The sequence below is a fragment of the Shewanella sp. BJSY2023SW005 genome (assembly GCF_047314585.1).
GTDB lineage: Bacteria > Pseudomonadota > Gammaproteobacteria > Enterobacterales > Shewanellaceae > Shewanella > Shewanella algae.
In genome coordinates this window covers 1-57671 of record NZ_JBKORJ010000054.1, presented here as the reverse complement: position 1 = coordinate 57671, position 57671 = coordinate 1, and the positions used below count along the sequence as shown (strand labels likewise).

General features: G+C 51.9%; 49 protein-coding genes (1 of these 49 running past the window's edge). 23 read left to right on the top strand and 26 right to left on the bottom strand.

Annotated features, from left to right (window positions below; genetic code table 11):
- Positions 1-1720, top strand: partial view of a DNA mismatch repair protein MutS gene (gene mutS / locus ACMHXI_RS17520; RefSeq protein WP_370629043.1) — the 3' portion only. It extends 839 nt beyond the left edge of the window; only the last 1720 of its 2559 coding nucleotides appear in the window; its start codon lies beyond the left edge, outside the window; its stop codon occupies positions 1718-1720.
- An 86-nt stretch (positions 1721-1806) separates the two neighbouring features.
- Here the strand turns inward: mutS and rpoS are convergent, their stop codons facing one another.
- From rpoS to rlmD, 13 genes are all read right to left on the bottom strand, one after another.
- A complete protein-coding gene (rpoS, locus tag ACMHXI_RS17515) occupies positions 1807-2763 on the bottom strand; it encodes an RNA polymerase sigma factor RpoS (protein ID WP_025889143.1) in 957 nt (318 codons plus the stop codon).
- A gap of 78 nt (positions 2764-2841) precedes the next feature.
- A complete protein-coding gene (locus ACMHXI_RS17510; protein WP_051541763.1) occupies positions 2842-3753 on the bottom strand; it encodes a peptidoglycan DD-metalloendopeptidase family protein in 912 nt (303 codons plus the stop codon).
- Between the two features lie 54 nt (positions 3754-3807).
- The gene (locus ACMHXI_RS17505) at positions 3808-4443 is read right to left on the bottom strand and encodes a protein-L-isoaspartate(D-aspartate) O-methyltransferase (RefSeq protein WP_044734852.1); all 636 of its coding nucleotides are present in this window, start codon (positions 4441-4443) and stop codon (positions 3808-3810) included.
- Positions 4440-5186 (bottom strand): 5'/3'-nucleotidase SurE, encoded by a 747-nt coding sequence (gene surE / locus ACMHXI_RS17500; RefSeq protein WP_044734853.1) that lies wholly within the window; start codon positions 5184-5186, stop codon positions 4440-4442. Before surE ends, ACMHXI_RS17505 begins: the two co-directional genes overlap by 4 nt.
- Entirely contained in the window at positions 5183-6247 is a 1065-nt protein-coding gene (gene truD, locus ACMHXI_RS17495; RefSeq protein ID WP_025889137.1) for a tRNA pseudouridine(13) synthase TruD, read from the bottom strand. Before truD ends, surE begins: the two co-directional genes overlap by 4 nt.
- Positions 6248-6281: 34 nt before the next feature.
- Positions 6282-6761 (bottom strand): 2-C-methyl-D-erythritol 2,4-cyclodiphosphate synthase, encoded by a 480-nt coding sequence (gene ispF / locus ACMHXI_RS17490; RefSeq protein ID WP_071239239.1) that lies wholly within the window; start codon positions 6759-6761, stop codon positions 6282-6284.
- A 15-nt stretch (positions 6762-6776) separates the two neighbouring features.
- Positions 6777-7529 carry a 2-C-methyl-D-erythritol 4-phosphate cytidylyltransferase gene (ispD, locus tag ACMHXI_RS17485; protein ID WP_413735627.1) on the bottom strand — a complete coding sequence of 251 codons (753 nt, stop codon included), beginning with the start codon at positions 7527-7529 and terminating at the stop codon, positions 6777-6779.
- Positions 7530-7557: 28 nt separating this feature from the next.
- A complete protein-coding gene (gene ftsB, locus ACMHXI_RS17480) occupies positions 7558-7860 on the bottom strand; it encodes a cell division protein FtsB (RefSeq protein WP_109248112.1) in 303 nt (100 codons plus the stop codon).
- Between the two features lie 99 nt (positions 7861-7959).
- Positions 7960-9255, bottom strand: coding sequence for a phosphopyruvate hydratase (eno, locus tag ACMHXI_RS17475; protein WP_025011657.1), 1296 nt, complete (start codon positions 9253-9255; stop codon positions 7960-7962).
- Between the two features lie 148 nt (positions 9256-9403).
- The gene (locus tag ACMHXI_RS17470; RefSeq protein WP_071239241.1) at positions 9404-11041 is read right to left on the bottom strand and encodes a CTP synthase; all 1638 of its coding nucleotides are present in this window, start codon (positions 11039-11041) and stop codon (positions 9404-9406) included.
- Between the two features lie 157 nt (positions 11042-11198).
- Positions 11199-12008 carry a nucleoside triphosphate pyrophosphohydrolase gene (gene mazG / locus ACMHXI_RS17465; RefSeq protein WP_306295061.1) on the bottom strand — a complete coding sequence of 270 codons (810 nt, stop codon included), beginning with the start codon at positions 12006-12008 and terminating at the stop codon, positions 11199-11201.
- 122 nt (positions 12009-12130) lie between these two features.
- Positions 12131-14341 carry a GTP diphosphokinase gene (gene relA / locus ACMHXI_RS17460; RefSeq protein ID WP_071239243.1) on the bottom strand — a complete coding sequence of 737 codons (2211 nt, stop codon included), beginning with the start codon at positions 14339-14341 and terminating at the stop codon, positions 12131-12133.
- A gap of 126 nt (positions 14342-14467) precedes the next feature.
- Positions 14468-15805, bottom strand: coding sequence for a 23S rRNA (uracil(1939)-C(5))-methyltransferase RlmD (gene rlmD / locus ACMHXI_RS17455; protein ID WP_117199772.1), 1338 nt, complete (start codon positions 15803-15805; stop codon positions 14468-14470).
- A 99-nt stretch (positions 15806-15904) separates the two neighbouring features.
- Between rlmD and barA the strand changes: the two genes are divergently transcribed.
- The 5 genes from barA (at position 15905) to ACMHXI_RS17430 (ending at position 20494) form a co-directional block, all read left to right on the top strand.
- Entirely contained in the window at positions 15905-18688 is a 2784-nt protein-coding gene (gene barA / locus ACMHXI_RS17450; RefSeq protein WP_117199773.1) for a two-component sensor histidine kinase BarA, read from the top strand.
- Positions 18678-19277, top strand: coding sequence for a YjaG family protein (locus ACMHXI_RS17445; RefSeq protein WP_109248109.1), 600 nt, complete (start codon positions 18678-18680; stop codon positions 19275-19277). The genes barA and ACMHXI_RS17445 overlap by 11 nt, the downstream gene beginning before the upstream one ends.
- A 1-nt stretch (position 19278) precedes the next feature.
- Positions 19279-19653 (top strand): DUF3319 domain-containing protein, encoded by a 375-nt coding sequence (locus ACMHXI_RS17440; protein ID WP_117199774.1) that lies wholly within the window; start codon positions 19279-19281, stop codon positions 19651-19653.
- 279 nt (positions 19654-19932) lie between these two features.
- Positions 19933-20145, top strand: a complete 213-nt coding sequence (locus ACMHXI_RS17435) for a hypothetical protein (protein WP_208142903.1) — start codon at positions 19933-19935, stop codon at positions 20143-20145.
- Positions 20114-20494: a site-specific DNA-methyltransferase gene (locus ACMHXI_RS17430; protein WP_208142904.1), complete on the top strand. Its 381-nt coding sequence runs from the start codon at positions 20114-20116 to the stop codon at positions 20492-20494. The genes ACMHXI_RS17435 and ACMHXI_RS17430 overlap by 32 nt, the downstream gene beginning before the upstream one ends.
- Before the next feature lie 179 nt (positions 20495-20673).
- On the opposite strand, the gene ACMHXI_RS17425 is transcribed toward ACMHXI_RS17430, so the two are convergent.
- Together ACMHXI_RS17425 and ACMHXI_RS17420 are read right to left on the bottom strand one after the other, a co-directional pair.
- Complete coding sequence (locus ACMHXI_RS17425; RefSeq protein ID WP_117199775.1) at positions 20674-21300, bottom strand: hypothetical protein; 627 nt, start codon at positions 21298-21300, stop codon at positions 20674-20676.
- A gap of 93 nt (positions 21301-21393) precedes the next feature.
- Positions 21394-22299 (bottom strand): restriction endonuclease, encoded by a 906-nt coding sequence (locus tag ACMHXI_RS17420; protein WP_144225171.1) that lies wholly within the window; start codon positions 22297-22299, stop codon positions 21394-21396.
- 640 nt (positions 22300-22939) lie between these two features.
- On the opposite strand from ACMHXI_RS17420, the gene ACMHXI_RS17415 reads away from it, so the two are divergent.
- Both ACMHXI_RS17415 and ACMHXI_RS17410 read left to right on the top strand, forming a co-directional pair.
- Positions 22940-24283, top strand: a complete 1344-nt coding sequence (locus ACMHXI_RS17415; RefSeq protein ID WP_117199777.1) for a hypothetical protein — start codon at positions 22940-22942, stop codon at positions 24281-24283.
- Between the two features lie 2 nt (positions 24284-24285).
- Positions 24286-25095 carry a hypothetical protein gene (locus ACMHXI_RS17410; protein ID WP_117199778.1) on the top strand — a complete coding sequence of 270 codons (810 nt, stop codon included), beginning with the start codon at positions 24286-24288 and terminating at the stop codon, positions 25093-25095.
- On the opposite strand, the gene ACMHXI_RS17405 is transcribed toward ACMHXI_RS17410, so the two are convergent.
- The 3 genes from ACMHXI_RS17405 to ACMHXI_RS17395 form a co-directional block, all read right to left on the bottom strand.
- Positions 25092-25505, bottom strand: coding sequence for a hypothetical protein (locus ACMHXI_RS17405; RefSeq protein ID WP_117199779.1), 414 nt, complete (start codon positions 25503-25505; stop codon positions 25092-25094). The two genes, ACMHXI_RS17410 and ACMHXI_RS17405, sit on opposite strands and share 4 nt — an antisense overlap.
- A gap of 48 nt (positions 25506-25553) precedes the next feature.
- Entirely contained in the window at positions 25554-27215 is a 1662-nt protein-coding gene (gene recN, locus ACMHXI_RS17400; protein ID WP_093983584.1) for a DNA repair protein RecN, read from the bottom strand.
- Between the two features lie 105 nt (positions 27216-27320).
- Positions 27321-28274 (bottom strand): AEC family transporter, encoded by a 954-nt coding sequence (locus ACMHXI_RS17395; protein ID WP_117199780.1) that lies wholly within the window; start codon positions 28272-28274, stop codon positions 27321-27323.
- Between the two features lie 222 nt (positions 28275-28496).
- Here ACMHXI_RS17395 and ACMHXI_RS17390 point away from each other — a divergent pair, with 222 nt between their 5' ends.
- Positions 28497-29399 carry a LysR family transcriptional regulator gene (locus ACMHXI_RS17390; protein WP_025011643.1) on the top strand — a complete coding sequence of 301 codons (903 nt, stop codon included), beginning with the start codon at positions 28497-28499 and terminating at the stop codon, positions 29397-29399.
- 48 nt (positions 29400-29447) lie between these two features.
- Here the strand turns inward: ACMHXI_RS17390 and ACMHXI_RS17385 are convergent, their stop codons facing one another.
- The 4 genes from ACMHXI_RS17385 to ACMHXI_RS17370 all read right to left on the bottom strand — a co-directional run bounded on the left by ACMHXI_RS17385 (position 29448) and on the right by ACMHXI_RS17370 (position 34308).
- On the bottom strand, positions 29448-30419 hold the full coding sequence (locus ACMHXI_RS17385; protein WP_025889126.1) for a PstS family phosphate ABC transporter substrate-binding protein: 972 nt from the start codon (positions 30417-30419) through the stop codon (positions 29448-29450).
- A 371-nt stretch (positions 30420-30790) separates the two neighbouring features.
- Entirely contained in the window at positions 30791-32092 is a 1302-nt protein-coding gene (gene phoR / locus ACMHXI_RS17380; RefSeq protein WP_093983585.1) for a phosphate regulon sensor histidine kinase PhoR, read from the bottom strand.
- A 74-nt stretch (positions 32093-32166) separates the two neighbouring features.
- Positions 32167-32856: a phosphate regulon transcriptional regulator PhoB gene (phoB, locus tag ACMHXI_RS17375; protein WP_025011640.1), complete on the bottom strand. Its 690-nt coding sequence runs from the start codon at positions 32854-32856 to the stop codon at positions 32167-32169.
- Between the two features lie 519 nt (positions 32857-33375).
- Positions 33376-34308, bottom strand: a complete 933-nt coding sequence (locus tag ACMHXI_RS17370) for a porin (protein ID WP_025889124.1) — start codon at positions 34306-34308, stop codon at positions 33376-33378.
- Between the two features lie 292 nt (positions 34309-34600).
- On the opposite strand from ACMHXI_RS17370, the gene rdgC reads away from it, so the two are divergent.
- Positions 34601-35512: a recombination-associated protein RdgC gene (gene rdgC / locus ACMHXI_RS17365; protein ID WP_025889123.1), complete on the top strand. Its 912-nt coding sequence runs from the start codon at positions 34601-34603 to the stop codon at positions 35510-35512.
- A 50-nt stretch (positions 35513-35562) separates the two neighbouring features.
- Here the strand turns inward: rdgC and ACMHXI_RS17360 are convergent, their stop codons facing one another.
- Positions 35563-36450 (bottom strand): LysR family transcriptional regulator, encoded by an 888-nt coding sequence (locus tag ACMHXI_RS17360; RefSeq protein WP_109248750.1) that lies wholly within the window; start codon positions 36448-36450, stop codon positions 35563-35565.
- Positions 36451-36544: 94 nt separating this feature from the next.
- Here ACMHXI_RS17360 and ACMHXI_RS17355 point away from each other — a divergent pair, with 94 nt between their 5' ends.
- Complete coding sequence (locus tag ACMHXI_RS17355) at positions 36545-37732, top strand: MFS transporter (protein WP_051547198.1); 1188 nt, start codon at positions 36545-36547, stop codon at positions 37730-37732.
- 59 nt (positions 37733-37791) lie between these two features.
- Here ACMHXI_RS17355 and ACMHXI_RS17350 read toward each other — a convergent pair whose 3' ends face one another.
- On the bottom strand, positions 37792-39606 hold the full coding sequence (locus ACMHXI_RS17350) for a M61 family metallopeptidase (RefSeq protein WP_370628870.1): 1815 nt from the start codon (positions 39604-39606) through the stop codon (positions 37792-37794).
- Between the two features lie 128 nt (positions 39607-39734).
- Between ACMHXI_RS17350 and ACMHXI_RS17345 the strand changes: the two genes are divergently transcribed.
- The 9 genes from ACMHXI_RS17345 to ACMHXI_RS17305 all read left to right on the top strand — a co-directional run bounded on the left by ACMHXI_RS17345 (position 39735) and on the right by ACMHXI_RS17305 (position 49052).
- Complete coding sequence (locus ACMHXI_RS17345) at positions 39735-41882, top strand: tetratricopeptide repeat protein (RefSeq protein ID WP_101059813.1); 2148 nt, start codon at positions 39735-39737, stop codon at positions 41880-41882.
- Positions 41883-42042: 160 nt separating this feature from the next.
- Positions 42043-43599 (top strand): sensor domain-containing diguanylate cyclase, encoded by a 1557-nt coding sequence (locus ACMHXI_RS17340; RefSeq protein WP_101059814.1) that lies wholly within the window; start codon positions 42043-42045, stop codon positions 43597-43599.
- Positions 43600-43634: 35 nt separating this feature from the next.
- Entirely contained in the window at positions 43635-44990 is a 1356-nt protein-coding gene (gene ppnN / locus ACMHXI_RS17335; RefSeq protein WP_025011997.1) for a nucleotide 5'-monophosphate nucleosidase PpnN, read from the top strand.
- Positions 44987-45748, top strand: a complete 762-nt coding sequence (xni, locus tag ACMHXI_RS17330) for a flap endonuclease Xni (protein WP_101059815.1) — start codon at positions 44987-44989, stop codon at positions 45746-45748. The genes ppnN and xni overlap by 4 nt, the downstream gene beginning before the upstream one ends.
- A gap of 41 nt (positions 45749-45789) precedes the next feature.
- The gene (locus ACMHXI_RS17325; RefSeq protein ID WP_101059837.1) at positions 45790-46206 is read left to right on the top strand and encodes a DUF3192 domain-containing protein; all 417 of its coding nucleotides are present in this window, start codon (positions 45790-45792) and stop codon (positions 46204-46206) included.
- A 113-nt stretch (positions 46207-46319) separates the two neighbouring features.
- Positions 46320-46859, top strand: a complete 540-nt coding sequence (locus ACMHXI_RS17320; RefSeq protein WP_101059816.1) for a hypothetical protein — start codon at positions 46320-46322, stop codon at positions 46857-46859.
- 48 nt (positions 46860-46907) lie between these two features.
- Positions 46908-47189 (top strand): hypothetical protein, encoded by a 282-nt coding sequence (locus ACMHXI_RS17315; protein ID WP_198556970.1) that lies wholly within the window; start codon positions 46908-46910, stop codon positions 47187-47189.
- A 181-nt stretch (positions 47190-47370) separates the two neighbouring features.
- Entirely contained in the window at positions 47371-47790 is a 420-nt protein-coding gene (locus ACMHXI_RS17310) for a DUF3192 domain-containing protein (protein WP_071239257.1), read from the top strand.
- A gap of 689 nt (positions 47791-48479) precedes the next feature.
- A complete protein-coding gene (locus tag ACMHXI_RS17305) occupies positions 48480-49052 on the top strand; it encodes an imm11 family protein (RefSeq protein WP_208155345.1) in 573 nt (190 codons plus the stop codon).
- 496 nt (positions 49053-49548) lie between these two features.
- Here the strand turns inward: ACMHXI_RS17305 and ACMHXI_RS17300 are convergent, their stop codons facing one another.
- Positions 49549-52401, bottom strand: a complete 2853-nt coding sequence (locus ACMHXI_RS17300) for a prolyl oligopeptidase family serine peptidase (RefSeq protein WP_413735613.1) — start codon at positions 52399-52401, stop codon at positions 49549-49551.
- Between the two features lie 255 nt (positions 52402-52656).
- On the opposite strand from ACMHXI_RS17300, the gene ACMHXI_RS17295 reads away from it, so the two are divergent.
- The 3 genes from ACMHXI_RS17295 to ACMHXI_RS17285 all read left to right on the top strand — a co-directional run bounded on the left by ACMHXI_RS17295 (position 52657) and on the right by ACMHXI_RS17285 (position 57136).
- Positions 52657-53664 (top strand): isocitrate dehydrogenase, encoded by a 1008-nt coding sequence (locus tag ACMHXI_RS17295; RefSeq protein ID WP_025011991.1) that lies wholly within the window; start codon positions 52657-52659, stop codon positions 53662-53664.
- Between the two features lie 1335 nt (positions 53665-54999).
- Positions 55000-56100 carry a hypothetical protein gene (locus ACMHXI_RS17290; RefSeq protein ID WP_096142757.1) on the top strand — a complete coding sequence of 367 codons (1101 nt, stop codon included), beginning with the start codon at positions 55000-55002 and terminating at the stop codon, positions 56098-56100.
- 58 nt (positions 56101-56158) lie between these two features.
- Positions 56159-57136, top strand: coding sequence for a transposase (locus ACMHXI_RS17285; protein WP_101059818.1), 978 nt, complete (start codon positions 56159-56161; stop codon positions 57134-57136).
- 190 nt (positions 57137-57326) lie between these two features.
- Here ACMHXI_RS17285 and ACMHXI_RS17280 read toward each other — a convergent pair.
- A partial coding sequence (locus ACMHXI_RS17280; protein WP_413735611.1) for an IS110 family transposase occupies positions 57327-57671 on the bottom strand: 345 nt, incomplete at its 5' end.

Below are 57671 nucleotides of genomic sequence, written 5' to 3'. Positions count from 1 at the left end.
GAACCTTGCCGGTGGTCGGGACAATACTTTGGCTTCGGTGCTGGACGCAACCGCTACCCCCATGGGCAGTAGGATGTTACAGCGCTGGATCCATCAGCCACTCAGAGATCATCAACAGATAGGCCTGCGACAAACTGCTGTGGCGGAGTTGATTGCCAGCGGCCTGTTCGAACCGTTGCATGATGACCTCAAGGCGCTCGGTGATGTGGAGCGGATCATGGCGCGTCTGGCTCTGAGAAGCGCCCGCCCGAGAGACTTTGCCCGTCTGCGACAAGCACTGGCGCTGTTGCCGCAACTGCAGCAACTATTGGCAAATACGCAAAGCCCCGAGCTTGGACGTTTGAAACGCCAGCTCAGTGATTTCCCTGAAGAACTCGCGCTGCTGGAGCGGGCCATTGTCGACAACCCACCGGTACTCATTCGTGATGGCGGCGTGATCCGCGATGGTTATCATGCCGAACTGGATGAATGGCGCCGCCTCAGTGAAGGCGCCAGTGACTATCTGCAACAGTTGGAAATCAGGGAAAAAGAGCAAACGGGAATAGCCACCCTGAAAGTCGGTTTCAACCGGGTACACGGCTACTATATCGAAGTTTCCCGCGGCCAGTCGGCACTGGTGCCTCTGAGCTACCAGAGACGCCAGACATTGAAAAACACCGAGCGCTATATCATCCCCGAGCTGAAAGAGTATGAAGAGAAAGTACTCTCCAGTCAGGGCAAGGCGCTGGCACTGGAAAAACAGCTTTGGGACGAGCTGTTCGATCTCCTGCTACCCAAGCTCAGCGAGTTGCAGGCCTTTGCCATGGCGGCGGCCGAGTTGGATGTACTGAGCAACTTTGCCGAGCGGGCCGACAGTCTCAACTACAACCAGCCGGAATTGAGCGATAAGCCGGGCATACATATTGAAGCCGGGCGTCACCCAGTAGTTGAGCGAGTCAGCCAGGCTCCCTTTATCGCCAACCCGGTAACTCTTAGCCCTGAACGTAAAATGTTGGTAGTCACAGGCCCCAATATGGGCGGTAAGTCCACTTACATGCGTCAGGTGGCGCTGATCACCCTGATGGCGCATATCGGCAGCTTTGTGCCGGCAGATAAGGCAATTCTGGGGCCTGTTGACAGGATCTTCACCCGTATCGGCGCCTCGGACGATCTGGCCTCGGGCCGCTCCACCTTTATGGTGGAAATGACAGAAACGGCCAATATTCTCCACAATGCGACCGCAGAGAGTCTGGTGCTGATGGATGAGATTGGCCGTGGCACCTCCACCTATGACGGCTTGTCACTTGCCTGGTCGGCGGCAGAGTATCTGGCTCAGCGACTCGGCGCCATGACACTGTTTGCCACCCATTACTTCGAGCTAACTCAGTTGGCAGAATTGATGCCCCAGGTTGCCAATGTACATCTGGATGCCATGGAGCATGGCGACAGCATAGTCTTTATGCACGCAGTGCAGGAAGGGGCCGCCAGCAAGAGCTATGGTTTGCAGGTTGCTTCACTGGCCGGTGTTCCGGCCTCAGTGATCAAGGCCGCCAAATTGAAACTGCAGCAACTTGAAAGTCGCGATCACGGTCAAGAACCCCATGTCCCGGCGCAGGCCACACTGCAACTGGAAACGCCGCCATCTGAGCTTGAACTTCTGCTTGGCAGGCTGAACCCGGATGAACTCAGCCCAAGAGAGGCGCTGGACCTAATCTATAAACTCAAGGCGTTGGCAAACTAACTACAGCTTTTGCTGTGGCTTATAAATACAAGAAAGAAGGGACGCAACGCGTCCCTTCTTTTTATTACAAAGGATGGTAAGTTGCTTTAGGCCTTGAACAGGGCCTCTACCGACAACCCCTGAGAGGAGAGTATGTCGCGCAGGCGTTTCAATGCCTCCACCTGAATTTGCCGCACTCTTTCACGGGTCAGGCCAATTTCCGAGCCCACATCTTCCAGAGTAGAAGGTTCATATCCCAGTAGGCCAAAGCGTCTGGCAAGCACTTCTCTTTGCTTGGTATTGAGCTCATTGAGCCACTTAACCACTGAATTTGAAATGTCTTCTTCCTGCACCTGGGCATCCGGCGTCATCTCATCATCATCCGCCAACACATCGAGCAGAGCCTTGTCGTTGTCACCGCCTATCGGGGTGTCGACCGAGGTGATCCTCTCATTCAGCTTCAGCATCTTGCTGACATCACTGCTCGGCAGTTCCAGCTTTTCGGCTATCTCTTCGGCTGTGGGCTCGTGATCCAGCTTATGAGCCAACTCCCGGGCTGTACGCAGATACACATTGAGCTCTTTCACCACATGAATAGGCAGACGTATGGTGCGGGTCTGATTCATTATGGCTCGCTCTATGGTCTGGCGGATCCACCAGGTGGCATAAGTGGAGAAACGGAATCCGCGCTCGGGGTCGAACTTCTCTACGGCACGGATCAGACCAAGATTGCCTTCTTCAATCAGATCCAAGAGTGCCAAGCCACGGTTGTTGTAACGACGGGCTATTTTGACCACGAGGCGTAAATTACTTTCGATCATGCGGTTGCGTGATTTTTCACAACCTTTGAGGGCCTTGCGCGAGAAAAAGACTTCTTCTTCTGCACTCAGCAAGGGGGAAAATCCGATTTCACTCAGATAAAGTTGGGTCGCGTCTAAGTTCTTTTGCAGGTCATCCTGAACCATTTCGGCCAGAGCTTCTTCCTTCTTCGACGCCACTTCCGTGTCGTTTACGGATAAATCTACAAGCTCTTCCACGGGTGCGCTAGCATTTTTGCGGCTCATAATATTCTCTCCCAAACCTTAACAAACTAATTTACATCGCTTTTTATCCTCCATATGCCAACTTTGGCTCCCAAACAATCAGCGTTTGGGTAAATAATTAAGTGGATTAACAGACTGACCATGGTAGCGGATCTCAAAGTGCAGCATGACCTGGTTGGTGCCTGTACTTCCCATCTTCGCAACAGTTTGCCCAGCGGACACATGCTGCTTTTCCTTGACCAAGATCTTATCGGCGTGGGCGTAAGCACTGAGATAGTCATCACTATGCTTGATAATGACGAGGTTTCCATAACCCCGCAAAGCATTACCCGCATAGACTACCCGACCATCGGCAGTGGCTTTAATAATATCGCCTCGGTTGCCGGCTATCTTGATTCCTTTGTTTCCCTGCTCTTTGGCAGAGAAGGCGCCAATCACCCGACCATTGACTGGCCATATCCAGCGACTGACTTTGTCCGGCAGAGTCGAACTCGGCTTGTGGACAACATGGTTAACATTCTGTTTACCATTGGATACAGGGTAAGCAGACTTTGGTTTGGGATCAAGTGTTTTTTTCGGCTTATTTTGCTTGGCTTGAGCGACGGCCTGTTTCTGCTTAACCGTCTGTTTTTTATAGATCTTATCTTTTGGTTTTTGAGGTTTGGATTTGGAGTTTTTACTCGAACTTGGCTTCGAATTAGATTTAACATTTTTTTTACCATCGAGAATGAGCACTTGGCCAGGGTAGATGGTATAAGACTTATCTAGCTGATTTAACTTGGCTATTTGTGCATAGTCTTTACCGGCCCCCCAAGCGATGGAGTAGAGGGTATCGCCCTTTTTCACCTTATAGGTGTCAGAGCGAATAGAACCTCTTTCAATCGCCGGCCGTTTTACGCCATAAATGGATTCGACCGGAGCCGGCCTGTGAGCCTGAAAACTGCATCCAGAAACCAGAGTGACCAATAGCACTGAGCCAAGGCGACAAAGAAATGACGCCTTTTTATGCAGAAACTGGCTAGAATGCAATGGGCTCAAGAATACTCCTGCATGCTTTAATGACTATCAGGCCAAACCGCCACTGATTAAGGGAACAAATTTTACCGCTTCGACCACTTGGGAAATAAACTGTCCCCTCTCCCGGCGGATCTTCAGCAACTGTTGGCTCTCATCACCAACGGGAATCACCAGTACGCCCCCCTCTGCCAACTGTTCCAGCAAGGCTGTGGGAATGTCAGAGGCCGCCGCTGTCACCATGATGGCATCGAAGGGCGCCCTGTTGGGCCAACCTTGCCAGCCATCACCGTATTTGAAGGCCACATTATGCAGATCCAAGCGTTTGAGGCGTTGGCGAGCCTGAATTTGCAGGCTTTTGATCCGCTCAACCGTGCAAAGCTCTGGCACCAACTGCGCCAGCACCGCCGCCTGATATCCTGATCCGGTACCTATTTCAAGCACCTTGGCAGGATTATGCTCCAACAATAACTCCGTCATTCTCGCCACAATGTAAGGCTGGGATATGGTTTGGCCCGAGCCTATGGGTAGAGCGGTGTTTTCATAAGCCTTGTGCGCCAAGGCACCATCAAGAAACAACTCTCTGGGGGTTTTGGCCACCACCTGCAACAGACCCGGGTGACGGATCCCTGCTTCCTGCAGTTTTCTGGTTAAGTTCAGTGCCGATGTGGAGGCTACCCGGGTCATAGTTTTTCTATCCAGTGTTGCAATTGTGAAAGCTGCCGATAGGCGGTTAAATCTACAGTTAATGGGGTGATGGATACATATCCCTGAGACACGGCATAAAAGTCTGTGTCTTCACCCACATCCAGTTCAATCCCGGGTGGCCCCAACCAAAACACCTCGCGGCCGTGAGGATCTCTGGCTCTGACCATACCCTCAGCCTTATGGCGGGCGCCGAGCCGAGTAACCCGTATCCCCTTGATTTCATCGAGAGGCAGATCCGGCACATTGATATTGAGGATCTGATCCGAGGCAATAGGATGCTTCTTAAGCCCCATGATGATCTTCACCGCATAGGCCGCCGCACTGTCATAATGCGTAAGCTCACGGCCCACCAAGGATACGGCCACTGCCGGCAACCCCAGAAAACGCCCTTCCATCGCCGCCGCCACTGTGCCTGAGTAGAGGGTATCGTCTCCCATATTGGCACCGGCATTGATCCCCGAGACCACCATGTCGGGTTCGCCTTCATAGAGTTCACGAATCGCCAGATGAACGCAATCGGTTGGCGTGCCGTTTACCGAGATGTAGCCATTGTCTAACTTATTAATCCTTAAGGGATTCGTCAAGGTTAAAGAGTTACTGGCACCGGAACAGTTGCGATCCGGTGCTACAGTGAGTACTTCGGCAACGGCTGACAAGGCTTCCGATAGGGCGCGGATCCCAGGTGCCGTTACCCCATCATCGTTGCTGACCAAGATTTTCATGCAGGGTTTCCTTCCTGAGCCGCCTGGCGCTCACGCCACAGACGTTCGGTCACATCATCATAGTCGAGCAGTTCCCGCAGCACTGAGGTTGCAAAGCTGCCCGCAGGAAGGCTGAACTCCAGCTCCAGTGTGTCCGGCTCGATAAACTGGTACTTCATCCCTTCGGGACGCAACAACAGTGGTCGCCTTTCCTGCTCGAGCCCGGCTTTTTCCAGGCCTTCACAATCAGCGCTGTATTCGGCCAGAACCTGAGCCTCAAAAGCCAAGGCATCGGCACTGCTGAGTGGCTGCCCCCTACCCCACATGGGCGCCGACAGCAAAATATCTTTCTCTGCCAGCCTTTGTTGCAACACCTCATCCCAGCGCTCGGCAACAAAGAAGCTGCGGCTGCCGGCCAGCATGACACAATCACCGTCCAGACACTCAAGCCCATGGGTCGCCAGGCGCTGAGATACCAGTTGATTAAACAATAATGAGCGCAGCGCCGACAGGTAGATGGAGCGTTTGTTTCTGTCTTTCACCTTGCGCCCCTGCAGCATCTGCCGCGCCATTTCTATGTTGCGGCCGTTGTGGCCAAAGCGCTGTTCACCGAAATAGTTGGGTACGCCCCCCTCGGCAATCGACTCCAGCCGCTGCAATACATCTTCCGGCTGAGTTATCTGGCGCAGAACCAGCTTGAAACGGTTACCGGAAAGCGCACCAATGCGCAGCTTCTTGTTATGACGCGCCGCACTCAATACCGTGATGGACTCACTGTTGAGACTCAGCCAATCCGGTGTTTCTTTACCCGGAATTCGTACGCCGAACCACTGCTCTGTGATGGCATTCTTATCCTTCTGGCCGGCAAAGGTCACCTCTTTGGGATGCACCTTGGCCAATTTGGCCAGCATCTCGGCCACCTGAACCGTATTCAGGCCATCTTTACGAATATGCAGCAGATGGTGCTCACCCTCGCCCGAGGGCAGAAAAGGCAGTATTTCCTGCACCTGAAAATCGCTGTTGCTGGTGCGCATATCGCCTTTGGAGAGAGGCTTGCCATAGAGAAAGTGTAATGAATTCATCTTATTTGAATCTTTTCCTGTAAATGAGTCGGTATTACATACCGAACATCAGCACCACGGCTTCTACCGCAATGCCTTCACTGCGGCCGGTAAAGCCGAGTTTTTCTGTCGTGGTCGCCTTGACGTTGATGGAATCGAGATCTGTGTGCAGATCTTCGGCCAACATCTGTCGAATGGCTTCAATATGCGGCGCCATCTTGGGCGCCTGGGCAATAATGGTCACATCCAGGTTGCCGAGACGAAAGCCTTTGTCCAGTGCCAGGCGGTAACAATGACGCAGCAGCACCCGGCTGTCGGCTCCCTTGAATTCGGCATCTGTATCGGGAAAGTGTTTACCTATGTCACCAAGTGCCATGGCGCCGAGTATCGCATCTGAAATCGCGTGCAATACCACATCACCATCCGAGTGCGCCAACAGGCCTGTGTGGTACGGCACTTTCACCCCACCGAGGACCAAGGGCGGCTCACCACCGAATTTATGTACATCAAAACCGTGTCCAATACGTATATTCATTGCTTGTTCCTGTATTCAGTTGCCCCGCTGATGCGCCAGATAAAGCGCTGCCAGCGGCAAGTCGTCCGGATGGGTTACCTTGATATTGTCACTGCGGCCGCTGATAAGTGCCGGGTGTACTCCGCGCCACTCCATCGCCGAGGCTTCGTCTGTCACCAGCACACCGGCGGCCAGCGCCGCTTTCAGCGCCTCGGTCAAAGTAAGCAGTGGAAACAGCTGCGGCGTTAGCGCATGCCAGAGTGCTTCTCTGGCAACCGTTTCACTGATGCAGCCATCGACGCCACTGCGTTTCATGGTGTCGCGCACCGGTGCTGCCAGTATCGCCCCTTGTGGATATTGTTTCCGTGAAGCAAGCAGCTTATCAATATCGCCATGGGTAAGGCAGGGTCTGGCAGCGTCGTGTACCAAAGCCCAGGTATTAGCGGGCAATTGCTTGACGGCTACCAGGCTCTCAAGCGCCGCCAACACAGAATCGGCCCGCTCTTTACCGCCAGTGACAGTCTCCAACTTGGGATGACTGGCCACCGTCAGTTTGCCAAAAAAGCTATCTTCTGGGTTCAGCGCTACTATCACCTTTGAGATGCCATTGTGGCTCAGCAAACCCTTGAGGGTTTGCTCCAAAATACAGGAGCCGGCAAGCGGCAGATACTGCTTGGGACAATCGGCGCCCATGCGACTGCCTATCCCCGCCGCAGGCACTATGGCAATCACTTGTTCATCACTGGGGAGCCCGGCCGCTATGGCTCGGGAAGAAATAGCTTCGCTCATGGATATCCGTTATGTTGAAATTAGGCCGTTATTGATTGGCCAAAGACATGGAACGCTGCTCACCACCAACAACCCGATAAAAGGTTTCACCCTTCTTGATTAACCCCAGCTCATTGCGGGCACGCTCTTCCAGGGCTTCGGTACCGCTGCGCAGATCGCGGATCTCCTCTTTCAATACCTGGTTACGCTCTTCGAGCCTGGCATTGCTGTCATTTTGAGCCGCTATCTGCTGCTCAAGATGGAAGTACTCCGGCAGACTGTTTTCTCCCAGCCAAAGACGATATTGCAGTAGCCCCAGCAACAAGGCGATGACAAAAAGCAGTCGTTTCATGGTGATAAATTCAGCTCATGCCCTAAAAAATACGATTAGTGTTGATAGTACAACAAAAAAGGCCACCAAGTGGCGGCCTTTTGTAGCTGGGGGCGAAAATTACGCCTGACCTTTGATCTCACTCAGGCCGCGGTAGGCTGCCTTGGCGCCCAGTTGCTCTTCAATACGCAGCAGCTGGTTGTACTTGGCAACACGGTCAGAGCGGCACAGAGAGCCGGTCTTGATCTGGCCGGCTGCGGTACCTACTGCCAAGTCGGCAATGGTCGCATCTTCAGTTTCACCTGAGCGGTGAGAGATAACGGCGGTGTAACCGGCTTCCTTGGCCATGCGGATAGCGGCCAGAGTCTCGGTCAGAGAACCTATCTGGTTGAACTTGATCAGAATCGAGTTGGCAACGCCCTGCTCGATACCGCGAGACAGGATCTTGGTGTTGGTCACGAACAGGTCATCACCCACCAGCTGGATCTTGTCACCAAGGATCTTGGTCTGGTAAGCCCAGCCATCCCAATCAGACTCATCCAAGCCATCTTCGATAGAAACGATAGGATACTGCTCGGTCAGCGACTTGAGGAAGTCAGAGAAACCGTTGGAATCGAATACCTTGCCTTCACCGGCCAGGTCATACTTACCGTCTTTGTAGAACTCGGAAGCCGCACAATCCAGCGCCAGAGTCACATCTGTGCCGAGTTTGTAGCCAGCAGCTTCAACGGCTTCTTTGATAACCGCCAGGGCATCGGCGTTGGATGACAGGTTAGGCGCAAAACCACCTTCGTCACCCACGGCAGTGTTCAGGCCCTTGGACTTGAGCACCTTCTTCAGGTTGTGGAAGATTTCAGCGCCCATACGCAGGGCTTCACGGAAACTCTTGGCACCGACTGGCTGTACCATGAATTCCTGAATGTCGACGTTGTTGTCGGCATGCTCACCACCGTTCAAGATGTTCATCATAGGAACCGGCATGCTGTACTGGCCAGGAGTCCCGTTCAGTTCAGCGATGTGAGCGTAAAGTGGCATACCTTTGAAGGCAGCAGCGGCCTTGGCAGCAGCCAAAGACACAGCCAGAATGGCATTGGCGCCCAGCTTGTCTTTGTTTTCAGTGCCGTCCAGCGCGATCATGATGCCATCCAGCTCGGCTTGAGCCGTGGCATCTTTACCCAGCAGGGCTTCACGGATAGGACCGTTGACATTGTCAACAGCCTTGAGCACGCCTTTACCCAGATAGCGGGCCTTGTCGCCATCGCGCAGTTCCAGCGCTTCACGGCTACCGGTAGAAGCACCTGATGGAGCTGCTGCCATGCCGATGAAACCACCTTCCAGATGCACTTCAGCTTCTACAGTGGGGTTACCGCGAGAATCCATGATTTCGCGTCCAATGACGTTAATGATCTTAGCCATAATGTCCTCGATTAAAGTTAAAGAAAAAACCCATACCCATCTGAGCGTTCAGCGTCTCTCATATGGGTATTGGACTTTCACTTCACACTTCCCGGCTCGGCCGGGGATGAAAAAGCCGGAGCTGCCATAGCAGTCCGGCTCTTCTAGTTTAACCCAGATTACGCTTTTGGTAAGTACTGGCGGCGGCGACAAAACCTTCAAACAGAGGGTGACCGTCGCGAGGTGTGGAGGTGAATTCCGGATGGAACTGACCGGCAACAAACCAAGGGTGACCAGGTATCTCGATCATCTCTACCAGCTTGCGATCCGAAGACAAGCCACTGAAGACCAAGCCGGCTTTTTCCAGACGCTCACGGAAGGCGTTGTTCACTTCGTAACGATGGCGGTGACGCTCGATACAGGTGTTGCTCTTATAAGCCGCAGCGGCCTTGGTGCCTTCAATCAGATGGCACAGCTGAGCGCCAAGACGCATAGTACCGCCAAGATCTGAGGCCTCGTCACGCTGCTCCAGATTGCCTTCTTCATCAACCCATTCGGTGATCAGGCCCACAACAGGGAACGGGGTTTCCTTGTTGAATTCGGTAGAGTGGGCACCTTCCATGCCGGCGACATGACGGGCGAATTCAATCAGGGCAACCTGCATACCCAGACAGATACCAAAGTATGGCAGTTCGTTTTCACGGGCGTATTGGGCGGCAAGGATCTTACCTTCAACACCCCGCTCACCAAAGCCGCCGGGAACCAGAATGCCATCCAGACCTTCCAGCACTTCAACGCCTTTGACTTCAACAGTCTGGGAGTCGATATATTTGATGTTCACCGAAACCCGGTTTTTGAGGCCGGCATGCTTCAACGCTTCGTTGACTGACTTGTAGGCATCCGGCAGTTCGATGTACTTGCCGACCATACCTATGGTCACTTCATTGTTTGGATTGGCTTCCTGATAAACCACGTTTTCCCATTCGGACAGGTCGGCTTCAGGGCAGCTCAGGCCAAAGCGCTTGACGACCAGCTCATCCAGACCTTGTGAGCGCAGCAGCGCCGGGATCTTGTAGATAGAGTCCACGTCTTTGAGGGAGATAACCGCCCGCTCTTCAACATTACAGAACAGGGAGATTTTGGCTCGCTCTGTGGCTGGAATAGCGCGGTCGCCACGGCAAACCAGAATATCCGGCGCAATACCGATAGAACGCAGCTCTTTAACTGAATGCTGAGTCGGCTTGGTTTTCACTTCCTGAGCCGGGCCGATAAAAGGCACCAGAGTCAGATGCATAAACAGGCTGCGTTCGCGGCCCAATTCAACACCCAGCTGACGGATAGACTCAAGGAAAGGCAGAGATTCGATATCACCCACAGTACCACCGATTTCAACGATGGCGACATCATGGCCTTCACCGCCTTCGAGGACTTTTTCCTTGATGGCGTTGGTGATGTGCGGAATAACCTGAATGGTGGCACCCAGGTAGTCACCACGACGCTCCTTGCGCAGCACTTCCTCGTAGATACGACCCGTAGTGAAGTTGTTGCGGCGGTTCATCTTGGTACGGATGAAACGCTCATAGTGGCCCAAGTCCAGATCTGTCTCTGCGCCGTCCTCAGTGACAAACACTTCCCCGTGTTGGGTTGGGCTCATGGTTCCCGGATCAACGTTGATGTAAGGATCCAGCTTCATGATGGTTACATTCAGGCCTCTGGCCTCTAAAATTGCCGCGAGCGATGCTGCTGCAATGCCTTTACCTAGTGATGAAACAACGCCACCAGTAACGAAGATATACCTTGTAGTCATGCTGAACCTGAGAAAAAAGAATGATAAATAGGTGCTCGAATGAAAGCACCAGGACGGGGCGACAGTATATCAAAGCCCCCGCCATTTACCAAACAGGAATGACGATAATTTTTACGCTCTGTTCTCATTCGCGCATTTTTAATCCAGGCTTCGCCTGCTACTGGATTTCACCGCGCTCTTCACGCTTGACCTGATCCCAATAAGCATCCAGTGCCTGCAGATCATGTTCTGCAAACGGCTTGCCGCTGGCATTGGCTTTTTGCTCGACGGCGCGAAAACGCCGCTCAAACTTGTTGTTGGCCCCTCTGAGAGCCTGCTCGGGATCCACCCCCAAGTGGCGCGCCAGATTCACCGCAGCAAACAGCAAATCGCCCACTTCATCCTCAACCCTGGCCTTATCCGGCGTGGCTTGACGCGCTTCGTGCAACACCTCTTCAATCTCTTCCTGTACCTTGTCGACTACAGGCTCAAGCTCGGGCCAATCAAACCCTACTCTGGCGACCCGCTTTTGAATCTTACCCGCCCGCGCCAACGCCGGCAGCGCCTTGGGAATATCATCCAGCACTGAGTGCAGTTCGCGTCCGGCGCGCTCTGCTGCTTTAATGCGCTCCCAGTTGTTCTTGGCATCCGGCGCCGAGTCAAAACTCAAGTCGGTATCGGCGGCAAACACATGGGGATGACGATTGATAAGCTTATTACATATCCGCTCAAGCACAGTGGCGAAATCAAACCAGCCCTTTTCCTTGCCAAGCTGGCAATAGAACACCACCTGAAACAGCAGATCGCCAAGCTCAGAAGGTAACTCCTGCCAGTCGCGGCTTTCTATGGCGTCGGCCACTTCATAAGCTTCTTCCAGGGTGTAGGGCACTATGGAGTCAAAATCCTGTGCCCTGTCCCAGGGGCAACCCAGCTCAGGGTCCCTGAGCTTTGCCATAATCTCAAGCAATGCATTGATATCTGCCGCCACCGCCGTTACTCCTTTGTTGCTAATACGCTTACCAATCCAACGACTCTTTGATAAGTCTTAAAAAACAGCAGGACGCAACCTATGCGTCCTGTTTTAAATACCGGTCGAATACCGAACTGGCCTCAGAGCCTGCGGGCTTCTATTACCCCGTCTATCTGGGTCAGCTTGGAGATAACCCGGGATAAACCGTCGAGGTTATAAAGCTCCATCTCAAGTTCAATGGCCGCCGTCTGGTTCTTGAGATCCGATGAGGAACTCATCGCCAGCACATTGGACTTTTCCGCCGCCAGCACAGAGGTGAGATCCCGCAGCAAACCGGTTCTGTCATTGGCCACCACTCGAATACGGATCTTGTAGCCGCCGGAGTAGTTTTCGCCCCAGACCACATCCACTACCCGCTCTGGATGGGCGCGCATCAGTTCCTTGACCTGCTCACAATCGGCTCTGTGCACCGAAATACCGCGCCCCTTGGTAATAAAACCGAAAATCTCATCACCGGGCACCGGCTGACAGCAGCGCGCCAGATGGCTCATCAGATTACCGACACCATTGACCTCAATCTGGCCGCGATTAGCGCCTATGGGTTTCTGCTGACCTTTCTTGACCAGCTCTTCCAGCGCTTCTTCGTCAGAAGGCTCCTGAGTTCTGAGTCGGCTCTGTACATGATTAACCACTTGGTTGAGGCGCACATCGCCGCCACCTATGGCCGCCAACAGGTCGTCCATGTTGGTCATGTTGAAGCGCTCAATTGCGCTGCCGACATCCTTGAGTGTCAGCCCCACCCGCGCCAGTTCGGCTTCCAGCATCTCGCGTCCGGCCACCAGGTTCTTGTCCCTGTCCTGCTGCTTGAACCAGTGTTGGATCTTGCTGCGGGCTCTGGAGGTCTTGATATAACCCAGGTTGGGGTTAAGCCAATCCCGCTTCGGATTGGGATGCTTGGAGGTGATGATCTCGATGCGCTCACCGGTTTCCACCTGGTAGGTGAACGGCACTATGCGGCCATCGACCTTGGCGCCAATACACTTGTGGCCCACCTGGGAGTGGATATAGTAGGCAAAGTCCAGCACGGTCGAGCCGGCTGGCAAGTCCACCACTTCTCCGGACGGGGTAAACACATAGACCCTGTCTTCGAAGACCTGAGCCCGGATCTCCTCCACTAGGTTGCCGCTCTCAACCACATCTTCCTGCCACTGCAAAATCTTGCGCAGCCAGTTGATCTTCTCTTCGTAGCCACTCTGTTTGCCGGAGTGATTGCCCTCTTTATATTTCCAGTGAGCCGCCACCCCGAGCTCGGCATCTTCATGCATCTGCTGGGTACGAATTTGGATTTCGACTGTTTTGCCCTCCGGCCCCACCACCACAGTGTGAATCGACTGGTAGCCGTTAGGTTTGGGGTTGGCAATATAGTCGTCAAACTCTCTGGGAATATGGTGCCAAAGGGTATGCACTACACCGAGCGCGCCGTAGCAGTCCTGCAACCGGTCGGTGACGATTCGCACCGCACGCACGTCAAACAGCTCGTCAAATTTAAGCTGCTTGCCGCGCATCTTGCGCCAGATGGAGTAGATATGTTTGGGGCGGCCATAGACCTTGGCACGAATGCCTTCTTCATCCAGCCGCGTTTGCAACTGATTGACAAAGTTGTCGATAAAGACTTCACGGTCCAGGCGCTTGCCATCCAGCTGCTTGGCAATCTCTTTATAGGTCTCGGGATGCAGATAACGAAACGAGATATCCTCCAGCTCCCACTTGAGCTGACCTATACCCAAACGGTTAGCCAGCGGCGCGTAGATGTCGGCAATTTCCCGGGCCAGTAAGACCCGGGTTTCTTCATCGTCATTTTTCACGGCCCTAAGCAAGCATACCCGCTCGGCCAGTTTGATCACCACGGCGCGTACATCTTCCACCATGGCCAGCAACATCTTGCGGATATTGTCGATTTGCGGTTCGCTGCTGCGGCTGTCATTGCCCACCTTGAGTGCGCCTATGGCATCCATGGTCTTGACGCTGTTGACCAAGGTAGCCAACTCGGGGCCAAAATCTTCGGTGAGCTTGGCTTCATCGACTATGCCCACCTCGAAAAACACAAATAAGATGGCGGCCTGCAGGGTTTCGATATCCATGTTGAGCGGCGCGAGGATCTCTATCATCTCCCGCGCCTTGGCCTGAAGCTCGGCTTTGGGACGCTTGCACTTGCCCATAGGCAGTGCTTCCACCTTGGCTATCAGCTCCAACAAACGCCCGGCATCGGCGGAGTCGGCCACATAACGATTAACCCACTCATCCAGATTGAAATCAGGATCCTTAAAGTGTGCTTCGCGAACAGATACCATCTCACCTTCCTTTAGTGTCCGATTAACAGACTCAACAAGACTCCCTATCTTGAGCATACCCGATGGTATGTCAAACCCCCGTGAGTACCTTTATTGATAAAATTGACTCGATAGACAATAAAAGCATCAATTCCGCACAAACAATGCCATGGCTTCGGTGTGATGAGTCTGGGGAAACATGTCCAACACACTGAGGCGCTCCAGGCGATAGCCTTGCGCGAGCAATAACACGCTGTCCCTCGCCAGGCTCGCCGGATTGCAAGAAACATACACTACTCGCTCTGGCGCGATGTTTTTCAGGTAAGAAAGCGTCTCATAGGCACCGGCACGGGCGGGATCCAGCAGCAGCTTATCCACCTTGCCAAGCCAGGGCTCGGCCGAAAGGTCGGCGCTAAGATCGGCGCAAAAGAACTGCAACCCTTCAAGCCCGGCTTGTTTGGCATTTTGCCTGGCCTGCTCAACCATGGCGGGCACACCCTCGACACCTGTGACCCTGGCGCCGGTGGCCGCCAGCGGTAGGCTGAAGTTACCCATGCCGCAAAAGAGATCCAGTATGTGCTCACCGGCCTTGGGTTGCAGCCAATCTATGGCCTTGGCCACCATGGCACGGTTTACTTCACCATTAACCTGAATAAAATTCCCCGGATTAAACTTAAGCGTCAGCTCATCGCCATCGACGCCGGGCAAGCGGTAGCTTGGCTGACTGCCCGTAAGATATTCACACTCGCCCTGATTGTCCTGCAGCACCAACTGCAATCCTTGCTGCCCGGCAAAGGCCTTGAGCTTTTCCTTGTCTTTATTCACCAGTGGCCGGGTAATTCTCAGCACCACAAAACGACCGGCTTCGGTTTCAATCAGCTCCACATGACCAAGCTGAGCCACGCCCTGCAGGTGTGCCAGTTGCGCCGCCAACGGCTTTATCAGTTCCGACAACGAAACCGCCAATACAGGACATTCGCCAATGGCAACTACCTTGCTGCTGGACTTGGCCCTGAACCCCAGGGTGAATTCGCGACTTTGTTTGTCATACCAGGTCGCCAGTCTGGCCTTGCGTCTATAATGCCAAGGGGTGGAAGCCAACTCGCCGATCTCCGGCAGTTCAGATAGGCCCGAGAGCTTGGCAAACAACTCGGCCAAGGCCCGGCGCTTGTGCTGCCGCTGGCTCAAATCTGACAAGTGTTGCAGATCGCAGCCGCCGCAAAGCGCATAATGGGGGCATTGGGGTTCAACCCGCTCCGGCGATGTTTGGGTGATGCGGATGAGTTTGCCCCTGGCATAGTTCTTTTTTTGTTCGGTGAGCTGCACCTCGGCGCTCTCACCGGGCAATAAGCCGGGAATGAACACCACTTTGCCCTGATATTGACCGATCCCGGCACCCTGATGATCCAATCCGGAAGCCGTGAGTGACAGTTTTGCGGAGACTTTCTTGGATCTGTTTGGTTTTTCTCTAAAAAATTGTGCCATCTAGGCCCCTGAAACAATAAAAAACTGGCAAAGACGCCGGGATATCTGGCAGTCTATCTATAGCCGTAAAACAAACTAGCTGGAATACCTATACCGCCCATGAACAGTGCGAATAACATGACCAAGTACAGCCTCAGATCCTGGGTGCTGGTATTGGCCCTGGCTCCTACCATTTTGGTCGGTATTCTTCTGGGCAGTTACTTTACCATAAATCGCTTTTATGAGCTTGAAGATACGCTCATAGAACAGGGCAGTAATATCATAGAGCCGCTGGCCATCGCCAGCGAGATAGGCCTGGCTGCCAACAACCGCGAAGCCACCAAACGCCTGCTCGCCGCGGCTCAGCTCAACAAGTCGACCTTGGTGAAATCCATCGCCATCTTCGATGCCGACAACCAGCTGTTTGTCACCTCCCATTATCACAAAGACTTTGAGATTATGCGCTACAAGGGCGCCATCTCGGATCTGGCCCGCACCGAATATGATCAGCTAGGCGACAGCCTGGTGCTCAGGGCACCGATTTTCGCTGCCGGTAGTCTGCTGGCGATAGACGATGCTCCCGGCTTCAATGAGAAACCCCTGGGCTATATCTCTTTGCTGCTCAACAAGGAAAAGGCGCTGCTGGAACAGCACAGAGCCGCGGTGGCGGCTTTTATCATAGTGCTTATCGGGGTGCAGCTGAATCTGCTATTCACCTTCCGCCTGGTAAAGAATGTCACTCAGCCTATCACCGACATGGTACGGGTGGTGGCCAAAATCCGTGAGGGCAAGCTGGATACCCGGCTGGAGGGCAATCTCATCGGTGAGCTGGATCTGCTCAAACGGGGGATTAACGCCATGGCGGGCTCCTTGTCGGAATACCATGATGAGATGCAGCAGAACATAGATCAGGCGACCTCGGATCTCAGGGAAACCCTGGAGCAGATTGAAATTCAGAACGTTGAACTGGACTTGGCCAAGAAACGGGCGCTGGAAGCCAGCCGGATAAAATCTGAATTTTTGGCCAACATGTCCCACGAACTGAGAACGCCACTCAATGGCGTGATAGGTTTTGCCCGTCAACTATTGAAAACGCCGCTGCACGCCAGCCAGATGGAATATATTCGCACCATTGAACGCAGTGCCACCAACCTGCTGAGTATCATTAACGACATCCTCGACTTCTCCAAGTTGGAAGCCGGCAAAATGGTGCTGGAAACCATGCCGTTTGCCCTCAGGGAAACCCTGGATGACACCATGATGCTGCTGGCCGGTTCTGCCCACGAGAAGGGGCTGGAACTTGTGGTGGATGTAGCCCCGGAAGTGCCGGATGCCGTCAGCGGCGATGCCATGCGGGTGGGTCAGATCATCACCAATCTGGTGGGCAATGCCATCAAGTTTACCGATCAGGGCAGCGTGCTGTTGAAGGTGGATATCAGCAACATCAAGGAAGACAAGTTGCTGCTGCACTGTGAGGTGTCAGATACAGGTATTGGCATTGAAGAAAGCCAGCAGGAGTTGCTGTTTCAGGCGTTCGGCCAGGCCGATTCATCTATCTCACGCCGCTTCGGCGGTACCGGCCTTGGGCTGGTGATCACCAAACGCCTCATTAACCAGATGGGCGGCCAGATAGGCTTTAGCTCCCGGGTGGGTAAAGGCTCCACCTTCTGGTTTACCCTGCCACTGATGACCAGCCAGTTCCCGATAGGTGAACCGCTGCCACTGGAGCAGCTCAGAGGCAAGACGGTATTACTGTTTGAACCCAGGCCCTTGACCCGCTCTGTGCTCAACCGCCGTCTGCAACAATGGCAGATGCAGGTCAACAGTGTTCACACTGTGCCGCAATTGGAAGCCGAGCTTGCTCAAGACAAGGCGCATTTCCACTATGTGCTGCTCGGCTGTCACGGTTTCGATGGCCCGACTCAGTTGCAGGCAGTGCTCAAGAGTGCCAGACAAGTGACTGAGGCCCTTATTGCGCTGTTCGACTGCCATGATCAAGAGGCACTGGAGCGCTATATTCGCCCTGTGGTAGACCTTGTTCTGAGCATTCCTGCCAGCGAATACCTGATGGCACGCAACATGATTTATCTGCCACAGGAATCTGAACTCAAGCCCGCCCTGCCCAAGCTGGTTGAGCCGCAGCAGCGCCACAAACTCAATGTGCTGGCGGTGGATGACAACCCGGCCAATCTCAAGCTGATTGACACCCTGCTCGATGAATTGGTTACAGGGGTGACCACAGCCAGTAATGGCGAGCAGGCGGTGAATCTGGCCAAACAGCGCAGCTTTGATTTGATTTTTATGGATATCCAGATGCCGGGAACCGATGGCATTACCGCCACCCGGCTCATTCGTCAGGACTCGTTGAACCGCAATACCCCCATCATTGCGGTAACCGCCCACGCCATCAATGAGGAGCGCGAGCGGATCCTCAATAGCGGCATGGATGGCTACCTGCCCAAGCCCATAGATGAAGCCGCACTGAAAGGAGTGATCAGCCGCTGGATTACCCGGCCCAAGTTTACCCATTTTGACCAGCACACCCTCAACTGGGAGCTGTGTCTGACCCAGGCCAATCAGAAACAGGATCTGGCGCTGGATATGCTCAGAATGCTAATTGACTCCATGCCGGACACCACCAGCAACATTCAGGAATCGCTGGAGCAGGATGACGCCGCCAAAATGCAGGCCTGTGTCCACAAACTGCACGGTGCCTGTTGCTACTGCGGCGTACCGACGTTGCAAAAACTCTGTCAAACCGTGGAAGGCGGTCTCAAGCAAGGCAGCAGCATTGCCGAGCTGGAGCCGGAAATACTGGAGTTACTTGATGAGTTAACTAAGGTAGAATCTGCGGCAAAACAAGTGATATCCCAACTTTCGATGGATTTAACCGATGACAACTAAACCGGGCTTCTTTAAACGCCTAAAGGCGCTGGAACTGCCACAAAAGAAACTCTTTGCCGTGGCGCTGTGCCAGCGTATGTACCCCAACTACCAACTGTTTTCCGAGGTGTGTGAATTCGGCGATCCCCAGGTATTGGATACGGTACTCAACCTGTTGTGGCAGTCTTTATATGACCGCAAACTCAAGCTGAACCTTGAACTGCAGATGGCAAAACTGGAAGAAAACACCCCGGAGCCGACCCAATTCGACGCCTATGGAGCCTACCCGGCGATGGATGCCACTGTGGCACTCAGTTCACTGCTGGGTGCACTGGAAAGCAAGGTGGAAGACGACATCACCAATATCTCCAAGCTGTCATCCGGTACCGTGGCCCACTATATCGAAGCCATAGCCGATCCCGAATTGGATGGTGAAGCATTGGACGATTTTGTATTCAACCACGAAGTGATGCAGGAAGAGCGCGAATTGCAGGGATCCTTGCTGGAAATAATCGAGGAAAACCCGCAGATAACGGCGGAGTTTGTCAAAGCACTGCGCAAGGAAATCGTCATGAGCGGCGTATCCAACATAGGGATCAGCGCTCAATAAGATGCGTAAGCTTGTTTATCGTGGCTATATCCTCAGCAATACCGACGGCCTCACAGACAGCTGGACCCTGACCATAGGCCAGACCAGCCGCACCGGCTCTTTATTTGAGCTGAGAAGGCAGATCAATTTCTTTGAAGAATTGGGGATATTGCCACAACCGAAAATTGCTGACGCAACAGACACCGAAACAGTCGCCAATAAACCACTGCAGACCGGGAGCCAAAAGGCTCAAACGGCTTCCCGCAAAGCTACTGAGGGGAAAGCCACTGAAGGAAAAACCAAAGAGAGAAAAGCAGGAAAAGGCGGCGCAGGGGAAAAAAGCGCCAGTAAAGGCTCACAGCGAAAAAACACTTCACCCAAAGGCCGTAAGTCATAGCAAAGACGGGGAAAATCGTCCGTCAAGCTACTATCCAAAACACCAAGGATGCGATCCCATATTATGCCAAGATGTACTGCACCTGCACGGTTCCCTACTGTGGCCATACGTTCGTGGCAACCTGGTCACATCAACACACACTCCCCCCTGGGCTGCAATCAACCTCCGAGCAACTGAGCGGATCATTATGTGCGAGCACTAGGGCTCCGAAGGCTTTGCCAAGGGCAGCAGTGGCTACTATGAAAAGTACAAAGCGCTGCGCCAGCATGTGTTTGCCCCTTGATTGATTACTTCAAAGCAGAAAAAGCCCGCGCCGCCGTCAGCAACAAAGAGATCAATCAAGCCACCGGAACCCAGATGGCCAGCCACTGGTTTGCCGCTTCGCAGTGGCAATTGCCCAATGTTGAGCAGTATCAAAAGCTGCAAGCCTTGTTTACCCAAAAGGCGCTGGAACTGGACTATGACACGCTGGAGACTGAGGCTGGAGACTGAATTTGTGGCGCTACAGCGACAATACCAAGGTCTGGCACAAGAGTTCGATGACTTGAAAGCGCAGTACCGGAACTTGCGCCGGCCCTTCACTGTCTCCAAGGATGTACCGTTTACCTATGTTTGGCACTACCCGGCTGTGCCCTACTACCCAGGCAAGCATCCCTGCGAAAAACCCGCAGCCATGCTCGAGCACATCATTAACGCTAGCAGTCGCCCTGGAGACGTTGTGTTGGATTGTTTCATGGGTTCAGGCTCTACCGGGAAAGGCTGTAAGGCGCTGGGCCGGCACTTTATCGGTATCGAGTTGGATGAAGGGATATTCAACCACGTCAGAGCAGGAATGGAATAGATATCAGGGGAAAATGTCGGCGCTATGGCATTACACAGCACACGCTCTAACTAACGTGAGCAAGCAGTTATGCCAATGACAATAGCGGCTTAAGAAAGGGGCGAACAAGTCCTATGTGTGTTCTGCGTCGACTTACAGGTCTGGATGCAAGGCGTGCCTTCAGTCATATGCCTTGAACGCTACACTTCGCTGCCAAGGAACTGAAGCATGTTTTCCCAAACAGGGGAAATTGACTCTACAACAAATGTTCCTAACTCTCTGTTATTAAGAAGATCATTAGCCCACGATGAGCAGTCATCTTCCATAAATGTAGCTTCAGATTGGATGCCAAGTTTAGTCATGATTTCTTGGATTTTTACATTTGGTGCCATATCTTGCTCTAGTAATTCACCTTTGTAGTGAACAAGCTCATTTCGTAGAGCTTTGATAAGATTATATGAACGAAAAGGTTCATCAGAATGATTCCAATCTGTTCCATTCGTTTTGGCTGTTATCAAGTTCCACTTTTGAGCTGTAGGCTTTCTTTGATGGTTTATAAGAACATCTGACCAGACATTACTGCAATCAGGTATTGACCCAAACATTGTTGTTAATTCGTTAAACTTTGCTTCAATAGCTGAAACTGAAAACAAAATACATGACATGTTTGCAGATCTTACCTGAAATGTTTTTTCTGCTGTCTTCGCAAGGTGGGCATTGTATTTACACCCTTCAAATAAATCATGAGAGAAGAAATGCATCGCAGCACCGATTTTTGCACCCGCACATGTATCTCCTTCTGTCTCGCTATAAACCCAAAATGTCATGGTACACCTTATGAGAGAGCTAACGCCTGTATTCAGGGGCCGAGGCGAAGCCGAGGTCCCAGCCCGAAGGGCGACTGGAATTACTTGTTATGTTCATATCTTGCGTAATGGAAAATTGATATTCCCATAACGGACAATGGCTTCAACCTTGGCTTTCATCGCATCTGAGAAAAGGACTCGGCCACTCAGGATTAGCGCGAGATCTTCTCCAGACATTAGAATGATTCGCGGAGAGTCGCCAGAAAACTTCATGATCGCGTTTTCATCAAAGCCATTTGCGGACAAAAACAACCCTCTGGTGCTTTGTGCCTTGCCCCTGATTTTACCATCAAAAATCGATAGATCCTTTTGCTTGCTCTGACCATCCTCCCATTTTGACTCAATCAAGTAATCGAACTTCTCATACCGAAAATGACCGTCAATCTGTTCTCCGTCGGGAGTTTTGTATGGCCTCGAATACTCCAGTTCGCTAAATTGCAAAAGATCACAAAAAAGATCTTCTAGCTTATAGCCTCTTTGCTGTGGAGTGTATTCACTTCCAGAAGCTAGTGACATAAAAATTGCGTTCAGATCCTCTAGCCGTTTTCTCTGAGATTTGCTCTCTTCAACCTTTGAACTGTAAGTGGAGCGTGCCTCTTCTCTTTTTCTTCGCTCAATTTCTGCTTCGATAGGATCGTTGCCAACTAGCTCTCGAAATTCCGCTAGTAATTCTTTGGCTTTTTTCTCATCTAGTGAATCTTTATCAACTGCGCCCCTTAAACGAAAGAAATTCGAAATAAGTCCGTTAATTGCTTCGATATCACCAGTTTCTTCTAGATGCTCAAGAACATTGCGCATCACCTGGTACTTGTTAAATACCTCTCGGGGGAAGCGATTGCACAGGGACTTCGATACACCGCAGCTATCAAGAAAACTGTAGAAGCTATTCCAGTACCAAAAGCAGGCGCCCGACAGTGACACCATGGCTTCTTTTACTTCGTAGTTAATCTTTTTGGACAACTTTCAAATTACCTCTGTGCTTTTGTGAACATAACAGCTGTATAGTGCGCATGCGCGGTTTCCAAACCTATTATCTACCTGCTGTATTTTTAACTTTATGAATTTAATAATATTTTCTAAAGTTTTACAGAAATAACGCGCAAACTTATCTGCAAATTTCCGGCATTTTTTCAAGAACGTCAATAATACTGTATAAAAAATCGGTTATGAGGTACTTGTCATGAGCGCTTCAAGCCTTACAACCAAGGGCCTACAACTCAGGCCCTACAAAAAACGTCGAGTAAAGCCATGGCTACCGCACGGGTCCAAACTCTGTTTGTCCCTGCATTCCGCTGAAAACGGAAAAGTGCTGCTTTCGGCTTAAGATTAAGGAAGTGCTAAATCTAAGCGATTGAATTAGTTATACAATAGCCGGCATTGAGTGTGCAAACAATTAGACAAATGTCAAATTTTTGATAAATGCAACAAAACCCTAATTTGGTTTGTTTTCGCAACAAAATTGACTGGGTTTGAAACCCGAAGCGACTTTCCCAACCAATACTGGTGTCTGCGTTATTATAACGAGAACATTCTCACAGAAAAGTGGTACATTCATCGGATAGCTTGCAAGTCAGGAAGATTTTTTATCAAGGAGAGATAAATGCGAGTTGTGCACTACCGTGATGCTTACCAGAACGATATCCCTAGAATCATCCAACCAGAGAGGGCTCTTGGCTACATTCGGAGATCCCTATCCAGTCACCCAGGATTCAACCAAACGGTCTTTGGTTTAGACAGCCTACTGAGTGATTGCGGCATTTCCTATGCCCCTAGCCAACATCAAATTGACAGTGCTTTAAGTCGCATCGCTTGGCGTTTGGAAAGCGGTGACTTTTTCCTGTTAGGTGACAGAGACGATGACTTCGGCAGCATACAATTCTTTGGCGATATCAGCCCTTTTGTATCGTCCACTTTCAGGGAACGTGTCAAGCGTTTGCCTACCCGGCCTCAGTTCGGGCATGGCAACTATGCCAAAGCCTCTGAGCCCATTGTAGAGCCCAACATCACCCCAGTGCCGGAAGCCCCGGCTGAGCTGAAAGAAACCGGGATAACTAAAGCCATTAACGCCATGATGGGCGGTGCTAAACAGGTCATCAATGATTACATTGACGAGCAACGCGCATCACAAGCCGAGTGGCTGGCCGATAAAGGGATCATTCAAGCCAAAGATGAAGCGACAGGCCAAACCCTGACTCCGGAAGAATTGGGGGACCGCTATCGGGGTAATCCAACTCTGCCACTTGCGGATAATGAGTTGGCCGGAGCGGAAGCTGTACAATCGTTTGTCGGTTATGAAGCCGCACTATTAGTGCTTGAGGCTGCCACCAATCGCAAGAAGCTTGTCACTGACTTGGCCGAGTTCAAAGAAGAAGCCGGTAAAATCCTATCCCAAATCAACACCAAATCCCCCAATGCCCTGAGTGAAGCCCTGGGACAATATGGTGCCGAGCAGGTATACAAGGACTTGGGACTAAAGCAAAATGAGGGCTTTATCCACCGTTATCACGGCTGCGACAATATGATGGATTGTAAAAAGCGCGGTCTGGTTGAGATTGAGCACAAAGGTTACAACAGCGATAGTACTAGCCTCAGCCGCAATCAATTTGGAGAGCGACAAGGATCCGATGACAAAAACAAGCGCTGGGCAAGAAGGATGAAGAGAAAAGCCCCCAAAGTCGGTCAAGCATCCAACCGTAAGGGCGGTCCCTATCAACAAAAAGAGCAGGCGCTGTGGCAAAGCATCCTTGACAAGAATGGTGAGAAGAATCACCTGGCGATATTCACCAACACTGAAAGCGGTCAGGTGCGTTATTTTTGGCAAGACGATAAAGGTAACCTGCTGCCGCCTAAAGACGGGGCGAAGCAAGAGTTCACCATCCCTGAATTTGATACGGTCAAGAGCACCTTTGCCGATGGATTAAAAGCATTGAAAGGAAACAAATAACCATGACAAAAAAAATCCCGCAACTCTCGGCAGAGCAGCTTGCCAGTGAACTAGAAATCGATTTGGAAACCATTGCTCGAGCCAAGGCATTGGATGAAGCTGGCTTTTATCAAGATTCTAAGAAAGAAGGTTATTACTGGGGCCGTGGTTTTGACTATGCCAGTCTGGCTATGTCCTACGCATTGAACCAAAAATTTGATGAAGCCAAGGCCGCTTTCAAAAAAGCCGCCGAGTATCAGTTACGACCACTTAAAATGGCTTTTGCTCCCCAAGACCCGGAGTTTATCGGCGAAAAGGTGTCTCGAGGAAATCAAGCTATCAATGTCGCCAGTTGTTTCAACTATGCCATGGCCGCCGGTGAGCTGGCTATCGCCAAAGAAGCCTGCTTGCTGTACCCGGAAGGGCACTTTCCCGGCAACCCCAAACCGGATACTGCAGATGATTTGGTGCATGCGCTAAAAGCCTGGTTTAACGGCGACCATGATAAAGCCAGTGCCCATTGCCAAAAACGTCTGGATGAATACACCGCCAAGCCCAGCAAAAAAATTACCTTCCGCAGCAATTACTTTACCCTGCATTTGGCGCTGTGGGGGATCATTCACAAAGACGCGCTGAGCTTTGAAGATGGGATTAAACGCAACTTAGCTATTTGGCACCATGGCGCCCGTTACGGCGAAGAAAGCGGCACTGTTCGCGGCCACTATGCCGAGTTTGCTGTGGCGCTGACCAACTTGGGGGTCCACGCTGGAATGGAGCAGCCGGTCGTTGACCCATTCATCCCCCAGGGGTTGGTGTGGGTGAAACCCAATTAAGGTTCACGCACACTCAGTGATCCCAGCTTGGCCAGGTCGGGGTCACTGTTGATGAACTCCACAATATCACGCGCCAGTGGCAGCACTTCATTGCTCTGATAGACATCGTTGGTTTTGAGCGGATCCCCAAGCCCTGCCGCGCCCTGGGGAATAATCCCCGCCATCCCGGCCGGAAAGCGGTTGGCCGTCAGCACATCCTGAGCGCTGATGTTCTTGGCGCTGGCAAATTGGTCTTTGGAAGAAAAGTCGCCGATGGGGATCACCTGGATCCCCTTCTCTTTGCCATCCGGGATATTGATAAACATATTACGAAAGTTACCCGCCCCCTTACTGCGAGCCAGGGCGCTTTCTATCGCCTTCTTGTCCGGATCACTGAGTTTCGGATCTGACGCGTACAGCAAGTAACCCATGTGGGCGCCGTTCTTGGATTAACTGACTTGGGCTTAACTGCCTTGAGCTTAACTACTCAGCAGCTCACGGGCGTTGGCCAGGGTATTGCTGGTAATGGTATCGCCGCCAAGCAACCGAGCCAGCTCCTGTACCCGTTGCTCTTTATCCAGTGCCACCATAGAGGTTTCAGTACCACTGCCCTTGGCATGTTTGGCAACAAACATATGCTGATGGCCGTTACCTGCCACCTGCGGCAGATGAGTCACACACAATACCTGGGTCGATTCTCCCAGGGTGCGCAACATGCGGCCCACCACGGCGGCCGTTGGTCCGGAAATCCCCACGTCCACCTCGTCAAAAATCAGTGTCGGGGTTGCCACCTTACGGGCGGTTATTACCTGAATACCCAGGCCGATACGGGAAAGCTCGCCCCCAGAGGCCACCTTGGCCAGACTCTGCAGTGGCTGCCCCGGGTTGGTGGTCACCAGAAACTCCACCCTGTCACTGCCGTTGACCGACATCTGCTCAGGGCTGAACTCCACCGCTATGCTGAACTTGCCCTTGGGCATATTGAGTTCATGGATGGAAGCCGTGACCAACTTGTCCAACTCTTTGGCATAGCGGCTGCGGCTCTGACTGAGTTTTTGCGCCTGGGTCAGGTAATTCTGTTTGCTGGCTTCCAATTGCTGCTCTATCTCTTCGAGCTTCTGCTCATCTGAGTCGAGGCTACCCAGTTCGGTCAGCAACTGCTGATGGTGTTGATACAACTCTGAGGGCATCACCTGATGCTTGCGCGCCAATTGCATCGCCTTGGAAAGTCGCGCCTCCAGCATGGCAAAGTGTTCAGGGTCCAACTCGAGCTTGTCCAGATAGCGCTGTAGTTCGCTGCTGCTTTCCTGCACCTGGATCAGGGCATCGTTGAGCATACCGCCAACATTGGCCAGCTCAGAATCGACACTCTCCAGCTCGGCGCTGATATGCACAGCCCGGTTCAGCAATGACTCTATGTTGGCCTCTTCGCCCTCACTGAGCAGCATCAAGGCCAACTGACAGGACTCGATCAGCGCCGTACTGTTGGCCAGACGCTTGTGCTCCTGCTCTATCTCGGCAAATTCATGCTCCCCGAGGGCAAAGTCGTTGAGCTCTTCCACCTGATAGCTGAGTAACTGCTTGCGGGCGATTCTCTCCTGCTGCGACAGCACCAGTTGCCGCAGCTCCTGCTCGATTTGACGATAACGCTGATAGGCACTGCTGACACCATCGAGCAACAGCTTATGATTGGCATAGCTGTCCAGCAGGTAAAGTTGCTGCTCTGTCTTGAGCATGGCGTGATGGGCATGCTGGCCGTGGATCCCCACCAGCAATGGCCCCAAGGCCTTGAGCTGAGTCAGCGGCACAGGGTTACCATTAATATAGGCGCGGGAGCGGCCATCGCTGCCTATGGTGCGCCGTAGAATACATTCATCTTCGAGTTCGAGATCATTATCTTCCAGCCAACGCTTGGCCAGAGGGACATCCGCCAGAGAGAAACGGGCGCTGACTTCCGTCTTGCTGGCGCCTGGGCGCACACTGGCGGCATCGGCCCGGTTGCCGAGACAAAGCCCCAGGGCATCGATGGCAATGGATTTACCCGCCCCGGTCTCGCCGGTAATACTGGTCATTCCCGGACGGAAGTCCAGCTCCAGAAAACGCACTATGGCAAAGTTATTGATGCTGAGTTGGCAAAGCATAATGAATTCCCAAAACACTGTATTGATAAACAGTATATACTGATTTTTTATACAGTAAATATCTGTCGATTAATTATTCCCTGTGTTCTTCCCGGCCCCGAAATGCTAGACGGCCCATGCCGCTATCAAAGGCAAACTGATAAAGGTGATCAGCGTGCCCAGTAGTATCCCCTGAGCACTAACCCCGGCCTTGGTGTCATAACGCTGCGCCAGTAAGTATACACTCGCTGCCGTAGGCAGGGCCGCAAGAATAACCCCCATCTGCAGATTGGTGCCGCTGATCCCCATGGCTTTCAATAATAGATAAGCCAGCAGAGGTTGCAGTAGCAGTTTGCAGGCGTTGATGCCAAAGAGCTCGGCCAACTGCCAAGGCCCAGGTAAGCGGGTGGCGCCACGAACCCGAGTCGCCTTGGCCAACACCATGCCGATGGCAAACAGGGCGCATGGACTGGAGGTGGCGCCTATCTGACTTATCATCATCTCTATCCCATCCGGCAGAGCCATACCGGACGCCGAGACGGCAACGCCCAGGGCGCTGCCGATAACAATCGGGTTTTTCGCCAGCGCTTCAACAATTATCAGCAAAGGATGCGCCTTATTTTCTGTATCTCTGGCAAGCTCCAGCGACACCAGTGCCACGGCAAACATCACCACAGACAACAGGCTGGCAATGGCCGCCGCGGCCAGCGCCAGCTGGTTTCCCGGGTAGACTATCATCATCATGGGGATACCGATAAAGGCGGTATTGCCAAAGGTGGCATTCAAGGCGCGAATTGCCCCTACCCCTTGACCCGCCCTGAAACAGCCGGAAATCAGCAACACCAGCAGGTAGGTCAGCATCATTGCCACGCTGAAACCGACGATGAAATGCCACTGGAAGATCTCCTCGAAAGAAGTTCTTGCCAGCACTATCATCATAATGGCCGGAAAAGCTATGTAGTAAACATATTGATTGAGCGCCGCATCCGTACCATCCGGCAGGATTTTGCTTTTCTGTACCAGTGAACCTGCGAGCATAATGCCAAACACAGAGATCAGCGGAGTAATGATTCCAGTCATACTTCTTCCATTTTGCTGACTTTGGCTGTCGTACTCCCGCCGGGGATCTGCGAAAATGGCGGGGAATTCTGTATCTTGCCTGCCCTTATCAGTACAGCGAAGTAAGTTCGGCAGAGACGCCGGCAAGATACCATAGTCGTTATCCGCCAGCCATTGCGCTATGGTCGTAGAAACCGGCAGACAAGCGTTTTAAACATATCCTTGGCACATTGAGGAACCGCAATGAGTGACAATCAGGCCCCCGAACTGCAACTGCTCTACTTGTTTGTACATCTGGTCAATGCCGGCAGTTTCTCACAGGCCGCCAAAGTGTTGGATATGCCGGTGGCGACCGTCAGCCGCAAACTGGCCAAGCTGGAGTCTGTGCTGGATAAACAACTGCTGATGCGTACCACCCGCAAACTGAGGTTGACCGAAGAGGGACTGGAGTTATTCCAACGCTATCAGCAGCTGATAGCCCAGTTTGATGCCCTGGCCAGTGGCACCTGCGCCGACAAGCCCGAAGGCACCTTGAGAATTGCCGCCCCCATCTCGATAATCTCTATGATATTCATCGAGACACTGAACGAATTTTGCGAGTGCTACCCGGATATCAAACTGCATATCGCCCAAAGCAATGAGGTGGTGGATCTCATCGACAAAGGCATAGATGTTGCCATAGTTGGCGGCACCCAACCGGACTCCTCCTGGGTCTCCTGCTCTCTCGGGGTATTGGATTATCGCCTGGTGGCTTCCCCCGGGTATCTTCGAAAGGCGCCGGTATTCAATCATCCGCAGCAGCTCAGTCAACACAAGGTGATCAAGGTCTGGCCTCTGTTCAACTGGTCGCTGCGCCATCCTGATGGCGATGCCTTCTATTATGACGGCCCGGCCAACCTGACCCTGACGGATCTCCACGGCGCCATCCGCGCAACCTTGAATGACGGCGGGATTCTTTACGGCCCAGAGCTCTTTTGTAAACAGGAGTTGAAAGACGGGCGGCTACAGGTATTGCTGCCGGAGTGGAAAGGAGAAAAACGGCGTATCTCCCTGCTCTATCATCAACGCAGCCAGCAACCACTCAAGGTGAAGCTCTTTATCGAGTTCATGCAGCAGCGCGCCCCGGCGCTGTTTTCCATGGACTGAAACACAAAAAAGCCCGCGATGCGGGCTTTTCTTCGAAGGGAGTATGTCTTACAGACGGATACCAGCCTTCTCCAGGTCTTTGGCAATCACACTTCTTGGCAGTGCAACATAACCGTCTTTCTCAACCACCTGCTGACCCTGCTTGGACAGGACATAGCGGACAAACTCGCGCTGCATGGGTGACAGCTCTTTGTTTGGATGCTTGTTGATGTAAACGTAGAGGTAGCGTGACAGTGGGTAAGTACCGCTGGCCGCGTTTTCTGGTGTTGCAGCGATATAGTCGTCGCCCTTCTTGGACAGAGCCACGGCTTTAACACCGGCAGTCTTGTAACCTATGCCTGAGTAACCGATAGCGTTCAGCGACTGAGATACAGACTGAACCACAGAGGCGCTGCCTGGCTGCTCGTTCACGTTGGCTTTGAAGTCACCCTTACACAGCGCTTTCTTCTTGAAGTAACCGTAAGTTCCGGATACTGAGTTACGGCCGTACAGCTGAATGTCTTTGGCAGACCAGCTTCCGTCCAGACCGGCATCACCCCAGCGAGTGATATCGCTGCCACCACACTTGTGGGTAGAGGAGAAGATAGCATCAACCTGCTCTATGCTCAGACCCTTGATTGGGTTGTCCTTGTGAACAAAAACCGCCAGGGCATCGATGGCTACACGAATCGCAGTAGGCTTGTAACCATAGTGCTTTTCAAACGCTTCTTCTTCGTTTGGCTTCATCTTGCGGCTCATTGGGCCGAACTGAGAAGTCCCTTCGGTCAGGGCTGGAGGCGCAGTTGAAGAACCGGCAGCCTGGATCTGGATGTTGACGTTAGGGTACATCTGTTTGAATTCTTCCGCCCACAGAGTCATCATGTTGGCCAGAGTGTCAGAGCCGACGGAAGACAAGTTACCGGAAACACCACTTGTTTTCTCGTAGGTTGGCAGTGACTGATCGATAGCAGCCATAGATGCTGCAGAGAATACACCAGCGGCCGTAAGGGTTACCGCGCCGACAAGCTGTTTCAATTTCATTATTTGCTCCAGTTTTTACCGAACTTGGTTTCTAAAACGCAGCCAGTATCAATTGCCACAATGACAAGTCTATGACTTAAAAATGACAGTTGCATGACAAGCCAAAATAAATACGCTGTAACTGGGTATCGAAAATAACGGACTGAAAATAACGGCCAGCCACGCCTTGAAGCCATTTCGGCATAAAGGACCCTCGATTGACAATGTCGCCCCAACAGTTTCCTTGGATATACTAAAGCCTTTGCTTAATCATGACCGTGAGATTGCCATTTGCCACAGGCTTGAAAAAGAGTGCACAAAGCCTACCTCTTCCCGCTAGACAGCAAAAAGGAGCCAAAGGCTCCTTAATAGGGTTAATGCAGTCAAACGCGTCAGGAAGCTTGCTGCTCCAGAAGATGCTGCGGGATCACAAAGCTGAAGGTACTGCCCTTGCCAAGCTCACTGGCCACCTTGAGTTCGCTGTGGTGATGGCTGAGGGCGTGTTTCACTATCGCCAGCCCCAGACCACTGCCACCGGTTTGCCGCGAGCGGGCACTGTCGACCCGATAGAAGCGTTCGGTCAGACGACTGATATGCTGCGGTGCAATACCTTCACCACTGTCTTTAACACTGAACATGGCGCCGGTTGCCACCCGTTGCCAGCGCACCTCAATACTGCCGCCCGGCTCAGTGTAGCGTATGGCGTTGGACAACAGGTTGGAGCAGGCACTGCGCAGCTGCAACTCATTGCCATGGGTATTGAGTCCTGGTTCGGCATAGAAACTCAGTTGGTAGCGACCACGGGAGAGCGCTTCGCCCTCCTCTTTTAAGGTGGTCATCAACTGCTGCATATCCACAGTGTGTTCCAGGTTGATATCGGCGGCATCTTCTATCCGCGACAAAGCCAACAGCTGCTCCACCATGGACTGCATCCTACCTGTCTGCTGCTGCATCAGCTCCAGCGCCTTGACATTGGGGGAGTCGGGTTCGGCCATGCTTTGCATCATCTCAAGATACCCCTGCAGCACAGTGAGTGGTGTCTTCAGCTCATGGGAGACGTTGGCAACAAACTCCTTGCGCATTCCCTCAAGTTGCCTAACCCGGGTGATATCCCGGGCGATCAGCAACAGCTGCCTGTCGCCATAGGCCATCAAACGCACTTCCAGCAGACGCTTATCCGAAACCGGGGACGGCAGCTCCAGCGGCTCCTTGTAATGGCCCTTCTTCAAATAGGCCGAAAAGTCGGGATGCCGGATAAGGTTATCTATTCGCTGACCATTATCCTGCGGCCAGACAAAGCCAAGCAACAGCTGCGCTAACTTGTTACACCAGAGAATATTGTGCTCTGAATCGAGTACCACGGCCGCATCGGGAAGTGCTTCGGCCCCCTGGCGAAACCTTCCCAACAGCCCGGCCAACTGACTCACTCGCTTGCGGTTTTTACCCTGCAGGCGATAGATGCCGTTGAACACCCCTTCCCAACTGCCACTGCCCTGCGGCGGCGTTAAGCGGCGATCGCGCCACAACCAGTAATTGAGCCGGATAAGCTGGCGATAGTGCCAACCCAATAATAGAAAAGCGCCCAGACACAGTACCAAGAGCAACTGACCAAGCAGCAACCCAAGCAGCAAACAAGCCGCCAGGTACAGCATCAAACGGGAAAACAGCCGATAACCCGAATAGGAATCAAACATAGAAAATGCCCAGGCAAAAGGCCGATGGCTGCACAAGATAACGCAAAACCCGGCCAATGCCCATTGTTACCCCGCTAGATACGGGTAGAGAAGCGGTAACCTGCGCCGCGAACCGTTTGGATCAGTTTATCGTGCCCGGACAGCTCCACGGCTTTCCTTAAGCGACGAATATGCACATCCACGGTTCTGTCTTCGACATAGACATTGGTGCCCCAGACATTGTCCAGCAGCTGCTCACGGCTGTAGACCCGTTCCGGGTGAGTCATAAAGAAGTGCAGCAAACGAAACTCGGTCGGCCCCATCTCCAGCACAGAATCCCCCACTGTGACCCTGTGGCTGACAGGATCCAGGGTCAGGCCCTGCACGTCTATGGTTTCTTCCAGCCGGGTTGGCGCGGCGCGTCTGAGAACCGCCTTGATGCGTGCCACCAGCTCCTTGGGGGAAAACGGCTTGGTAATATAGTCATCGGCGCCCACTTCCAGGCCTTTGACCTTGTCCTCTTCCTCGCCGCGGGCGGTGAGCATGATAATAGGGATCTGGCGGGTAAATTCATCTTGCTTCAATCGCTTGGCAAACTGAATACCGCTGCCACCGGGAAACATCCAGTCCAGCAGAATAAGATCCGGATAAGGTTCCTTAAGCAGTGCCAGCGCAGAGTCAAAGTCCTCGGCGGCACTGGTGGTGTACCCGTGTTGTTCCATAACAAAAGTCAGCATCTCACGGATAGCCAACTCATCTTCTACTATTAAAATCCTTGCAGTCATAACGGTTTCTGTCAGTGAATTTCCACGTGGCCATTATTGGACAGTTTTATTACAAAATTATGAAAAGGGCCGACTCTGACACCTTTAACGCCGCTATTTTGTCACAATTTTCCCGATTAAACACTTGAAACTGGAATGAAAAGCTTACCAAAGAGCCGTTATTGACCGCCATGAGCAACAATCTCACTGCAGCTGAATTTAGATTACAAGTCTACAACAAACAATAAGTTAGCCTTAACTTAACCAAGTACTGCCGCGGCTCCCTGTTAGGCCGGGCACGAATTATCTTTCAGGGATACGGCACTGACACAATTTCCAGACTACTGTTTTCACACTGCAGGAACACGTCCAAGAGCCGTTCGGCTGAGCTCGCTGGATTCATCCGCAAAGGCCAGAGGCAAAGGCCGGAGGCAAAAGCCAACAGCAGCGCGACAAAGAGCTACCTCCATACGCCTCCTGCCTACAAACAGTGCAAACAAAAAGGAGGCCCAAGGCCTCCTTCGCTGCAGCTGTGGTCGTTTAGAACTTGTGTTCCAAACCAACACCTATGTACTTGTCATCATCGTCCATATCTTCCATGGAGCGATTGGTGTAGAAGGCAAACAGCTTGGTAGGCTTACCCAGCTTGTAGTCGGCACCGATAGACCAGGAATCACCCTTGTCTTCCATGTCCTGCCACTGACCTTTGAGGGTCACTGCGTCAATCTTGTAAGCCGCACTCAGCAGGTAACCGTTCTTGCTGTCACCGTCTACTGACTTTTCTTCCTGCTGGTACATACCGCCCAGGATGAAGTTGGCCAGCTTGGCCTGTACTGTGGCGCGCAGAACATCGTAGCCCTTAACTTCAGAGTCGTAGGCAACAGAGGCGAATACTGCACTCTTTTTCAGATCCTTGTCACCGTACATGGCGGCTACCGAGAAACCATCTTCACCGTCTTGTGACTTGGCGGCTTCGGCAGCGTAAGTGGCACCAACTTTAAAACCACCGAATGAAGGCGACAAGTAAGTCACTGTTTGCTCGATACGGTTTTCACCCTTGAACAGGCTCTTGAGGTCGCCTGACAGGTCGTTGAACTGGTCCACTTTACCTTGAGACACTTTCAGCATGGTGTCGTTACGACCCACAGAGATGGCACCGAAGTTACCCTTCAAACCAACAAACTGGTTACGGGCCAGGAAGTTGTCTTTGGCATCATCGCCTGTGTCTACTTCGTATTCCACTGTGTAGAATGCTGCCAGGTTGTTACCCAGATCGAATTCGCCCTTCACGCCAAAACGAGAGGCATTGCTCTGAACCGTGGTTTCAGAATCGTCAGCACCGGCCTCGTCGTTGGACTGAACAGTAACATTCAGCTTGCCGTAAACGGTCAGCGGCTCGGCTGCATGGGCAGAGGCCAGAGAGACTGAAGCGATAGCTGAAGCGAGTAGTGTTTTGCAAAATGCGTTCATCATTAATTCCTTTCGACGTTCTCTTCGTCTTGGTTATTGGTTTGGAACGAGCGAAAGTGTGCAACGAGTCTGTTGCAGTTTTATTTCATCTTTTAACCTGTTGGCTTCATTGGCATCAAAGACCAGCCCAGCCACAGGTAAAAGCCCGTCACCACAGGGCCTCGCGGCAAGCGAAGGGCTATATGACATTTTGGTTAAATCTGCCCAGAGCGAAAAAATCTGTGCTAGCAGGGCGGGTTTACCTAGAGGAATTCATGCCTTACACTGCGGCTTTATTTTTCAAAGAGCGCCTGTCATGTGGTTTAAAAATCTCACCGTATATCGTTTCAACAAACCATTTTCCACCGATATAGAGGCACTGGAGACGGCCCTTGAGGGCTTCACCTTTTCTCCCTGCTCCAGTCAGGACATCAGCAAGTTCGGTTTTTCCAAGGCTTTGGGCAAACTGGGGCACACCCTGGTTCACAGCGCCAACAACCGCCACCTTATCTGTGCCACCAAAGAGGAGAAGCTGCTGCCTTCTCAGGTCATCAAAGAAGCGCTGGAAGAAAAGGTGTCGCTGCTGGAAGAGGAAGAAAACCGCAAGCTGACCAAGAAAGAGAAAGATGCGCTCAAGGATGAAATCACCACCACTCTGTTGCCAAGAGCCTTCTCTCGTCGCAGCCAAATCAAGGCACTGTTGCTGCTGGATGAGCAACTGATCCTGGTAGACAGCTCCAGCGCCGCCAAGGCCGAAGAACTGCTGGCCTTGCTGCGTAAGGCGCTCGGCAGCCTGCCTGTGGTACCAATGAGCACCAAGACACCGATTGAAGTGCAAATGACCGAATGGCTCAAGCAAGGCAATGCCCCTGCCCCCTTCACCATTCAGGATGAAGCCGAGCTCAAGTCTGCCGCCGATGATGGCGCAACCGTGCGCTTCAAGCAGCAGGATCTGGGCGAAGAGGAAGTACTGGCTCACCTGGAAACCGGCAAGCAGGTGCATAAACTGGCACTGCACTTCGGTCAGTCCATCGCCTTTGTGCTGCAATCCGATGCCGGACTGCGTCGCCTCAAGTTCTCGGAAGAGTTCCGCGCCGCCACCGATGATGTTGCCGGTGAGGATCCGCTGGCCAAACTGGACGCCGACTTTGAGCTGATGAGCAGCGAACTGGTTGCGCTGATGCTGGCACTGGTCGACGCCCTGGGCGGCGTTGAAGACAGCCTGTAATCGCTATCTCCAAGTAAAAAGGCGCCTGATGGCGCCTTTTCTGTCTCCAGCTAACCGCCCCACTGCTCAAGCAGTGCCTGCCGCAACACCTCGAGTTTGGCAGAGTGCTGCCTTGAGGGTTGATAAACCAGAAAAAGAGGATGAGGCCGAGGTGCATAGGTTGGGAGGATTTCCTGCAATTTGCCTTGCTGCAGTGCATCATCAACAAAATAACGCATCAGTTGTACCACCCCCGTGTCCAGGCAGGCCGCTTCCAGCAAAGGGTCACCGTGATCGAGTATCAGGTTGCCGTCAAAATCATACTCCAGTTGATTGCCAGCCTCACAGAAACGCCAACTGACAGGTTTACCGCTCAGCGGACTTCGCACCCGCAAACAATTATGCTGCCTCAGCGCGGCGGGCGTATCGGGTACGCCGTGAGAGGCCAGATACCCGGGCGAAGCCAAGGTCGCCCATTCAAGTGCCTTCAGCGGTCTGGCAATCAAGCGTGAGTCCTTGATTTCACCCGTGCGGATGACGGCATCGAATCCTTCATCAACCAGATCCACCAACCTGTCGGTCAGTTCCATCTCTATCTTGAGCTCAGGGTAACGGGCCAACAGACCTGACACTATGGGTAATACCACGACTCGACCAAAGGCCGATGGGGCGCTGATCTTCAGCAATCCCTTGGGCAGACATAGATTTTCCTGCAGCGAAATCCTGGCTTCTTCGAGCCCGGAAACCAGTGGCGCGCAGCGGGCGAGAAACAGTTGTCCATCTGGGGTGAGGCTCAGGCTGCGGGTATTTCTGTGCAGTAGTCTGACTCCCAGTTGTTGCTCCAGGCGACTGACAGCCCGGGACAGTCCCGACTGAGTCAGTCCCAGCTGCACCGCGGCTTCGGTAAAGCTCAGACATTCCGCCACCTTGATAAATTGACGCACCGCATTAAGATCCATGACTTTATTCATTTCTAAAAGGAATTTATGAAATTTATCAAACTTAAATCATAAGTAATACTGCAACCACCTTAAATCTTTCAGCCAAAAAATCATGTCAAAGTCACTGCCTTTTTCTATCTACCTGCTGGCACTGGGTATATTCAGCCTTATCAGCTGCGAGCTGCAGGTGCTCGGAATGATGCCACAGTTGTCCGCCTCACTTTCCCTGTCGGTTTCCGAAGTGGGTTATCTGGTCTCCTTTTACGCCGGCGCCATGGCGCTGGCCGGTCCCGTGTTAACCCTCTGCCTATCCGGCCGGCCGCCGAAACAGGCCCTGCTCATTCTCTACAGTCTGTTTTTACTGGCCCAAGGGGTTGCGATTATGGCGCAGGACTATTGGCTGCTTGTGGTCACCCGGATCATCATAGGCGCAGCTGCAGGCGCTTTCTTTGGGATCACGGTCGGCCGAGTCGGCGAGCTGGTACCCGAAGCGCAAAAAATGCGCGCCATCGCAGTGCTCTTGGCCGGGATCATGCTCGGCACTATACTGGGCCTGCCTATGGCCAGCCTCAGTGCCGAGTATTTTGGTTGGCGCACTGGGTTCTTTCTGGTCTGGCTCTGCGGCTTAATGGCCGCACTGCTCAGTGTTCGCTTCTTGCCTTCACTGCCTTCCCAGCCGCCACTGCCACTCAAGGAGGAACTCAAGGCTTTTGCCAGCGCCAGACTCTGGGCCATCTATGCCACCAGTTTCTGTATTATCGGTACCACTTATGCTGCGTTCAGCTATTTTGTCCCCATTCTGTCCGAGCTGGCGGGTTTCAGTAGTCAAACTATCACCCTGTTACTCTTTGGTTATGGCTTGAGTATGTTGCTGGGCAATCATTTGGTGTCCCGCTTCTGTGGCCGCAACGACTTAACACTCCAGGCGCTGGGATTGCTGCTGCAGGCGTTATTCCTGTTGCTGCTGGCCCAAGGCAGTGAGTACCCACTATTGGCAGCGGTGGCGGTACTGGGAATAGGTTTTAGTGGTGTCAGCATGAACCCCGCCATGGTGAGCCGTCTGATGCAGCTTCCCCAGGGCAGCCGGGCACTGGTTAATACTGTGCATACTTCGGTTATCACCCTGGGTGTCATGGGAGGCAGTTTTATCAGCGGCTATGCGCTCGCCCGGGGAGCCAACCTCTATGCTCCCATCTGGATTGCCATGCTGATTGCGCTACTGGGATTACTGAGCCTGGGTCTGCCTCGGCTTCTGTCTGCAAGCTCCCGGGCAGAAGTCCCCTGCGCTGAGATAAAATAAGCGCCATAAAAAACGCCGGCGCACCTGAAGATACGCCGGCGTTTTCGGGACAATCAAACTCAGGACTTATAGTTACCCTGAGCGTCAAACGGCCAGTCTATGCCGAGCCAGGCCTTGAAGAAGGCTTTCTGGGCGCGGCTGACTCTTTCCTGGGGCTTAATTTGCAGCTTGCCGGATTGCTCTGAGGCCAAAGTCACACGCCGCTCTATGAGCTTATCGTCGTGGAATAGGGTCACAGTTAACTCATCACCCGCCTTAAAGTCGGCCAAACGTTTGGCGTAACCTTCGGCGCTGACTTTCAAGCCATTGATAGCCAACAACTGATCGCCGGCGACTATGCCCGCCTGCCAAGCTGGGCCACCTCGCTCAACACTTTGCAACACCAAAGAGCCGGAACTGAGTGTCATACCGGCAAAGGCTTGCTCCTTACTGTCTTGGCCGTAGGCGGTCTTAAGCCCTGCCTGACGCAGCAGTTTGTCAAAGTCCAGCACCAAGGGGGCATTGACATGGCTTTGCCACCAAGACTCATAGTCCTTGCCGGATAAACTTTTCAAAATACGCTTCACATCCGTGACATTGTATCCCTTGGGTACCTTATGCTCACGATAAAGACTCCTGTGCACATCCCGGTAAGACACCTCTTTGTCTGTGTCCTGCAACAGTGAGAAGTCCAGTGCCAGCGAAGTCAGATAACCTTCGGAGTAGATGTTCACACTGTGGTTGATGGCGTAATCGCCGCCTGTGCTGACCCATTCACCGGCACTGGCCTCTGCCACCGACTGAATTTCCCGCCCCGGTTTATGTTGATTGGCATTAACCCGCTTGGCCAGGTCCTCCATAAACTCTTTCGGCGTCATGATCCCGGCACGCAGCAACAACTGGTTTTGAAAATAGCTGGTAGAGCCTTCCGCCATCCATAAAAGCTCTGTCATATTCTCCTGCTGATAGTCGTAGGGCACCAGTCCCTCCGGTCGATAGGCCTTGACGTTCCAGGTATGAATAAACTCATGGGAAGCCGTGCTGATAAAACGCAGGTAATCCTGGCGCTCACGGAAGTTGAATCTCGGCAACTGGATAATGGTTGAGTTCAAATGCTCGGTGGCACCGCGGGCCCCCGAAGTGGCGTGCACCATATAAACATAACGCTCGAAGGGATAGTCATCCCAAATGGCCGCCGCCGTACCGGATAACTTACCGAGATCGGCTTCTATCTGCTCCAGGTCATAGTTACCCTCGCCCCAGACCACCAGCTCATATTGTTTGCCATCGGCCTTGAAGGCGCGGTGCTGACTGAGCCCGGTTTCAATCGGCGAGTCGACCAATACATCATAGTTGGCGGCCACAAACGAATGGGGCTTATCCGCTGCTGCCATTCCTGAGTAACTGCGCCAGTCGGCCGGCACATCCAGTGTTACCTTGAGCGGCTCTTGGCGAAACTCGGGGCTGTACATGAATACGCCGCTGGCATCCAGAAAAGCGTGGCTGGCATCAATATGCCTGACTCTTTGCCCCAATTCGTTGGCATAGAGTTGATAGCTGACGGTGACCGCTGTTGGCTTGGACAAAACCACGGTCCATTCACCGCTGGCACTGCGCTTCCAAGGCAGGCTGTTGCCCTGCTCGTCCGTGGCATGAAAACGGCGAACCCCGTCCGCCAGCGGTAATACCTGATACTTGCCGGTACGCCAAACCGGCAGATTGACCTTGAGCTGTTGCCCTGAATGTTGCGGGAAAGTGACCTTGACCTGAGCCAGATGATGTTCCGGGCTTTTAAGATCTATCTGATAATCGACGTCAGCCCAGGCTGAAGATGCCATGCCCAGTGTTGTCAGTAGGGAAGAGTAAGATATGATTGACAAAACAGCGGATTTCACTCGTAATTCCTTCTTATGTCATTGTTGTTATAAAATCGGCCGAGTATAACAATTCGGGGCGGTCACCTCACCCGTTGCTAATAAAAGCTAACAATTAAGTCCCCGCAGAATGGGACAGAGGCAAATATATGTACTTTTTCAGGGTTATGTTCATCGCATCCATGCTGCTTGTGGGTCTGGCGCACGCCGACGAACTGGATGATATAGAGATAAGTTTCAGGGAGCAGCCCAGGCAGCTCCACAGCACTGTGGTCAGTTCACTGCCCGAGTCGTTGCAATACCCTTCGCTTGAACAGTTTCAGTCCAGCGCATTGGAAGTGGGTTTTGCCCCGGATCAGCTGATGGACAAACTCATTCTGCTGGCTCGGCTGGATCTGGATGCCCAAGTGCTGGTTCCCGGGCGGCTGGAACAGGCACAAGATATCATTGAGCAGTTGAAGATCATCGCCCGCAGCGACTATGAAAAAGCCGCCCTCTATAATCTTGAAGGCCGTTATCTCGGCCGGGTCGACCAACAGTATGAACAAACCGTCGCCCTCAATCAGCAGGCGCTCGAGCAGTTGGGCGATGCCCAGGACAAACGCAGCCAACTGCTCAGGTATGTCATCTACGAAGATCTGGGTACAGTTAACCTGATAGCCAAACAGGCCATTCCGTCTCTGAACGCCTACAACCTGCTCAGAGATACCGCCTACCGGCTGCGCAATGACTACCTGATAGCCAATGCCGAAGCGGCTTTGGGCAAGTATTACAATATCAACGGCCAGCGCACCAAGTCGCTGCAGCACTATACCGAGGCCTTCCGTTTGGCCAGCCGTTACAACCATCCCAATCAAAAGGCACTGCTGCAGCTGAACCTGGCCAAACTGTACCGGGACATGGAACAGTGGGATGAAGCGCTGGAATACGCCCACGGCGCCGCCGACGCATATAAAGCCATGGGTTCCGGCTCTTTCCTGTCCCATACGATGACGGTTATCGCCATGGTGTATGGCAACACAGGCGAGTGGAACAAGGCGATTGACTACTACCTCAATGCCCAGCAGATAGATGCCGAGCTGAAGAACTTCATCGCCCAGGGGCTGAATTTCCACAACCTGGGCGAGGCTTATTTCCATTTGAACGACTATCAGGTCGCGCTCGACTACCTGTTCCAGGCCAACGAAATATTCAAGGACAGAAAGAGCAACCACTACCTGGTTTATAACGAGATGCTGATAGCCGAGGTGGGCCAGGCCATGGAGGATTGGCCTTTGACCATGCAGCACGCCATAGAAGCCTTGCGACTGGCCAAGTTGCTGGAATTACCGGATGAGCAGATAGAAGCCCTTGGCTACCAAACCGCGGCCTACAAGGCGCAGGGTAAGTTTCAGCAGGCACTGGCAAGCCAGGAGGAAAGCATCCAACTGCAACAGGCCATGTTGGAAAAAGAGCAGCAAACCACCTCGGACGTTAATTCATCCGCCGTCACAGAGCAGAAGCTGAAACTGGAAGTGGGCCAACTCAGGCAAGATCAACTGCAAAGACAAGAAGCACTGCATACCCGTAATATTCTGCTGGCAATCAGCCTGGGGCTCTGCCTGCTGTTGCTGGCATTGGCGATGCAGCAGTATAGATTGCGCAAACAAATGGCGAAAAAGAACCAGGCTCAAAAGGCGAAAATGCAACTGGAGCCCATGAGCGGCCTGCCCGGTTATCGCGCCTTGCTTGGCAGTATTTCAAGTAAAACCAAAGGCCTGGCGCTATTGTCTCTGGAGCAGGAATTCAACTCTGACTTCACCTTGGGCAACAGCCTGGCGGCGCCGAGACTGGTGCAGCAAGCCGAGGAGATTGCCGCCCTCACCGGCGCCAAGGTATTCCTGCTCAGACCCGGCCTATTTGCCCTGACCCTTGCCGAAGACACGGGCCCAGCCAAACTTTACCACCGGCTCAGTGACTGGCAATTCCAGGGGCAGATGCTCAAACCGGCGCTGGGTTATATTCCGCTGCCGCTCCTGGGTAACCCGGATATCAAGCTGTCGGTGGAAGTCCTGTTTGAAACGGCGCAATTGGCCCTTGCTGGTGCCATCAGCCTGAAAAACAGCCAAGGCAGTTATGTCGGTTTCAGTACTTTGGACTTCACCCCGGCCGCCATCTTCTCGGCCCCGCTCTATCTGCAATTGCAAAAGAGTATTATCCGCGGCCTGATAAGAGTGGAGACCAATGGTGAGAAAGATAAGATCTGCTGGCCGGAGTCACAACAGCAGTCCAGAGCCGAACCTGTGTCAATAATTTGATCTGAACGACAAAACTTTGTCACAACAACTGGATGGCAGATTTGCACTCCTGCCGGATTGCGATACCATTTAGAAATGTCTGGAACTGGAGTCGTGGGGTTTTCGAGCCACTCATGACCCGACTATAGATTCGATCGCGCATCGAAGGAAAATTACAGGAATGAAGGACTCAAACGCAACGGTGTCGCAACTAGGTGTACTCAAGCAGAAATTGCATTCCACCAAAGCCGCGTTGGATGAAATGAATGAGGACAGAAATGCCAAGCTGCAGGCATTGCTGCAGTTTATTGGTCACCTCAGTCTGGCCTGTAAGGGGCAAAACCTGGAGCTGGACAATAAACTGGCCAAGCTCAGACATAACCTGGGAACCTACGAGCGTATCGATGATGTGTTGCCGGATCTTGTCGAGGTTGAGCGTCTGCTCAAGGGGCAATACCACCATGTGATGGGCCAACTGGAAGAAGGCCGCTCCAGCCTGAGCAAGTTCAGCCGCCAACTGCAACGAGTCGACTCCATGCCTGAGCGCCTCAAAAAAGAGGTCAGCTATTTCAAGCAGGAGCTGGGCAAACCTTTCCATACCGTCTGGGATTATATTCCCAAGGTCGAGCAACTGGTGGGGTTTTACGAGCAACTGCTGGACAACCAGTTTGAATCTGAGTCCCCCATCGCGGTACTACCCAAGCACAGACAACTGGGTCACGAGCTGGAGCAGATGATTTCCAACATAGAGTTTCGCAAAGATCAGCGTGACCAGGTGTTGGTAATTAAGGAGCAGTTGGCCTCGGCCGAGATAGATATCGATGCCCTGCTGGAAGCCTATCAAACCATACTCTCGCTGCTTTTGGATAACATAGCCCGCGAAAAAACCGCCTCACAGGAGTTTCTGTTTGCCCTCAACGACGCCCTGAGCGCCGTGCGTGAAGTGGTCAGCGACTCTTATAACCAATCCCAGCGCAGCCATCAGCTCAAGAGCCAACTGAATCGTGAACTCAACGCCCAGGTAGACAATGTTGGCGAGTCATTGGTGGATATTGAGGATATTACCGAGCTCAAGCAGCAGATCAGCGAGCAACTGGCCGCCATTCGCGCCAGCCTGGCCCGCAAGGAAGCGCTGGAGCAAAGAGAGCAAGCACTGCTGCGCAAGTCGATGGAAACCATGCGTAAAGAGCTGAGCGACCTCTCCAGCGAAGCCACCACCTATAAGGAAAGGCTGTTCGAGCAGCAGAAGCTCAATATGCTCGATACCCTCACCCAGCTGCCCAACCGTGCGGCCATGGAGGAGCGGATGGAGCAGGAATACCGCCACTTCCAGCGCAACAAACAGCCACTGTGGCTGGCGGTAGCCGACATAGATCACTTCAAGTCCATCAACGACAGCTTTGGCCATACCACAGGTGACAAGACACTGCAGGTTATCGCCATGGCGTTGAAGAACTCCCTGCGTGACACTGAGTTTGTTGCCCGTTATGGCGGTGAGGAGTTTGTTCTCATCATTCCGGATGTTTCACCCAAGGATATAGAACAACTATTGAACAGAGTGCGCGAAAAAATTAAAAATATTCCTTTTAAATTTAAAAATCAGCGTATTACAGTTACAGTATCCATAGGGGCCGCGCAGATATTGGATGGCGAACACATCCAGGAAACTTTCGAACGCGCCGATGCGGCCCTCTACAAAGCCAAACATGAAAGCCGTGACAGAGTCATTATAGATTGACAGCAATGACTCCTGTTTCAGCTCAAGGAGTCGTCATGATAGTCAGGATCAGTCCCCGCGGCAGTATGGATCAACTGTCGCAACTGGAGGCAGACCGCCTCAAACAGAGTGCCAAGAGTGACCTTTACCAACTCTACCGTAACTGCTCGTTAGCCGTATTGGCCTCGGGGCAGCAAACTGACAACGCCAAGGAACTGTTCGACCAATTCCATGACTTTGAAATCAACGTGCTGCGCCGTGAGCGTGGCATCAAGCTGGAGCTGGTTAACCCGCCGGCCAGCGCCTTTGTCGATGAGCAGATCATAGTCGGCATTCAGGAGCACCTGTTTGCCGTGCTCAGGGACATCATCTATGTCAGCAACAAGTACGATGGCCTGAAACACATCAACCTCACCAACGCCAGCCATATCACCAACGTGGTGTTCGACATTCTGAGAAACGCCAGAGCCATTACCCCGATGCAGGATCCCAATGTGGTAGTCTGCTGGGGCGGCCACTCGATAAACGACACCGAGTACAAATACACCAAAGAGGTGGGCTACCAGTTGGGGCTGAGAATGCTGGATATCTGTACCGGCTGCGGTCCGGGAGCCATGAAAGGGCCAATGAAGGGCGCCGCAATCGGCCACGCCAAGCAGCGTATTCATAACGCCCGTTACATAGGCCTGACCGAGCCGAGCATTATCGCCGCCGAGCCACCCAACCAGATAGTCAATGAACTGGTGATTCTGCCGGACATCGAAAAACGCCTGGAGGCCTTTGTGCGCCTGGGGCACGGTATCGTCATCTTCCCCGGCGGCGCCGGCACCGCTGAAGAGCTGCTCTACCTGCTTGGCATTTTGCTCAACCGCGAAAATGCCGATATTCCTTTCCCGCTGGTGCTCTCCGGCCCCAAGGAAAGCGAAGCCTACTTCCGCGAAATCGATGCCTTTATCGGCGCGACGCTGGGCGAGCAGGCGCAGCAGAAATACCAAATCATCATAGACGACGCCCCCCAGGTGGCGCGCATCATGCGTGCCGGTATGGAAGAGGTTAAACGTCACCGCAAGCAAACCGGTGATGCCTACCAATACCAATGGAGCCTCAAGATAGAGCCTGAATTCCAGCTGCCCTTTGTACCCACCCATGAAGTGATGGAAAACCTTAACCTGCACTTCCAGAGCAATAAGGCTGAGCTGGCGGCCAACTTGCGCAAGGCGTTTTCCGGCATAGTGGCGGGCAACGTCAAGGCGGAAACCATGAAAAACATCGAGCGTCATGGTCCATTCAAGCTCAAGGGCGATCCCGAGCTGATGGCCTTGATGGATAAACTGTTGGGCGCCTTTGTCAGCCAACAAAGAATGAAGTTACCGGGCACCGCCTATGTGCCCTGTTATCAAATAATGAAATGAACCGACTGCTGATTATTGATGGTATGAATCTGGTGCGCCGCCTGCATGCGGCGCAGCCGGATGAAGCCGACATGCAAGGGCTGACCGAGCGCAGCCGCAATGCCTGCCAGAAGCTTATTCGCCAGCACTGCCCTAGCCATGTGGCCATTGTCTGGGACGGCGATGAAGAGTCCTGGCGCAAACGCCTGTATCCGGATTACAAGAAAGGCCGCAAGCCCATGCCCCAGGCCTTGGCCGATGGCCTACCGGCGCTGAAACAGGCGCTGGCAGAAGCGGGGATTGGCTCCATCAATGCACTATCGGAAGCCGATGATGTTATCGCCACCCTGGCTAGCAAGTTGTGCCTGCGCGGTGGTGAGGCGATTATCGTCTCCACCGACAAGGGCTTTTGCCAGCTGAGATTACCGCGTTTGCTGCTGTGGGATCACTTCAATGGCGCCGCCATGGATATTGCCGCGCTGGAGCAAAAACTCGGCATAGAACAGAGCCAGCTGCTGGACTTTATGGCCCTCAGCGGCGACAGCGGCAACAAGATCCCCGGCATCCAGGGAATAGGTCCCAAGACGGCCGGCGAACTGCTCAGAAGCTTTCGCACCCTGGCCAATGTCTACAATGCGCTCGATACTTTGGGAGCCAAGCAAGCCAAAAAGTTAACCGAAGGCAAGGAGATGGCCCGCCTCAGTTATCGGTTGGCAAAACTGCGCACGGATCTCGAACTCAATATTCGTTTGAACCAGTATAGAGTCAAAGAAAACTAAGGCTCCAAGAGCTCAACTTAAGCAATAAAATGGAAAACTGTATGAAAGGTAAGGCCCCTGTAGTTATCGGCAGCATCTTTATCGCCTATCTGGTCTTTGTTGCCGTGGTCATCCTCTTCTATGAACCTAAACCGGAAGATATGAGCTGGGAAGACAGGCAAGCCTATAACCAGTCTAAAGTCACTGAGTTACTGCTGGGACAAACGCTGGAACAAACCATTGAAACCCTGGGTAGAGCCGATTTCAGCGAAGCCATGCAAACCCATGGCCAGTCGCTGCAGGTGCTCTTCTACCGCACCCAGCATGTAAAATCCGACGGCAAGACCACCAAAGACGAATGTACCCCTCTGCTGTTTGCCGATGGCCGGCTCCAGGCTTGGGGGGAAGACACTTATCAGCAGTATCTGCAGCAGCATATACAGCCCCAGCAGACAACCCCCAAACAGACACAGGAATAGCAAAACGGGCTCACACATAGGCTTGGTAGCCTTGTCGGCTGCTCGTTATTTTTAAAATCATTTCCAACTGACCTGCTCATTCCCGGCAAAACAGTTTAATGAAGTAAACAAGTATGAATGACTACCTGATTTTCCACCGCCGCCAATTCTATCTGGAGCGGAACTGGCTGATAAAAGCCAACACGCCCCAACGCCCGGTGGAATATGGGCCGGATCTGGTGGTGGATTTTGCCCAGTGCCCTCGCCTGTTCTTCGCTGAACCTTTCGCCGACATACTCTCGTCAATGGAGCCTTTCGGGGTTGAGCGTATTAAAAACCCCTACAAGTCGGATGAAGATATGTATGCCGAGATAGACATAGGCACAGTAGACGAACTGGATTTCATTGATGAAGTGCTCTATGCCTATTTTCATGTCTTCAATCGCTATGATGTGCTCGATATCGACCACACCATCTGGAACTCTGAATCGCCCGCCATCGACGCGATACGAACCCCGGTGCTGGATCCGGCCAAATTGGCAGCCATTCCGCTTGAGCAGCGATTATTGTTCAAACTTGACCAAGACCCCTCCTTCCTGCTGGTACACAACAGCGTAATGGACAAGCTGACCGCGGCCAATTTGAAAGATGTCTGGGTGCGCTGGAGCGAATAACGCCAAGGAAGAAACCGGGGGACATGATTCATATCAACAACGAGTATTTTGTCCTGTATTGTGGCAGCGGTGATATGCCATCCCCCTTATACCGTCTGCAGTAGAGAGCATTATCTTATTTACCGGGGTCCTACCTCACTGCGCGAGCCCATCTATGCCGAATCGCCGGCCATTCCTTTTACCAAACGACGGATGTTCGAAGTCAAAGGCATCAGATCTACCTACATAGTGCATGAGTCCGTGGCTGAGAGACTCATAGCACTCAATGCCAACGGGTTACATCTGGTGCCGTTGCTGGAATGGGACATGGGCTTTGGCTTCACCATCTAAACCAGCTATTCAGTGACCTTTGCCCGGCCTGGCAGCCGGACAATAATCGCGCACAGACAAAACATATTACAAACATACTGTTTACATTGTAGCTGTCGCGAGTATCTTATATCACTCAATACAGAGCGAGCCGTCTTGCTCTGGAGTGAACTCAGGTTGAGCAATAAAACGGAATAACAGTATGAAAAGTAAGGCCCCCGTAGTTATCGGCAGTATCTTTATCGCCTATCTGGCCTTTGTTGCCGTGGTCATTCTCTTCTACGAGCCCAAACCGGAAGACATGAGCTGGGAAGACAGGCAAGCCTATAACCAGTCTATGGTTTCCGAGCTGCAACTGGGGCAAACACTGGCAGAAGTCACCCAAACCCTAGGCAAAGCCGACTTCAGCGAAGCCAAGCAAACCCATGGTCATTCACTGCAGGTCCTCTTCTACCGCACCCATCACAGTAAATCAGACGGTAAGACCACCAAAGATGAATGCACCCCACTGCTATTCGAAGATGGCCAACTACTGGCCTGGGGCGAAGACACTTACCAGCAATATCTGCAGCAACATTCGCCGCAGCAAGTGATATCCAAGGCCCCCGCTCAACCCGAATAACGGCAGAAAGCCCACAGTTTAAGGAAAGGAAAACCAAGGGTAGAATCAACCTGTTCTAGCTCCCCTTCTGCCCAGCAAAAAATGTTCAAATTCATGATTCATTCCCGAAGAGTTTGCCACCTTGTGTACGCCGCACCTTTTTATCCGGGATTGATGATTATTCAGGCAATAGCTACGAACACAGTCGAGACTGGGTTGAATCGCATCGATTGAAACTGGCAGTAGCATTCGCCATTGTTCTGTGCCCCTTTGCGGTCATGTCCACTCACTGCATTTGGTGCTCAAGGTTAACCACTGAATGGGCACTGGAGCAGGTTGTACAGCGCTGACGCCGACTTTACAGCACTCCCCTGCTATCCCGGCATTTTCTCCGCGGTGAAACACTTTCTGATATTGAATATCTCATTTTTCAGCAACCTACAGTTAATATTGGATGTCTTTGTTTATTGTTTTAGTTAATATTGGGTGTCTTTTGCTTCTTTTTTCTTTCGAGCCAGCACGAAAAGACGAATTACCCAATTCCAGCAGAATTATGCGTGTCAACCTTCTGTCGGTGAACATTTACCAAAGAAAGGGCTGTTTAAGTCAAGACTGTGGCCCCGATAAGAGCATTGATCAAGACGCTGGTCAGGCAAAAGAGACTTTTGTAAGCAGCAAATGTTTATGATTGATGAAATTTTGAGGACAAAATGATGGAAGTTGCATATATTACCGAAGATTTTAATGAAGGAGACTCTTTCTTTGAGTATGATGATAAAAGATCTTTCTTTTATAACAAGGATAATGACTTTAACCCTACGTCTATTTCAGAGCCTATAGTTTGGAAAGATAACGACCTGGATCATATTGATGCTTTAGACTTAATAAAGCTAGGTTGCTTTAATGTTACCAAGGAAATTGCTCATGTTATAATGAGCTTTGACCCGTATGGCATAGCTTTTTACCCCGCCAAACTCGCTTGTGCCGGCCAGGATACATCTAGCGGGCGTTACTTAATAGCTGTAAACAATATTGTTGATGTAGTTGACAAAAACAAAAGCAAAAACATTTCCAAAGCAATGACTCAGCATTATCTTTCCGAAGATAAAATAAAATCGCTTCCACCATGTAGACAGCACGTATTCAAGCCCAAAGGAATGAGTAAAATTTTCTTTTCAAAAGAAATATTTGATGCACTTCACAACATATATGAAGAAGGTAAAATCAAGACCAGTTTAATTGCTTACACATTTGACACATCTGAAGAGTGCCCAAATATTTAACAACATTGGGTATCTTTTTTCTTTAGCCGTATCTGTTTTGAGGAAATTGAGCAGGATAAGAATGTCGCGCGCAGTGCTAAATTCTGGTAAATCTTGGCTAAATAGATATAAAGCAAGAGAAAGGATATCTGTGCAGTTGAATAAAATGGAGATTCATTAGTCAAATGATAGCCAGATTTACCTTTCTGGCGATGAAGTTTCAGGCAACATGTTTGGTCTTTTGGGAGTTGCTATCGATAAAATTTGACAATGTAATTTCCGAGCAAGTAAAACGCCGTTCTACAAACAATAAAAACCTTAATTACTGCAGACAATAATGAGGAAGCATCAGTCGGTACACAAGGCGGGCTCGCTTTTGCCCAACAACGACTGCCAAAGACAACACTTAACATCCCAAGTCTGCTTGAGTACGTATCGCCCTGCCCCTCCCCTATAAACAGAAAAAAAAGGCGACCAATTGGGCCGCCTCTGTGAGTTATTTGGGCAGAAAGGGAGTTCAGTCTTCCGCCTTGGGCTCGCGATAAGCTTCACCCTTTTCAAGCCACTCGGGGGCCTTGGCACCCTTGAGGTAATGATCGAACCAGTCTTTCATCCGCACACTGTAATCCAGCTTGTTGGGATACTTCTTCAAGTGGTGCGGCTCGTCCTGATACTGCAGCAAGACCACATCTTTTCCGGCGCGGCGCATTGCCAGGTACAGTTCAACCCCTTGCTCCCAAGGCACGGCATCGTCTTTGTCACCGAACATGATCATCATCGGCGTTTGAATGCGATCGACATAGAACACGGGGGAGTTTTCTATGTATTTCTGCGGCGCGCGCATCAGGCTTTCACCGATACGGCTCTGGCCGGTTTCATACTGGAACTGACGGGCAAGGCCGGTGCCGTGACGTATGCCGCTGTAGGCACTGGTCATATTGCTTACCGGGGCACCACTGACTGCGGCCTTGAAGATATTGGTCTGGGTCACGGCAAAAGCTGTCTGGTAACCGCCCCAGGAGTGGCCCTGAATACCCACGGCATCCGGATCGGCAATCCCCATGTCGATAAGCTTCTGCACTCCGGCGGTCAATGCCTTGACCGAGCTGATACCAGGATAGCCGACTTCAAAGCGGATATCCGGCAGAAAGATGGCGTAATCATCGGCGGCATACCAGGCAAAGTTGGGCCTGTGATTGATTTTCATGTCCGGGAAGGCGTGCAGGCGATCGCTCATAAAGCGGTAGAAATATACCAATACAGGATAACGCTTGCCACTTTGATAGTTGGCAGGCTTGATTAACACGCCGTCCATTGCACGACCATCACCGTCGCGCCAGTGTACCAGCTCTGACTTACCCCAAGGCAGTTTGCGGCGCTGGGCATCAAAGTCGGTTTGCTTGACCGCCTTGGCTGGCTCAAGCAAAGCCGAGCTGTAGAGATCTGGATAGCTGTCGTAACGCTCCTGACTGAACAGCAAGGTATCACCCTTGTCGGCTCTGGCCAGCACAGACAGCTTGTTGTCTTTGGCAAACAGCGGCGTCAGTTGAGCCCGGCCGATAACCGCACGGTAAAAACCGTCGGCCTTGGTCTTGTGGCTATAGCCCTGCAGCAACACAGCCTGGTTGCGCGCCACAGTGGCCGGATAAGCCTTGTCTGGCTGGGCCAGAGCTTCAATACGCAGACTTTGCTGCTGCTTGCGGCCCTCACCGCCTGTCAGCATAAAACCGTCGTGGGAGCGGGTATCAAACTGCCAGATATCGTATTTGTCATACACCAGCAGGCCTGAGTCATCCTCGAGCCAGGGGCCGAAGCCATAGCCGGGCGCCGCAGATGGATAATCATGATCTTCATCGGCGAAGCTGACCTTGAGCTTGCTGCTGAGGTTATGTTTTCGACCGCTGGCCACATCATAGAGATAGATACCGCCCTGCTGATAAAAGGCCAGGTATTTACCTGCCGGTGACAGGGTTGGCGCACTGCCGCTGGGTTGTTGGGTCAATATCCGGGTCTTGTGACCGGTATTGATATCCACCAGGTAAAAATCCCGATAGAAACCGGCCCAGGTGATCATCTTGCGATAGGGAATATCCGAACTCCCCAGCAGCACCCGCTTGTGTTCGCTCAGCTCAATGTCCGGCACCTTGCGGTCGGCCAGTTGCACCAGGTTGCGCGAACCAAGATGCAGCACAGCCAGATAAGTGCGGCTCTGCTCTTTTTCATACTGTTTGACTTCGTTGGGCTTGATCAGCGGATCATCCCCGTGCCAGAGGCGTAAATCCCGCTGGGCACTGACCAGCGCGGTGTCGTACAGGTCGCTGCTCTGCTCCACCTTGGGAATTTGCAGCTGCTTGCTTATCTCGGGCACCCGGCCGAAGAACAGCCGCTCACCGTCGGCCGAAAAGCTCAGCTTGGCATGGCGATTAATGAGCCAACCCTTGCTGTCGCCCTTGCTCGGCAGAATCTGGCTCAGTTTACCCGACTCTCTGTCGTAGAGAGACAAGGCATAGGGGCGCTCATTCGCATCCAGCGCCGCATCACCTCGGGTATAGGCAAGATAGTGGCCATCACGGCTCAGTGCCAAGGCACCAAACTGCTTATCGGCTTGGCTGCTGACCAATTTGAGTTCAAAGCTGCGGGTATCGAGCACAGAGATGCTGTGACTATTACTTGCACTGTCATTTTGCGCCAGTGCCAGCACACTGCCGTTATAAGCCAGTTGCCAAGCGGTCACATGCTCGAAACGCTGTGACTTGCCGCTCGCCAGCGACAACAGCTCGAAACTGCTGCCGGCATCCAGTTTCGGCGTTTTGGCTGCTGGAGCCTCGGGGGCGGATGCTTGATTGGCTGCTTTGGCTGAGGCCTCTTTGGCATCAATGCCGTTTGTCTCTGCGCTCTCTTTGCTTTCTTCATCGGCCTCATACCAGATAGCCAGCAAAGTACCATCTTCGCTGAAGGCATAAGACTTGACCCGCTCAAAGCGGCGCTGCTCACCTGTGGTGTTATCCAGCAGCAACAGGCCTTTTTTCAGCTTCTTGCGCGCCTTGGGAGCAAGCTTTTCCGATTCCAGCAGCGAAGGCGCCAGAGTAAAGGCAGTGTAACGGCCATCGGCTGACAGCTGCGGCTTGGAGCCACCGGCGACATCATAAACCTTGGTATTGGCCAGTGACTTGACCACACCACGGCTGTCGCCGCGATCCGGCGCGACACTGTAGGCCAGCACCTTGCCTTGTGGGTCGAGAACCTGATCGGTAATCGACTCAAACTGCATTATATCCTTGAGGGTCAGTGAGGGGCTGCTCTGGGCACTGACTGCGGTAGCGAAACCGGCTGACAGCAACAGCAGCGATGCTAAGGGCGTTAACTTCAAGATCGTCCTCTTTTTCATTGTTGTTAGACTAAAGTAGACTTTTTATTTTGTTGGCGTTCCATCATGGTCAGACGCCGACTTTTTAGCAAGTCAGCCTACAGAAAAAAGCGTGAGATTGCTCACTATTTCCTGTGAAAATGCGTTGAATGTGTATAGAATAGCGGCGATCTAAATCACAAAATTCTCAGTCGAAAACCGTGTCACTGACATGGTCTGATAAATAGCAGTAACGACCAACCGTGGAAGGACCTCTCCATGTCAAAAAGAACTATTACCGTGATCCCTGGTGACGGGATCGGCCCCAGCATTATCGACTCAGCTCTGAAAATTCTCGATAAGGCGGGGTGCGACTTTGAATATGAATTTGCCGATGCCGGTCTGACTGCTCTGGAAAAACACGGTGAGCTCCTGCCTCAGCGCACGCTGGATCTCATCGAGAAGAACCGTATCACCCTCAAAGGCCCATTGACAACGCCTGTTGGCGAAGGCTTCACCTCCATCAACGTAACCCTGCGTAAGAAGTTCAGCCTGTACGCCAACGTGCGTCCTGTGCTTTCTTTCAAGGGCACCCAAGCCAGATATGAGAACATAGATATCATCACAGTGCGTGAAAACACTGAAGGTATGTACTCAGGCCTGGGACAAAAGTTGTCTGAAGACGGTGCCATTGCCGAAGCCACCAGTATCATCACCCGTCAGGGTGCCGAGCAGATTGCTACCTTCGCCTATGAACTGGCTCGCAAGGAAGGTCGCAAGAAGGTGACCATAGTCCACAAGGCCAACATCATGAAGTCGACTTCAGGCCTGTTCCTGAAAGTGGCCCGTGAAGTCAGCCAGCGTTATCCGGATATTACTACCGAAGAGATGATTGTTGACGCCACTTGCATGAAGCTGGTAATGAACCCGGAAAACTTCGACGTGATAGTCACCACCAACCTGTTCGGTGACATTCTGTCTGATCTCTGCGCCGGTCTGGTGGGTGGTCTGGGCATGGCCCCGGGCGCCAACATCGGTAGCAACGCCGCTATCTTTGAAGCGGTTCACGGCAGTGCCCCGGATATTGCCGGCAAAAACCTGGCGAACCCAACTTCAGTGATCCTGGCATCTATCCAAATGCTGGAATACTTGGGTATGTCAGATAAAGCCGCCGCCATTCGCGCTGCCGTTTCTGCGGTTATCGAAGAAGGCGACCGCACTACCCGCGATCTCGGTGGTACCCATGGCACCACTGACTTCACCCAAGCCGTGCTGGATAGACTCTGATCTAATATCAACTCAGTAAGTTGCTAAAAAGGATGACCCAAGGTCATCCTTTTTTATGCCTGTGTTGGCAGGCAATGGGAAACATCCGTCGCCGGAGGCCCAATTAGCGACTTTTAGCTGGAAGCTATGATAGCCGCTGTGCCAGCGGGTTAAAGTCGTGGAGCTTCGCCCCACTTTCAAGCACAGGCGGAACTGTGACCGTCGAAAACAGGGACGTTTTCGTCGAGGCTACATGGACGTATTCACGCCGAGTCACGGGATCGCCTGTGCATAAGCCTGCTGCAGGCAATGGGAGACGTCCGTCGCTGGAAGCCCAATCAATGTTATTTGGTTATTTTGAACTGAAAGCTATGTTAGCCGCTGTGCCAGCGGCCTAAAGTCGTGGAGCTTCGCCCCACACCCGAGGAAAGGGGGCTGTATCGACTCGCCCCCTTTCCAAACCCCCAGCGACCCGCGACGCAGCGGAAACCCCCTTGTGCTTATGATGCCAATTCGCTATCGCGCCAGACGCTCATCCCTGATTCGACTGGCGCTGCTTCGGCATCCATGCCTCGCTACGCGATTGTCATCAACGCCCTGCGGCCGCTTCGAGCGGGAGTTGGTGCAATTCTGTGAGAATGGAGTAGCTTGAAATATCTGAAGTGCTTGCAGACATACACCTAATTTTCAGGCCCTGGCTCTAGTTCTGGTGGGACTGTGACCGTCAAAAACAGGGAAGAATGCAAACACTCAGTCAATTCTGCTTCAAAAACACCCCAAATCAGAGTTTTGTTGCCTTTGTCAAAACTTGACCTTTGGCTAATTGTTTTCAAATTCAGTACTGGGTATTGTATAACCAATTCAAACGCTTAGCTTTAGCACTTTCTTAAGCTTAAGGCCAGAAGCAGCAGCACTTTTCCGTTTTCAACGGAATGCAGGGACGAACAAAGTTTGGACCCGTGCGGTAGCCATGGCTTTACTTAACGTTTTTTGTAGGGCTTGGGTTGTAGGGCCCGGGTTGTAGCGTTTGCGGCGCTCATGACAAGCACCTCAGAACTGATTTTTATACAGTATTATTGACGTCCTGGACAAAATGCCGGGAATTTGCAGCTAAGCTTGCGCGTTATTTCCGTAATATTGCAGGAAATACTTTTAAATTCATAATGTTAAAAAATACAGCTGGTAGATAATAGGTTTAGAAACCGCGCATGCGCGTTTAGCTGCAAGGGATATTAGGACTAAATGGTATTATATCCAGCAAATACAAACAGATAGCGATGCGCGTTTACACTCCTCCGAGGACTAAAACGCGCATGCGTACTATACAGCTGTTATGTTTGCGCTTAAGGAGTGAAAGTGCAATTTTTAAAAAGTATTACTAAAAATGGAGCGTTGGTATCGAGCCTGCTTGGTCTGTACTATCTATTCGTATTTACCTTCAAAGAGGGAATCCCTTTTCCGCTCGACATGTCTATCTTACCAACCATGTTGATTGCTTTAGGAATGCTGTGTTTATTATTCACATGCGTGGTTATCCTATATTCATCTATTTCGGTTATTGTGGTTTCTGATCCTGTTGAAATTGGCTATGAAGACCTAATAGTGGCGAGACCCAATTGGATTAAATCCGAGATGGCAGCAAATGTAGTAAATTTTCTTATCTTCTTCTGTATGGCACCAGTCTTACTTTTTTCTCTTTCGACAATTGAATACGATCACACGGCAGAAATGGTTTTTCTAACGTTGTTTTTAATACCTGCTTTGTTTGTCTATTATGCATTAACACCAAATCAAACTATAAAAGAAGAAAAGCTAAAAACTTTTTTAACTTTGCGCTTTTGGAAGTCTGTTATTACTTTTTTTTATATTGGCTTCTTTGCTCTTTTATCGGTTTTTGTCTACTTGAAATATCTTGAGTTTGGTCTTGCCCTAAAAACTGATCCTCAGTACTGGTTGGCTTTGGTCGTTTTTTTTATTCTTAGTTTCTTCATATTGCTTCCGCCGCGTAAGAAAAATGGATTCCAGAAAAATGCCGATAAGTATTCAAAAAGGAAATTTTCAAAAGAAGTTTTAAGGGTTCCGGCTTTTTATGTTTATTCGTTTTCCCTTCTGCTAACTCTAATTCCAAATATTGCTTACAGTACTGCTTCAGTATCTTTTAAGTTTTTGAATGTAGGGGGAGGTATAGAACGCTCATACTATTTTTCGAAGAGATCTCGAGTGACTATACCGCCAGAGCTAATTGATAGATGTGAGAAAGAAGATTACTGTCAAACTAAACCTTTGAATGTCATATTTGATCTTGGAGGGGTGATGTACATTAGAGGAGCATATTTAGGTAATGACAACACACTAATTTCATTACCTAAATCCAGCTTATATATGATAAGTCAGAGTGGTAGCGCAAATATTAAAGAACATAACAAAACAAGAGAGAATATGGACACCCAACGTTAATGGCGCGGTAGTTAGCCTCCGACTATGCTTTGTTTAAGCATTTAACAAGGAGGTTATTATGCCGCGCCCTCGCCGAACTCAAATCAGCCTTGAAGATACGCCCTACTACCACTGTTGCAGCCGCGTGGTGCGGCGAGCCTTTCTGTGTGGTGATGATGCCTACTCGGGTAAGAATTATGACCACCGCCGTGGTTGGGTGGAATCGTTATTATTTGAACTGGAAGCTGTTTTTGCCATTGATGTGGCGGCATTCGCCATCATGAGTAATCATCTGCATCTGGTGTTGCATGTCGATATAGAGACAGCAAACCGATGGACAGACAGAGAAGTGCTTGAGCAATGGCATAAGTTGTTCAAAGGTGACGAGTTAACCCGCAAATTCACCCAGGGTGAGCTGATTGAAGCGTATGAAGTCCCTAGGCTGAAGCATACTATCGCGATTTATCGCAGTAGGTTATGTGACATCAGCTGGTTCATGCGTTGTCTCAATGAACCGATAGCGCGTCAAGCCAATCAAGAGGATAACTGTACCGGCCGATTCTGGGAAGGAAGATTTAAGTCGCAAGCCTTACTCGATGAAGCCGCGGTGTTAACCTGTATGGCGTACGTTGACCTCAATCCCATCAGAGCCAAGATGGCCGATACGCCTGAGCAGTCGGCGCATACCAGCATTCGACTACGTATTCAGGCAGCATTGAAATGCGAACAACCCACCAAGCTACTGCCCTTTATTGGCAATGAATGCGATAACCAGCGCAGCGGTATTGCGTTTGGGCTCAAGGATTATCTTGAATTGGTGGATGATACCGGGCGTTGTATTCGCGATGATAAGCGAGGTTCGATAAGTGAAAAGAGTACCAAGCTACTGACGCGGTTGAATATCCCTCATGAGAACTGGCTCAAGCTTACCACTGAATTTGGAAGACTATTTCGTGGGCCAGTAGGCACCTTGCAAGAGCTCAGCTGTTACTGCGAACACTTGGAGAAGCGACGACGACATTTTGCAACCAGCTGTCAGTACTTTCAAACGGCCTGAACCCCACGCTATTTAACTCAACCGCAGTCATTGAAATCCCCTGAACCATGGGTAGGGCTAGCACAGCTCAAATCTCGCATTTTTGCGTGAAATATGTTCGATTTCATCAAACCTCTGCAACTCACGGATATCTTTCTACCTCTGGGTGCTCAAATCCCCTACTGGTGCTTGAACGCAGACTGAAAGAAGATTAAGTTATTGTTTTACAGTGGGTGGCTTGATTTTTAATAGAGTGCAAATCGCCGCTACGCGCTAACCTGGCCAATGTCATGGCATCGCGTTTATCGGTTTTGACCCGGTCGCCCGGAGCTTTGGGGATGAGTGCCGGCGCTACCACCCAGCATTCAATGCCACGGCGCAACAGATGACGATAGAGCCAGAAGCCACAGGGACCAGCCTCATAGATAACACAGAGCTTGCTGGTCTTGGCTGTTTGATTCTTAATGAGTTTATCGAATGAACGCAGGTTGGTTGGGATTGTGCCATGGTAATGCACAGTCTCAGCAGACTTATCAGAAACCCAGGCCACGTCAGT

Bases quoted from the DNA above. Each gene is read 5' to 3' on its own strand.
- ACMHXI_RS17410 (WP_117199778.1), top strand. From the start codon at position 24,286: ATGACAAAAAAAATCCCGCAACTCTCGGCAGAGCAGCTTGCCAGTGAA.
- ACMHXI_RS17325 (WP_101059837.1), top strand. From the start codon at position 45,790: ATGAAAGGTAAGGCCCCTGTAGTTATCGGCAGCATCTTTATCGCCTAT.
- ACMHXI_RS17505 (WP_044734852.1), bottom strand. From the start codon at position 4,443: ATGACCCGGGTAGCCTCCACATCGGCACTGAACTTAACCAGAAAACTG.
- ACMHXI_RS17340 (WP_101059814.1), top strand. From the start codon at position 42,043: ATGAAGGACTCAAACGCAACGGTGTCGCAACTAGGTGTACTCAAGCAG.
- surE (WP_044734853.1), bottom strand. From the start codon at position 5,186: ATGAAAATCTTGGTCAGCAACGATGATGGGGTAACGGCACCTGGGATC.
- ACMHXI_RS17425 (WP_117199775.1), bottom strand. From the start codon at position 21,300: ATGACATTTTGGGTTTATAGCGAGACAGAAGGAGATACATGTGCGGGT.
- phoR (WP_093983585.1), bottom strand. From the start codon at position 32,092: ATGTTTGATTCCTATTCGGGTTATCGGCTGTTTTCCCGTTTGATGCTG.
- rpoS (WP_025889143.1), bottom strand. From the start codon at position 2,763: ATGAGCCGCAAAAATGCTAGCGCACCCGTGGAAGAGCTTGTAGATTTA.
- ACMHXI_RS17395 (WP_117199780.1), bottom strand. From the start codon at position 28,274: ATGACTGGAATCATTACTCCGCTGATCTCTGTGTTTGGCATTATGCTC.
- ACMHXI_RS17470 (WP_071239241.1), bottom strand. From the start codon at position 11,041: ATGACTACAAGGTATATCTTCGTTACTGGTGGCGTTGTTTCATCACTA.
- ftsB (WP_109248112.1), bottom strand. From the start codon at position 7,860: ATGAAACGACTGCTTTTTGTCATCGCCTTGTTGCTGGGGCTACTGCAA.
- ACMHXI_RS17295 (WP_025011991.1), top strand. From the start codon at position 52,657: ATGTCAAAAAGAACTATTACCGTGATCCCTGGTGACGGGATCGGCCCC.
- ACMHXI_RS17430 (WP_208142904.1), top strand. From the start codon at position 20,114: ATGACACGCTGGAGACTGAGGCTGGAGACTGAATTTGTGGCGCTACAG.
- ACMHXI_RS17405 (WP_117199779.1), bottom strand. From the start codon at position 25,505: ATGGGTTACTTGCTGTACGCGTCAGATCCGAAACTCAGTGATCCGGAC.
- ACMHXI_RS17370 (WP_025889124.1), bottom strand. From the start codon at position 34,308: ATGATGAACGCATTTTGCAAAACACTACTCGCTTCAGCTATCGCTTCA.
- ACMHXI_RS17415 (WP_117199777.1), top strand. From the start codon at position 22,940: ATGCGAGTTGTGCACTACCGTGATGCTTACCAGAACGATATCCCTAGA.
- ppnN (WP_025011997.1), top strand. From the start codon at position 43,635: ATGATAGTCAGGATCAGTCCCCGCGGCAGTATGGATCAACTGTCGCAA.
- ACMHXI_RS17345 (WP_101059813.1), top strand. From the start codon at position 39,735: ATGTACTTTTTCAGGGTTATGTTCATCGCATCCATGCTGCTTGTGGGT.
- ACMHXI_RS17360 (WP_109248750.1), bottom strand. From the start codon at position 36,450: ATGGATCTTAATGCGGTGCGTCAATTTATCAAGGTGGCGGAATGTCTG.
- ACMHXI_RS17305 (WP_208155345.1), top strand. From the start codon at position 48,480: ATGATGGAAGTTGCATATATTACCGAAGATTTTAATGAAGGAGACTCT.
- rdgC (WP_025889123.1), top strand. From the start codon at position 34,601: ATGTGGTTTAAAAATCTCACCGTATATCGTTTCAACAAACCATTTTCC.
- ispF (WP_071239239.1), bottom strand. From the start codon at position 6,761: ATGAATATACGTATTGGACACGGTTTTGATGTACATAAATTCGGTGGT.
- ACMHXI_RS17385 (WP_025889126.1), bottom strand. From the start codon at position 30,419: ATGAAATTGAAACAGCTTGTCGGCGCGGTAACCCTTACGGCCGCTGGT.
- ACMHXI_RS17445 (WP_109248109.1), top strand. From the start codon at position 18,678: ATGACAACTAAACCGGGCTTCTTTAAACGCCTAAAGGCGCTGGAACTG.
- ACMHXI_RS17355 (WP_051547198.1), top strand. From the start codon at position 36,545: ATGTCAAAGTCACTGCCTTTTTCTATCTACCTGCTGGCACTGGGTATA.
- ACMHXI_RS17320 (WP_101059816.1), top strand. From the start codon at position 46,320: ATGAATGACTACCTGATTTTCCACCGCCGCCAATTCTATCTGGAGCGG.
- ACMHXI_RS17285 (WP_101059818.1), top strand. From the start codon at position 56,159: ATGCCGCGCCCTCGCCGAACTCAAATCAGCCTTGAAGATACGCCCTAC.
- xni (WP_101059815.1), top strand. From the start codon at position 44,987: ATGAACCGACTGCTGATTATTGATGGTATGAATCTGGTGCGCCGCCTG.
- ispD (WP_413735627.1), bottom strand. From the start codon at position 7,529: ATGAGCGAAGCTATTTCTTCCCGAGCCATAGCGGCCGGGCTCCCCAGT.
- recN (WP_093983584.1), bottom strand. From the start codon at position 27,215: ATGCTTTGCCAACTCAGCATCAATAACTTTGCCATAGTGCGTTTTCTG.
- truD (WP_025889137.1), bottom strand. From the start codon at position 6,247: ATGAATTCATTACACTTTCTCTATGGCAAGCCTCTCTCCAAAGGCGAT.
- relA (WP_071239243.1), bottom strand. From the start codon at position 14,341: ATGGTATCTGTTCGCGAAGCACACTTTAAGGATCCTGATTTCAATCTG.
- ACMHXI_RS17440 (WP_117199774.1), top strand. From the start codon at position 19,279: ATGCGTAAGCTTGTTTATCGTGGCTATATCCTCAGCAATACCGACGGC.
- rlmD (WP_117199772.1), bottom strand. From the start codon at position 15,805: ATGGCACAATTTTTTAGAGAAAAACCAAACAGATCCAAGAAAGTCTCC.
- barA (WP_117199773.1), top strand. From the start codon at position 15,905: ATGAACAGTGCGAATAACATGACCAAGTACAGCCTCAGATCCTGGGTG.
- eno (WP_025011657.1), bottom strand. From the start codon at position 9,255: ATGGCTAAGATCATTAACGTCATTGGACGCGAAATCATGGATTCTCGC.
- phoB (WP_025011640.1), bottom strand. From the start codon at position 32,856: ATGACTGCAAGGATTTTAATAGTAGAAGATGAGTTGGCTATCCGTGAG.
- ACMHXI_RS17310 (WP_071239257.1), top strand. From the start codon at position 47,371: ATGAAAAGTAAGGCCCCCGTAGTTATCGGCAGTATCTTTATCGCCTAT.
- ACMHXI_RS17390 (WP_025011643.1), top strand. From the start codon at position 28,497: ATGAGTGACAATCAGGCCCCCGAACTGCAACTGCTCTACTTGTTTGTA.